We start from the raw sequence: 55737 nt of genomic DNA, 5'->3' as shown, positions 1-55737 counted from the left end.
TGGCCGGGCTCATATGAGGCCGGCCATGACGGCGGATGCAAATCGGGCGGTTCCAGTCAGCGTAGACACGGTCTAGCAGCCTGATCGCCTGAGGCTGACCAATCAAAAGACGTCGATCATGCCAGCCGACAGAAGAAGTGACTGCGGACCCCATCATCTCAGGTCAGATCGACATCCTCCAGCGTGTAGCCCGAGTAAAATGTCAGTTGTCCCGGCAAATTCCGGAAACCCTGGACGGCCTGGCGCATGGCGTAGGCCTGGGTGCGCAGCACCAGGAAACAGGCCGGTACCTGCTCAAGCGCCAGCTGCTGCACCTGGTCGTAGATCGCCTTGCGCTTGGCCTGATCAAACTCGGTACGGCCGGCGGTCAGCAACTTGGTCAGTTCCGGCGTCGGCAGCCGCGTGCTTCGCATGAAACCTGGCGGTTGAGACCCATCCAGCAGCGACGTCAGGCTGTCCGGATCATTGCTGTCGAGTGTCGTGCCGTTGATGGCGAACTCGTACTGGCCGCGATTGGCCAGGGTCAGGAAATTCGCCCAGTCCGGCAGCGCCAGTTGCACCTGGATGCCGATATCGGCAAGGTTCTGCTGCATCACCTCAGCCGTCGATTTGTGCATTCCGTTGGTGATGTTCGACAGCAACGTGCAGGAGAACCCGCCGCCGACGCCAGCTTCCGCCAGCAATTGCTTGGCGCGCGCCGGATCATAGGTCCAGACATGCGCCAGCTTCTCGTTGTAGTACGGGCTCGCGGCCGGGATCGGCATCCCGCCCAAGGTGGCTGCATGACCGTAGAAGGCGGCCTTCGCCACGTCCTCCCGCTTGATCCCGAGGGCCACCGCCTGGCGAACCCTGGCGTCCTGGAACGGTCCGCTCGCGCCATTGAACACCACGTACATGAACGGCCCATTAGTGCTGTCCATCTTCAGTTTCGGACTGGCGGCAATGGTGTCGATCGACTGCCACGGCACATATTCGATCATGTCGAGGTCGCCCGCCTGCAACGCCGAAACCCGAAGGTTCTCGTCCGCGTAGACGGTCATCCGGAGTTCCTTCAGCTTTGGCAGGCCGGCCCGGTAGAATTGCGGAAACGACGCGAGGCGGACCTCGATGCCACGCTCGTTGGATGTCATCACGAACGGTCCCGCGCCGATCGCGCCAACACCGGCATCGGGCGAGTCGCGTGAGATGATCGGCGCATGCGGCATGGCGAACCAGTACGGCAGCGACACGACCGGCTGGCGGGTGATCAGGCGAACGGTCATGTCGTCTGGCGTCTCGACCGAGACGATGTGCTGCATCGAGCCGCGCAGATAGGCGGTCGACTTCGGCGATGTCATCTGCTCGATGCTCCATTTCACGTCCGCGGCGGTCACCCGCTTGCCGTTGTGAAACGTGGCCTCCCGCAGATTGAAGCGCCAGCCTTGGCCATCCGCTTCCCAGTGTTCCGCCAGCTCGCCGCGCAGCGCGCCATCCTTCCCATAGGACAGCAGCCCGCGCCGCACGCAGACATTGACCGTGGCCGCGGAGGTGCCGCTCTGCTGCCACGGCAGGAAGCTGGGCGGATAGACCTGGAGTCCGTAGCGCAGGACAGACGGGTCGGCGCGGGCGGAACGGCCGGGCAGCATCGCCGCAAGCGGTGCCGCGGCCGCGCCTGTCATCAGCAGGCGACGGGTCAATGGCATGTCTGATCTCCTGGTGGTTTGTCGGGCCAGCCAAATCGGGCGGAAGCAATGTCATCGGCGGTCGCCGGCATCACGCGCCGCGGACCGGTTCGGGTGAAGTGTCGATCGCGTCCGGCAAGGGCAGCCTGACGCCGGCGCCGACCCGGATGCACGCAGCCTCATGGTGGGGCCCGACGCGGTTCGGCGGCGGCACCGCTTCGCCGCAGTCGGCGACCGCCCACGGGCAGCGGGTGCGGAACACGCAACCACTCGGCGGATCGGCCGGGCTGGGCGGATCGCCCGGCAGCAGGATGCGGCTGCGACGCCGCATCGGGTCGAGGCTGGGCGCCGCGGACAGCAGCGCACGCGTATAGGGATGCCGCGGGTTTTGCAGCACCTCGGCGGCCGGCCCTTGCTCCATGATCCGCCCGAGATACAGCACCACGACGCGGTCGCAGAGCGAGCGCACCACGTGCAGATCGTGGCTGATGAACAGCATCCCGAGTCCGAGGCGGCTGCGCAGATCGGCCAGCAGCGCCAGCACCTGCGCCTGAACCGAGACGTCGAGCGCCGAGACCGGTTCATCGGCGACCAGGAACGCCGGCCGCGTCGCCAAGGCGCGGGCGATGCCGACGCGCTGGCGCTGGCCGCCGCTGAATTCGTGCGGGAACCGGTCGGCGTCGGCGGCCGGCAAGCCGACCTGGAGCAGCAGCGCCTCGGTGCGCGACCGTCGCTCCGACCGCGGGCACAGCTTGTGGATGGCCAGGCCGTCGGCGATCTGCGCGCCGATGCGCCGCCGCGGGTCGAGGCTGGCGTAAGGGTCCTGGAACACCAACTGCATGCGCCGCCGCAGGCGCCGCAACGCCGGCCCGCGCGCGCGTCCCAGGTCGGCACCTTCGAGCATGACGCGACCCTCGGTCGGCGCCAGCAAACCCAGCAGCAGGCGGCCGATGGTGCTCTTGCCGGATCCGCTCTCGCCGACCAGCCCGACCGCCTCGCCCGGGTCGATGGCCAGCGATACATCGGTCACCGCCTGCACCGGCCTGCCGCGGCCGAACAGGCCGCTGCCGCCGAACCGCCGGCCGAGATGATCCGCGGCGATCAGCCCGGTCATGCCACCGCCTGCCGCGACGGCACGCTAACCAGTTCCGACCAGCGGATGCAGCGCGTGCGGTGACCGTCATGCGCCGCGACAAGCGGTGGCCGCGCCGCCTCGCAGGCAGGCGTGGCATGGCGGCAGCGCGGTGCGAACAGGCAGCCTGGCGGCAATGCGTGCGGCGGCGGCACGGTGCCGGGAATGCTGTCGGGCAGGCTGCCATCCTCGGCCGGCGCGCTGCGCAGCAATGCGGCGGTATACGGATGCAGCGGATGCGCCAGGACCTCGGCGGCATTGCCCTGCTCGACGATCTCGCCGGCATACATGACCGCGACCTGATCGGCGATTTCCGCCACCACCGGCAGGCTGTGGGTGATCAGCACCATGCCCATGCCGAACTCATGCTTCAGCCGGGAGAGCAGATCGAGCACCTGCGCCTGGATTGTCACGTCCAGGGCCGTGGTGGGCTCATCGGCGATCAGCAGCCTGGGGTCATTGGCGATGCCGATGGCGATCATGGCGCGCTGGCGCATCCCGCCGGACAGTTCATGTGGGAACGCGCGGCAGCGGCGTGCCGGATCGGGAATGCCGACGCGTTGCAACAGCGCCACCACGCGCTGCCGCGTGGCGCGGTCCGCCAGCCGGCGATGCGCGTGGATGGCTTCGGCGATCTGATTGCCGATGTGGTGCACCGGATTAAGACTGCTGAGCGGATCCTGGAACACCATCGCCATGCGGCTGCCGCGCAGCCGGCGCAGTCCGGCCTCGTCCAGCCGCGTCACGTCCCGCGCCTCCACCCAGATGGCGCCGTCGACGATGCGCGCGACCGGCGGCAGCAATCCCATCACCGCCAGGCCGGTCAGCGATTTGCCCGATCCGCTTTCCCCCACCACGGCCAGCGTCTCACTCGGCCCAAGGGTCAGCGAGACATCCCGCACCGGCTGGATCGGGCCAGTGGGAGTGTCGATCTCGATCGTGAGGTTCCGTATCGCCAGCAGCGTTCCGTGCTGCTCCGGCAGCAGGCCGGGCGCCAGCCGGTTCAGCAGGCGGTGCGGGCGGCGGTCGGGTGCGCGGTGCGGATCGACGGCGTCGCGCAGCGCATCGCACAGCGCGTTCATCGCCAGGATGGTCAGCGACAGCGCCAGGCACGGCCACAGCAGCAGCAACGGTGCCTGCGCCATGGTCGAGCGCGCTGCCCCGATCATCAGTCCCCATGACGGCGCCGGCGGCAGCACGCCAAGGCCGAGGAAGGACAGCCCGCTCTCCAGCACCACGGCTGCCGCGGCGGCAAGGCTGAGCTGCACCAGGATGGGGCCGGCGATATTCGGCAGGATGGTGCGCAGCATGATGCGCAGCCGGCCGGCGCCGAGCACCCGCATGGCGTCGACGTAGTCGTGCGCGCGGACCGACAGCACGCCGGCGTAGGCCACGCGCACGAAGCCGGGCAGGAAGACCAGCGTCAGGACCGGGATCAGTGTTGCCGTGCCTGGTCCGAGCAGCGTCACCACCAGCAGCGCCAGCAGCAATGGCGGGAAGCACAGCACCACGTCCATGCCGCGCAGCGCGAGCAACTCCATGACCCGGCCGAGAAAGCCGCCGGCCAGTCCCAGGGCCGTGCCCAGAAGGCAGGCGGCCGAGGCGGATGCGGCGGCGACCGAAAGCGACGCCCGCGCGCCCCAGAACAGGCGCGAAAGAACATCACGCCCATATTCGTCCTGCCCTAGCCAGTGCGCCGCCGATGGCGGGGCCATGCGATGCGCGATGCTCATCGCCGTCGGGTTCGCCAGTCCAAGGAACGGCGCGGCCAGGGCGAGACCAGCGACAACCGCGACCGCCGCCACTGGGGTCAACCGGGGCCGCGTCATGCCCGAGCCCTTGTCATGCCCGAACTCTCATCATGCCCGAACCCTCGTCATGCGCGGCGAACCCGTGGATCGAGGACGCCGTACAGCAGGTCCACCAGCAGGTTGAGCGTGACGAACAGGATCGAGATCACCAGCACGATCCCCTGCACCTCTGGATAGTCGCGCGCGTTGACCGCATCGACCAGCATTCCGGACAGCCCAGGATAGTTGAACACGTACTCGACCAGCACCGTGCCGCCGAGCAAGGTGCCGAGTTGCAGCGCCAGGACGGTAACGACGGGGATCAGCGCGTTGCGCAGGACGTGACGGGTCACGATGCGCGGGCGTCGCACCCCCTTGGCGCGGGCGGTGCGGATGTAGTCGCGCATCGAAATGTCGAGTACCGCCGCGCGTGTCATGCGGAACACCGTGGCGAACAGGCCGAGCGCGATGGTCACGGCCGGCATGGCCAGCAGCGCCAGATGGCGTCCCGGCGCCTGGGCCAGTGGCACGTAGCCGCCGGCCGACACCCAGCGCAGTCCTTGCGCGAAGACCAGGACCATGATGGTGCCCACCACGAACACCGGCACCGCCAACCCAGCCGCGGCGAACCAGGAAGCGCCTCGGTCGAACACGCCGCCGCGGCGCAGTGCCGCCAGAAGGCCCGCCGGCAGGCCGGTTGCCAGCGCGATCAGCGTCGCGGCGGCGATCAGTTCCAGCGTCCGCGGCAGGCGCTGCCAGATCTCGGTGGCCACCGGGCTGTCGTCCTGCAGGCTGTTGCCCAGATCGCCGCGCAGCAGATGGCGGAAGGCATCCACGTACTGCGTGGCGAGCGGTTGATCGAGACCGAGTTGCTCATGCAGTTGGGCCACCGCGGCAGGGTCGGGGGCGGCGCCACCTTGCGACAGCAGCAGCTCCGCCGGATCGCCGGGGACGCAGCGGATCGCCAGGAAGACGATGCTGGCCACCACCCAGATCAGCACCAGTGAGACGCCTACGCGCCTGAATGCCCACCCCATGCGGGTTCCCTCCGGTGATCGTGGTCCTCCGGCTGCGTCGTCACCGGGCGTGCTCCGCTGGTCCGGGATCCACGCTCCGAGGCGTCCCAGCCCGGGCGGCCGGCGCAGCACCAGCGATGATCCCGGAGGCAGGTTTCACGTCCGGCGCCGCGGCCCGCTGCTCCGCCACGTCGCGCGACGTGGCTTGCGGGTCGCGCCGCACGGGGTCGCCATAGCCGCCACCGCCGGCGGTCACCAGCTCGATCACCTGCCCGGCTCGCAGCGTGACCGCCCCCAGGCTGGGCGTGGAGCCGCCGAAGTCGAACGCTGCCTTAGCCCCCGGCTGTCCGCCGGCCAGTCCCCAGGGGGCCGAACGCAAGCGGGAGCCGTCCACCCGCAGCCGGCATTCGGCATCGGCGCGATAGACCCGGCGAAGGCCCATGCCGCCGCGGAACTGACCGGCGCCACCCGAGCCGTCGACCAGTTCGTAGCGCAGCAAGGTTAACGGATACTCCGTCTCCAGCGCCTCGACCGGCAGGTTGGAGGTGTTGGTCATGTGCACCTGCACGCCGTCCAGCCCATCCTTGGCGGCGCGCGCGCCGGAGCCGCCGCCGACGGTTTCAAGGTAGATCCAGGGGCTGCCGTCGGCGTTCCTGCCGTCGAACAGCGCGGCGGTGTTGGCGCCGTTGGTGGCGGCGATCACGCGGTCCGGCAACGCCGGCGCCAGCGCGCCGAAGATCAGGTCGACGACGCGCTGGCAGGTGCTGCAGCGGCCGTTGACCGCGGCCGGCAGGGCGCAGTTCACCACCGTGCCGAGGGGCGCCGTGACCGTCAGCGAGCGCGACAGGCCGGCGTTGGGCAGGATGGTTGGATCGACCAGCGCCTTCACCGCGTAGTACACCGTCGCCAGCAACGCCGTGTAGGTCATGTTGAGCCCGGCACGGACCTGCGGCGGGGCCTCGAAATGCAGTCGCATCACGTCGCTGGCCACGCTGATCTCGCAGGACATCGGCAGGTCCTGCGGGATCTCCAGGTTCTCGTAGACATCGGCGAACCGGTAGGTGCCGTCCGGGATCGCGGCGATGCCGGCGCGCATCTTGCGTTCGGCGTAATCCAGCAGGGCCTCGCCGGCCGCCAGCACCACATCGCGGCCGTAGCGGACGCAGAGCGAGACCATCCGCTCCACGCCCAGCCGGTTCGCCGCCATCTGCGCCCGCAGGTCGGACAGACGCTCACGCGGGACCTGGCAGTTCAGCAGGATCAGGTCTTGAATGTCCGTCTGCAGCACGCCGGCGCGATACAGCCGGATCGGCGGAATGCGCAGTCCTTCCTGGAAGATGTGGGCATGCCCGCGATCGGCGAAGTCGGCGTGGTGCGCGGTGTTCACCGCCCAGGCGACGATCTCGCCCGCGAAGAAGATCGGTTCGGCCAGCACGATGTCGGGCAGATGGGTGCCGCCGCCTTCGTAGGCATCGTTGCCACAGAACACGTCGCCCGGCCGGATGTCGGCCACCGGATGGCGCTTGAGGATGTGCGGCAGCATGCCGATGAACGAGCCCAGATGCATTGGGATGTGTTCGGCCTGGCACAGCGTGTCGCCCGCCGTGTTGAACAGCGCGGTGGAGCAGTCACGCCGCTCCTTGATGTTGGTGGAATAGCTGGCCCGCACCAGCGCCTCGCCCATTTCCTCGGTGATCGAGGAGAGCGCGCTGCCGATGACCTCGACGGTGATCGGGTCGAGCGGGACCACAGGCGCGATGGCGACAGCCTGACTCATGTGGCCTCCAGGATCAGGTTCAGATAGGGTTCGACACGGGCCGTCATGCCGGGCGGGACGACGGTGGTGGCATCCATCTGCTCGATGATGGCCGGGCCGGCGATGCGGTTGCCGGCATCGAGCTTCTCGCGGTCGTAGACCGGGCAGGGGACGAAGCCGCCCGCGTCCGGCAGCCAGACGTCACGCCGCCCGATGATCGCGCTGGAGGCATCGGCGGCACGCGGCGGATGCGGCTGGAAGGCGGCCTTGCGCACCAGTCCGGTCGCCTCGACGCGGAAGGTGACAAGCTGCACCGGCTCGCCCTCGGCGACGAAGCCGTACATCCGCCGGTGCGCTTCGGCGAAACCGTCCGCCAGCCGGTCGAGCGTCGCGGCGGTGATCGTGCCGTCCGGCACCGGCACCGACAATTCGTAGTTCTGCCCGGCGTAGCGCATGTCCACGGTGCGGGCGATCTGGCGCGAGCCGGGGGCAATTCCTTCACCTGCGAACCAGGCTTCGGCCTGCCCGCGCAGGTTGGTGAACGCCTGTTCCACGCCGGGGCGTTCAGCGACGGTCAGGGTCCGCAGGCGCGTGGTGGCGAAGTCGGCGCGCAGATCGGTCAGCAGCAGGCCCATGGCGCACAGGATGCCGGGGCTGCGCGGTACCAGGATGCGGCCGATTTCCAGCTCCTTCGCCAGTTGCGCCGCGTGCAGCGGGCCGGCGCCGCCGAACGCCGCCAGCGTGTAGTCGCGCGGATCGTGGCCGCGCTGCACGCTGATCACCCGGATGGCCCGCGCCATGTTGGCGATTACCACGGACAGGATGCCCTGCGCGGTCGTCATCACGTCCAGGCCCAGGTGCGCCGCGAGCCGGCCGATCGCCACCTGCGCCAGCGCCTGGTCCACCTGCATGCGGCCGCCCAGCAGATGCGTCGGATTGAGCGTCCGCAGCACCACATTGGCATCCGTCACCGTCGGCTCCTGGTTGCCCTGGCCGTAGCAGACCGGTCCGGGGAAGGCGCCAGCGGAGCGAGGACCGACCTTCAGCAGCCCGCCGCTGTCGACATAGGCGATCGACCCGCCGCCGGCGCCGACCGTGTGGATGTCGAGCATCGGCGCCTTGATCGGATAGCCGTGCACCTCGGCCTCGGTGGCCAGCCGGCACACGCCGCCCTGCAGCAGCGCGACATCGGTGCTGGTGCCGCCCATGTCGAAGGTGATCAGGTTCTCGAACCCGGCCATCCGGCCGACCGCCTGCGCCGCCACCACGCCAGTCGAGGGACCCGACAGCACGGTGCGCACCGGCAGGCGCGCCGCCTGATCGAAGCCGATGACGCCGCCGTTCGACTGCGTCAGGTGCGGCGAGACCGGCAGGCCCAGGCCGGTCAGGCGGTCCGCCAGGCGGCTGATGTAGCCTTGCATCACCGGCCCCAGATAGGCGTTAACCACCGTCGTGCTCATGCGCTCGAATTCGCGGAACTCCGGCGCCACTTCGTGGCTGACGCAGGCGAAGGCGGCGGGAAATTCCTCCGTGATGATGCGCCGCGCGACGGCCTCGTGCTCGGCGCGCACGAAGCCGTACAGGAAGCAGACCGCGACGGCCTCGACGCCGGCATCACGAAGCACCCGCACCGCCTGGCGCAGCGCATCCTGGTCGAGCGCGGTTTCAACCGTGCCGTCGTGACGCACACGCTCGGGCACTTCGAGGCGCAGGTTCCGCGCCACCAGCACCGGTGGCTTGTCGGCTTGCAGGTCGTACAGGTCGGGCCGCTTCTGCCGGCCGATCTCGAGCAGGTCGCGGAAGCCCTCGGTGGTGATCAGGCCGGTCTTTACGCCACGATGCTGGATCAGCGCGTTGGTGGCGACGGTGGTGCCGTGGCCAAAGTAGCCGACATCGGCGGGAGAACGGTCGATCCGCCGCAAGCCTTCTTCGAAGCCCTGGGCAATGCCGCGCGACGGGTCGTCCGGCGTGGAGGCGACTTTCCAGACCTCGATCCGGCCGCTGTCATCCTCGAACAGACAGACGTCGGTGAAAGTGCCGCCTGAATCGACCCCGATGCGCCATGTCATGCCGCTTTGTTCTCCGACCGATCGCACCAGCGGGGCACGCTTTCACGAACGCCGCTGCGGTGCAACACGTGGTTCAGTCCGTAAGGCTTTCGCAACATGAACCGACCGCCCGGGGAAGCGCTGATGGATCGGCCAGCACGAAAATCTACTTCAACACCATCGCGCTTGCCCCGCTGAGGTCACCTAGCTTGGCGCCCTCGGCGACGCGCCGCTGGGTTTCCAGTCCGCTGGCCTGCTTGCCGATCGCCTGGCGCGCCTCGGCCTCGGCCTCCCGCGGCGACAGCACCAGCACGCCGCTGTCGTCGCACAGCACCGCGTCACCGGGCATCACCACGGCTCCGCCGACGGACACCGGGCGGTTCAGGCGGCCGCCCAGGTCGTACAGCCGTGTGGTAATCGGCGCGAAGCCGCGGCTCCACATCGGAAACGCCGAGGCTTCGATCTCCTCAAGGTCGGTGCAGGGTCCGTCGACCACGCCGGCCTTGGCGCCGGCGCTTTTGGCGGCGACCGTCACACCGCCGCCCCAGCAGGCGAACCGGTCGTCGCCGAGACGGTCCACCAGCAGGATGTCGCCGGGACGGAGCAGGCCGAGGGCAAGGTGCAGCAGGGTGGAGTCAGGGCCCGGAATGGCCACGGTGACAGCGGTTCCGGCGACGCGGCGGCCACGCAACGCCGGCTGGATGCGCCGGTCGCAGAAGCCCCAGTGCCGCCAGTGGCCAATGGTGGCGGTTTCCGCCTGCTCCAGCAATGCCACGACCTCTGTGCTGATCTGGGGCGGCATGTCACCGATGTCGTATGTCGGCATCATCGTCTCCTGTTTGATGGGTCAGGTCGGCGGATTGGCTGGGGTCAGGCCGGCGAGCGCCGCCACCGGCCGTTCCGGGTGCACGAACAGCCACAGCACCGCGCCGGCCACGCCGGACAGCGCGATGCCCAATAGCGCGCCGGCCCAGCTTCCGGTCCACTGCACCAGGTATGCGGTCAGCACCGGCCCGACCACGCCGGCCGCGTTGCCCCAGAAATTGGTCCAGCCCGACACCACGCCGGTGGAGGACCGGCCGAGATCCTGCGTCGCCGACCAGATCGACACCTGGGTCAGCCCGATGGCGCCCAGCGAGACGCACAGCAGCGTCATCATCAGCCAGACCTGCGGCGTGCGGGACGCCGCGATCAACGCCAGCGCGCTGACGATGAATCCCGCGATCGCCACCGGCACGCGCGCCGCCCATACCGAGCCCGTGCGCCGCAGGATGCGGTCCGACAAGGCGCCGGTGACGAACACCATCACGAACAGCGCCACCCACGGCAGCGACGCGTAGACCCCCATGGACGCCAGCGAGAATTTTCGGTCATGCACCAGATAGGTTGGCAGCCAGGTGCTGTAGAAGCTCTGGATCATCACCAGGAAGAAATATTGCAGCCCCACCGCCCAGAACTGCACCGAGCCCAGACCGGCGAGGAACGCGCCTCGGGCTGGACGGGACGGCTCCTCCGCCTGGCCAGCGGCGATGAAGCGGGCTTCTGGCGTCCCCATAATTGGATGCCGTGCCGGATCGTCGCGGAAGCCAAACCACCAGGCGAAGCCGATCAGCAGGCCGAGCGCGCCGAAGCCGTAGAAGGCGGAGCGCCAGCCGAAATGCAGGATGACCAAGGTGGTGATCGGCGCCGCCGCGATCGGGCCCAGATACAGGCCGCCCAGCAGGATGCTGTTCGCCTTGGCGCGTTCGGCGCGCGGGAACCAGCGTTTCAACGCCAGCACCGAGCTTGGCCAGTCAGCCGACTGGCCGGCGCCCAGCAGGCCGCGGATCACCACGAACGATGCGAAGCCCGATCCGGCCGGCGTCAAGGCGGTCAGCAGCGACCACAGCAGGTTCGCCCAATAAAGCATCCTTCGTGGGCCGAACCTTTCGGCGAGCCAGCCGGACGGGACCTGCAGCAGCGCATAGGTCCAGGAGAAGCTGGTCAGCAGGTACGACATCTGCACCAGGCTGAAGTGATACTCGCCCTGGATCGTCGGCGCGGCGATGACGATCGCGGTTCGATCCAGCGACATGACAAAGGTGATCGGCCCCAGCAGCAGCCCGGCCATCCACCAGCGCACCATGCCCGGCGCCGCCGTCGAAAGCGTCCCTGTCGTGGCCGCCGTCGCTTCCCCTGCCGTGTCTGGCGCCGCCCTATCTGGTCCTGCCCTATCCGCCATGGCCATGTCAGATGACCCGATCCGTCTCCGGCAGCGCCTCGCCGCGCGCGACGCGGACGATATTGGCCAGCCAGTGCCGCACGCCGACGGCCGAATTCTCGAACGCGGTGGAGGCGCAGTGCGGCGTGACGATGACGTTGTCCATGTGCAGCAGCGGGTTCGCCGGGTCGGGTGGCTCCGGCTCGAACACGTCGATCGCGGCGCCGGCGAGCGGACCGTCGCGCAGGGCGACGATCAGGTCAGCCTCCGGCACGATGCCGCCGCGCGCGACGTTCACCAGGATGGAACCCGGCTTCATCATGGCGAGTTGCGGCGCGGCGATCATGCCGCGCGTTTGCGGCGTCAGCGGGCAGCACAGGCAGATGAAATCTGATTGCACCAGCAGGTCTTCCAGGCCGCGGTGGGAGACGCCGCGGGCGGCTTCCTCGGCATCGGACAGCCTGGTGCGGGTGTGGTAGAGCACGGTGCAGCCAAACCCCTGCACGCGCCGCGCGACTTCCTTGCCGATGGCGCCCAGGCCGACAATGCCGACGGTCTTGCCGGACAGCATGATGCTGCGCCGCCAGATCTCGTTCTTTGCCCAGTTTCCCGCGATCATGCTGTTGTGCGCCGTGACGATACGCCGGCCGATGGCGATCATCAGGCCGACGGCGAACTCGGCCACCGGCACCGCGTTGCTGCCCGGCGTGCGGGCGACCTGGATGGACCGGGCGCGCGCCGCGTCCAGGTCGATGTTCTCCACGCCGACGCCCCATTTGTGCGCGAGCTTCAGGCGGCGGCCTGCATGCAGCAGTTCGGCGGGCAGCCCGATGTCCCAGAATACCACGTGATCCGCGTCCGCGAGCTTTTCCTTCAAATGGGCGGGGTCGGTGGTCTCGGTAAAGCTGGCGACGAAACCCGGCGGCAGTTCGGTCAGGATGATGTCGCGCAGTTCGGCCGCGATGGGCTGCAGGATCAGGATGGTTTCGGTCATGCCGGCGGCTGCTCCGCTGATTTGCCCGTTGGCGCGATGCCCGTTGCCGCGATGCCCGTTGGCGCGAGGCTCGACGCGCTCATCGGAACGGCCATCCAGGCGATCGTCACGCGGGTAACGTGCGTGCCGGCGCGACAGTGCCGGTTCATCGAGCGGTCCTCATCAGGCGTCCCAGCCGGCGACACGGGTGGCGAGGCGGGCGCCGATGGCCGCCAGCCGATCCACCAGAGCCGCCCCGGTTTCCGGCGAGCACAAGCGTGGATCGCCCTGCCAGACGCCGTTGGGCGCGATCTGTGCCACCTCCAGCGGCACCGCCACCTCCACCCCTTCAAAGTCCACCGTCCCGAAGCCGGACACCGGCATGCCGCGAAAGTCCGGCGGCGGGGCGGCGGCGGGGATCAGGTCGCGCCGTATCAGATCGGGAAACAAGTGCATCGCCACGCTGGTCAGCGGGTCAGCGCCGTGGCCGCTGGCGCGTCGTGCCACATCCGCGCCCAGGATCGCTGGCAGCATTCCGTAGGCGACGCGCCACAAATAGAGGCTCGGGATCACGCAGCCACGCTGCAGCCAGACTTTCTGGGTGGCATCGTGGATGGCCTGCACGTTGCCGGCGTGGCCATTGATGACGACGATGCGGGTCAGGTCATGACGCAGCAGGCACGCCAGCACGTCATCCAGCACGGCGCGCAGCGTGGACTGCGACAGCGCGATGCCGCCGGGCATGCTGGCGAAGTAATCCGCGCCGCCGAACGGCAGGGTTGGAGCGACGAGTGTTTCAGTGCCGGCATCGGTGGCGGTGGCGGCGATACGAAGCGCGACGCCCTCGGCCGACAGGTAGTCACCCATCGGCGCGTGCGGTCCCTGGTCCTCATGGCTGCCGAGGGGCAGCAGGATCACCGGCCGGCGCGCGGCGGCCTGGCGCATCTCGCCGCCGGTCAGTTCCGCCAGGCGCTGTTTCACGAACGGCGTGTTTGGCTGGTCCATGGGAACCTCTCCTCGACCTCACGCGGGTTCATGTATACATGGTGCATCCAAATGGTCAACCAGCGTGGCGCCGCTGGACGCACCGGCGGGAGGCATGGATGGACAACGTGACGCGCGGGCCAGCGGCGAAGCGAGGCGCGAAGCAGGAGCCAGCCTGGCAGCGCGTCTACACCCATGTCCGCGCCCGCATCATCGGCGGCGAGATCGCGCCCGGCAGCTTCCTGGAAGAGGCGACGGTCAGCACCGAGGTCGGTGTCTCTCGCACCCCGGTGCGCGAGGCGTTCCAGCGGCTGCACGCGGAGCAGTTCATCGACCGGCTGCCGCGCCGCGGTGCGATGGTGCGGGCGGCGACCGCGGAAGAGCTGGTGCAGCTATACGAAACCCGCCGGGTGATCGAGAGCTTCGTCGTCCGCCGCATCGCCGACGAGGGCATTGCGGTGCCGGTTGCGCTCGATACCTTGCTGGTTCGGCTATCTGCTCCGCGCAAGGCGACCGATCTTGCGTTTCAGGCGGAAGGGGACTTCAGCTTTCATCGCACCTTGGTGGACTTGATCGGCAATGCGGTGATGCTGGGTGTGTTCGACGGGCTGCAACTGCGCCAGCTTCGCGTGGCGACGCGCGCGGTGGCGCTTCACCCCGAACGGCTGGTGCTGATCCACGCCCAGCACGCAGCCCTTCTGGCGGCACTTCGCCGGCGCGACGGGGCCGCCGCGGTGGTGATCCTGGACGAACACCTGCAGCCCGCGCCGGAGGTGCTGTCGCGGATGCAAAGCTGACGCCGCGCTGTCGGCGCCGTCAGGGCGGTGACCGGCCGGGACGGTTGAGCGGACGTCATCAATGCCGGCACGCCTGGCATGGGGATTGCTGGGCTTTCCGCCTTACCGTAAGGCTGACCCGATGTCTCGTCGACGCATGCGCCTGGTTGCCTTTCTGCTCTCCGGTCCGACCGCGCACCACCACGGCATGTGGCGTCATCCGGAGACCGACAATGCGTTCCTGACGCCGGAGTATTACGAGCACATCGCGCGCGTGCTGGAAGGCGGGTTCTTCGATGCGCTGTTCTTCGCCGACATCCTGGCGCTGATGGATTTCTACAAAGGCAGTTACGAGACCGTGCTGTCGCGCGGCGGCCAGATGGGCCTGCTCGATCCCCTGCCGATGCTGGCGCAGATGGCGCGGGTGACCAAGCATATCGGGCTGGGCGGTTCGGTCTCCTCCAGCTTCGTGCACGCGTTTCAGACCGCGCGCACATTCGCCACCATGGACCATCTGAGCGGCGGCCGCATGGCGTGGAACATCATCACCACCTCCAGCACGCCGCAATGGGCGAATTTCGGCCTGCCGCCGATGCCGCGCGACGAACGGTATGATGTCGCGGACGAGGTGGTGGAGGCCTGCACCCGGCTGTGGGACAGTTGGGAAGCGGACGCACTGATCGTCGACAAGGCATCCGGCCGCTTCGCCGACGCAACCAAGGTGCATCGCGTCGATTACGCGGGCCGCTATGTCAGGACCCGCGGTCCGCTGACGGTGCCGCGCAGCCCGCAGGGCTGGCCGGTGCTGATGCAGGCCGGCAGCTCCCCGCGCGGACGGGCCTTCGCGGCACGCTGGGCCGAGATCATCTTCACGCTGCAGCACGCGACCGCGGACATGCAGGCGTTCCGGACAGACATTCACGCCCGGATGGAACAGCGTGGACGGCGTCCGGAGGAGTGCCAGATCCTGGTCTCGGTCGATCCGATCGTGGGCGAGACCCGCGCCATTGCCGAGGAGAAGGCAGCTTACCTGAATGAGCTTGTCGACGCTGAACTCGGGTTGGCGCTGATCTCGGCCCATATCGGCACCGACCTCTCGCATTATCCGCTGCACCAGCCGCTGGGGGATGTGGAGACCAGCGAAGGCTCACGCGGATCATTCGACGTCATCTTGCAGGGCACGCGTAGCGGCGGCCTGACCCTGGGCGATGCGGCCAAGCGCTTCGCCGTCAGCGAGCTATGTCCACAGGTGGTTGGGACGCCTGCCGACATCGCGGACCAGTTGCAGGCGATGTTCGACAGCGGTGGCTGTGATGGTTTCGTGCTGACGCCCACCACCTTTCCTGGCTGCTACGAGCAATTCAGCCGTGGCGTGGTGCCGGAGCTGCAGCGGCGAGGATTGGTGCGGACGCGATATGAAGGCCGGACGCTGCGAGAGAACCTGCGAGCGTGAGGCAGGTTAGACCAACCGTCGGAAGAGTTGAGTGATCGGCACTGTCTTATCATCGTCATGGTGGGCACCCTATGACAGGTCGGCCCTGAGCGATCGCTCTCTAGCGGCTGGCTAATTCACCGTCGACGCAGAATACTTCAGCGATCAGCAGGGAGGCGGCCTTGGAACCGTCATGGAACAGCACGAAGGGGCGGTTGCGCAGCCATATCTTCAGGGCATGGACCGCCTGCGTCGTTCTGGGAGGATACGTCTATGCCTGGGTCTATGTCCCGGAGGTGCTCACGTGGTGGAAGCGGACGACTACGAAAGCAATCGAAGCCGGCTGTGACATGCTACCCTACCCATGGGGAGACCGCATCGAAGCCACGCTCGGCAACTTCGGCCTGTGGGTCCAGATCACGCTAGCCATCATCGGATTCCGGTTCCTGATGTGGTTGGTGATCGTGGCACTGCGGCGCATCTGGACCGCCCACAACCATCGACCCAGCGGTTCGTTGCGATTACCACAGGAAGATGGGCGATAAGTTGCCTTGTTGGCGTCAAACCAACATCCGTTGCTATGAAGGCAAGGCCTGAACGCTGACTAGCCGCCTGCGACTCTCGATTGAGAATGTGGATTACGCGTGGTGAACCTTGCCCGGCAGGTTGAAGGGCTGGTCGCGGTCGCCCGAGAGAAGCGCTTGGCAGTACTGGGTAAAATGCCAAGCCTTGCCCGTTCCATTGCGCCGAAGGGACCAGATCACGTCGTAACAGTCGGCCGGCCAGCTCCAGTCCGGCAAGAGTTCCGACAGGCACTGCGGGGCAACAATAGCCCGCGCCAGTGCCGCCAGGCCTTGGTGCTGCCAACATACAAGGGCGGTCCCGCTGCTGGCGGCCAGCGCCACGCCAAACGCCTCTTCCTGATGCAGCGCCCAGGTCAGGTCGACGGGGCAATTCAGCTTCCGTGCCAGAGGCTCGACGGTCTGCTCCGGCCGTTGGCTATGACCGCCTCCCTCCCGCCAGGCCGAGGCGTAGATCCGGTTCGGGGTGGGCAGGCGTGACTCTAGTAGCAGGTTCGGCGCGAACAGCGCGGCGAGCGCGCCCGCGCGCTGCCAACCGCGAACAGTCAGGGATTTGGCGTCTTCTTGTCCCTGCGTGGTCAATCCGGGGCCGCTGGCGGGATGGTCTGGCTTTTCCGCGTGGCGGAGTAGCAGGATCTCGATGGCTGCCAGCTTCACTTGCCGTTGCACCGATCACACCTCACCGACCGCATTTCGACGCGGCATCGAACCAGATACACGGGCTAGGCCAAGATGGTCACGCAGGGTCCTTCCCTGGTAGTCGCGCCGGAAAAGTCCGCGGCGTTGCAGTTCCGGCACCACAAGGTCAACGAAATCGACAAAGGCGCCCGGAAAGTATGGTGGGAGAATGTTGAACCCATCCGCCGCCATCCCGGTGAACCATTCCTCGAGCGTGTCAGCGATGCCTTGAGGCGTCCCACAGACCACCCAATGGCCGCGTGCCGCCGCGGTAAGGTTGTAGAGGTCGCGCAAGGTCATGCCCTCCCGCCGCGCGGTTTCATACAGCACATGCGCGAAGGTCCGGCTTTCGCGCAATGGAGGCGGTGGCGGCACCGGCCCATCCAGGGGAAAACCGGCGACGTCATAACCGATCCGGCTGGCAACCAAGGTCGCCGCATTGGTCGGGGTCAGCCAGGCTTGCAGCTTTGCCAGTTGCTCGCGGGCTTCGGCATCGCTGGCGCCGATGATCGGCATGATCCCCGGCAACACGGCGAGTTCGTTCGGCGACCGCCCGTATTTGCTCATGCGTCCTTTCAGGTCGGCATAGGCGATCTTGGCGGCTTGCAGATCCTGCACCACGGAGAAGACGACATCGGCCGAACGCGCCGCCAATTCCAGCCCCGACGGCGAGCCGCCCGCCTGGATGATGACCGGATGCCCTTGCGGGCAACGAGCGATGTTGACCGGCCCCTTGACCTGGAAAAACCGCCCCTTGTGGTCAAGCGTGCGGACCTTGTCTGCATCAATGAACCGACCCGTCGTCTTGTCGGCAACGATCGCGCCATCATCCCAGCAATCCCACAGCCCCCTGACCACATCGACAAATTCGTTGGCGCGCTGATACCGCAGCTCGTGCTCCAGGTGCTCGTCGCGGTTGAAGTTCAGCGCCGCCTTCGGGTTGGAGCTGGTCACCACGTTCCACGCCGCCCGGCCGCCGCTGATATGGTCGATCGAGGCAAAGATGCGAGCAACGTTGAAGGGCTCGGAAAAGCTGCTCGAAACCGTCGCGCCAAGGCCGATATGGGTGGTCGAGGCGCTGAGCACCGAAATGAGGGTCGTCGGCTCCAGCCGGCACATGAACGACGGATGATCGCTCGGGTCCATCACCATCGAGTCGGAAATGAACAGGACGTCGAACTTGCCGCGTTCGGCGGTATGGGCGATCTGCTGGATGACGGGAAGCTGCATGTGACTGGTCGCGGCGCCCTCGTAACGCCAGCCGGCGGTGTGGTTTCCCGTGCCCAGCACGAAAACGCCCATGTGCATTTGCCGGCGGGTGGTGCTCATGCGCTTCGAAATCCCTCAGCCCGCCGATGAAGGCTAACGTACATCAGCCGGATCTGCCCATAAGCGGGACGGCCAAATGCATCGCTCGCCTCCGTCGTCAATGATGTCATCGTAACGGTCTAGTTCTGCCGCCCAATCAGGCCGCGTGCGATTACCTGGGCCTGAATCTCCGCCGCGCCTTCAAAGATCGACAGGATGCGGGCATCGCATAGCACGCGGCTGATCGGATATTCCATTGCGTAGCCGTTGCCGCCATGAACCTGCAACGCGCTGTCGGCGTTGGCGAAGGCGACACGGGCGGCCAGCAGCTTTGCCATGCCGGCTTCGATGTCGCAGCGTTGGCCGCTGTCCTTCTGGCGTGCCGCGAAATAGGTGAGCTGGCGCGCCATCATCGTTTCGGTCGCCATCCATGCGATCTTGCCGCTGACACGCGGAAACGCGATGATCGCCTGGCCGAACTGGTTGCGTTCGGTGGCATAGCCGATGCCCAGTTCCAGGGCGTTCTGGGCCACGCCCAAAGCGCGAGCGCCGGTCTGGATGCGGGCACTCTCGAACGTTTCCATCAACTGCTTGAAGCCCTGGCCTTCGACGCCCCCGAGCAGACCGGAAACCGGTACACGGAAATCATCGAAGCCGATCTCGTACTCCTTCATGCCGCGATAGCCCAGGACAGGAATTTCCGTGCCTGTCATGCCGGGCGCGGGGAACGGGTCGGCGTCAGTGCCGCGCGGTTTGGGGGCCAGCAGCATCGACAGTCCCCGGTAGCCGGCCGCGTCCGGATCGGTGCGCACAAGTAATGTCATCAGGTCGGACCGGGCGCCATGGGTGATCCAGGTCTTGGCGCCGGTGACGCGATAGACGTCGCCGTCGCGCACCGCGCGGGTGCGCAGGCTGCCGAGGTCGGAGCCTGTATTCGGTTCGGTGAACACCGCGGTCGGCAGCACGGCGCCCGACGCGATGCCAGGCAGCCACTGGGCTTTTTGCGCGTCGGTTCCAGCCAGCCCCACCAGTTCCGCGGCAATTTCCGACCGCGTGCCGAGCGAACCGACACCGATGTAGCCGCCGCTTAAAGCTTCGGACACGACGCACATGGCGATCTTGCCGAGGCCAGAGCCGCCATGGTCCTCGCTGACGGTCAGGCCGAAGACGCCCATATCGGCCAACTGCCGCACGACAGGGATCGGGATCAACTCGTCGCGCTGGTGCCAGCCTTGCGCGTGGGGTGCGATCTCGGCCTCCGCATAGCGCAGGAACTGGTCGCGGATGGCCGCGATCGTCTCGTCGGCGATGCCGACATTGCCGAAGTTTTTCAGCGCCGCCGCCGCGACGATGTGCTGGCGCGCTGCGGCCAATGCAGCGGGATCGCTCAACTCGGCGAGCACAGGATCATGCAGGAAATTCCACAGAGCGTTGGTGCTGATGCCCACGTCGCCGGGCCGGATCATCTCGGTCTGGCTGATGGGTATGCCGCCGCCGAGTTGCGCGAGATATTCGGCGAAGCCGAGCCGCAGCATCGCCGCCTCGACCGTCGTCATGACGTTCGCATCACGCAGTCCACGTGCCCAGATCAGCGTTTGACGCAGCGCCTCGACGTAGGTGGCTTGCCAGGCGAAGCCATGTGCGGCCAATTGGTGCGCGTCCAGCAGGGCGGGATCAATCCGGCCGTCTCGGAGCAGTAATGATGCCACGGCCTGACGCGCATGGGCGAGCAATTGTTCAGCGAGTGCCTGGCCTTTTTCGCACAGAGTGATCAGGGGGTCGATGTCCTGCATCAGGCGTCCTTTCGCGAGCGTTGTGGTCCGGCGACCACGCCCGCATCGTGCAACCGAGCATATTCCGTTGACGGCAGGCCGAGAATTTCGGTCAGCACCGCCTCGGTATGCTCGCCCAGCCGCGGTGCGCCGGCGGGCGGCAGGCGACCGGCCACGCCGAAATTCAATGGCTGCGTGTTGACCATCAGCTTGCCGACGCCGGCCTGCTCCACGTCGCCGAACATCGTGTTGGCTGCCGAACATTCAGGATCGTCCCGCACCAACTGGCGAAAATCCTGATAGGGGCCCCACAGGACGCCGCTGCCTTCAAACGCAACGCCGATCTCGGCCAGGGTGTGGCGGGCGAACCATGGCTCCAGCACGGCGGCGATTGCATGACGGGCCTGGAACCGGCCGCCTTCGGTGTTGAGGTCGACCTGCATCATCGGCCCGATCATGGCGATCCGTTCCGCCAGGCCGGTGGCCTTGCCGATGGCACGCCACTGGCGGTTCGAAATGGCGGCAAGCATGATGCGGCGGCCGTCGGCGGTGGCGAAATCACGCCCGAACGCGCCGTAGAGCGCGTTGCCGAGCGGCGGCCGGACGGCGTCGTTGACCTGGACGTCGGCAACGTAGCCCAGGTTGGAGACTGTCGCCAGCATCACGTCGGACAGGGCGAGCGTAACTTCCTGACCGTGGCCGGTTGCTCGGCGCGCGCGTTCGGCGGCGAGGAAGCCGGTCGAAAGATAGAGCGCGGCCGCTACGTCCCAGGCCGGCAGGACGTGGTTGACGGGATCATCCCCGGTGCCGGTCGTAAGCGGAAAACCGCTAGCGCAGTTCACGGTGTAGTCGATCGCGGCTCCGCCGGCCGGGGTGCCGGTCAGCCGCATCATGATCAGATCGGGGCGGTAGGCGGACAGTTTCTGGTAGCTCATCCACCCGGAGGCTGGCAGGTTGGTCAACAGGTTGCCGCCGCCGGCGCCTGGCGCACAGATCAGAGCGCGGGCGAGTTCCTGCCCTTGCGGCGTATTCAGCGCCAGCGCGACGGAGCGTTTGGCCTTGTTCAGACTGGCCCAGTAGAGGCTGGTGCCGTCGGGCGCAAGCGGCCAGCGGCCAATATCGATGTTGCCGCCGATCGGATCAATGCGAATGACATCGGCGCCGAGCTGCGCCAACGTCATGCCGCCAAGCGGTGCCGCGATGAAGGCGGAGACCTCGATGACGCGGATGTCGCCGAGCAGGTGTGCCACGAGGATTAGCGCTCCGGAATCGCCGCGCTTTTGACGGCGTCTGGATTGATGGTGGCATAGGCGTCGGTCGGCATGTTGTGCACTCCCGTCGGTAAGGCTCCAGCGTGGACCACTTGCCGGCACACAGGCAAGCAGGTGAACCGGTGCCTGGCGCGAGTCCGCGGCCCGCGCGGTGAAGGTGATCGGCACGGCGGCGGTGCGATCGGTCGCCAGACGACGATCAAACAGGTGGAACGGGTCGGCGATCCCTCATGGATTGACGACAGCGACAGCCTCGATCTCGATCATGAAATCGGGACCGGCCAGGCGGGTGACGCCGACAGTCGTGCTGGTTGGGGTCGCCACGCCGAGATAACGCATGCGCACATCGCCGCACTTCTGGAATTCATCGAAGTCGGTCACGAACGTGTTGGTCTTGACGACATCGGCCCATGTCGCGCCGGCGGCCCGGAGGCATCGGTCGAGGTTCTGGAATGTCTGTTCCATCTGGGCGCGCATATCGCCTTTGCCGACGCAATTGCCGTCGATGTCGCGGGCTAGTTGGCCGGCGGTATAGACGATCTTGCCGGTGCCGCTGATCGTCACGACGTGCGAATAGGACGGCTGCCCGTCGGACAGCCTGACATTCATTCCCTCCGGCTGAAACCGTTCAATTTCAAGAGTCATCCCCGCCTCCCGGTTGTGTTCATCTGCTGGCGCGGCGCCTGGCAGGACCGCGCGAGAGATGCAGGCAGGATGACAGGTTATGGTGCCGTTCGCCATCGGCGGCCAGCCTGCCGCGGCCCGAGACGCGCCATCAGTAGCTCGGCCTATTGGGAAATGGCGTGAGCTGAAGCTCGTGTGTCCAGCACGATCTGTCCTGGGTGTGCAGGTAGTAGAACGCCTCGGCGATCTTGACCGGATTGATCACGCTGTCGGGTTGCTGCCGAGCCTTCGGGAGTGTGCGGGTTCCGGGCGAGTCGATGGTGCCGTCGATCACCACGTTGGCGACGTGCACGCCGAACTCGGAGTACTCCTCGGTGAGCACCTGCGCCAGGGTGCGCATCATAACCCTGGGATAGTAGAGCGACTCTCCGGTCTTTCGCTTGGTCCCGCGCAGCGATTTTGAGTTGTTAGAAAAGAAGAACGAGCCGGCGCCTTTCTTCCGCATCGCCGGCAGCACTTCCTTGGCGACGAGGAAGGGTCCACGGCTGGCGATGTGCTGCGCGGTGTCGAACATCTCCACCGGGATGTGTTCGAGCAGTTCTTTCTCGGGCGGAAGATCACGGCCTTCCAGGTAACCGGCGTTGTAGACCAGAACGTCTGGATCGCCGGCTTCGCGACGGATGGTGGCGAACGCTGCCGCGATGGAGTCTTGTGAAACAAGATCCAGTTCCACGATCATGCAGTCTCCGCCTTGCGCCTGGATGGCATCCGCCAGCGCTGACGCATTGGCCTTGGTGCGGGTTGTCAGCGCGACGAAGAAACCCTGTTGCGCGAACTTCTGGGCGATGGCGCCGCCGACGCCCCAGCGCGCGCCGACCGGAATGTCGCTGTCGTCCAGGGTCCGGCCGTGCGCCAGCCTGGTGTTGCGGCCATCCGATTGCCATTTGGAGGTGGCGCCGACTATGACAGCGACTGGCTTGTGTTTGGGGTTGGAAGTGTGGGCCATGTGAAATCGTTTCCCTCTTCCTTGCAGCGTTTATGCGTATGTTTCGCATCGGGTGGGCGGTGAGGCAGGTCAGGCTGCTCGGTCCCAGCCCCACCAGGTGCAGAGCGCGTCGCCCATGATAAGGCTTCTGTCCTGCTCGCTGAGCCACGGCAATTCGTGCGTGAACATCGTTACGCATTGGCGCCAGGAGCAGGGCATCTTCGTGATATCGGTGCCCCAGAACATGCGGTGCGGACCGAACGCGTCGTAGATCTGTCGCAGGTAGGCGTGCATCGCTGGAAACGGATAGGCTTCGCTGGAATAGCCTGGTGCGCCGGTCGCCTTGACCGCCACATTGGGGAATTTCGCCAACGCCAGAAGCGCCGGCATGTGGGTCATGGCGGCGGCGTCCTTCAGCGTGGTCAGGCCGCCTCGGCCGCCCAGGTGATCGATCGTCAACCGAAGTCCAGGGTGGCGCTGCGCGATCCGGCCAAGATCCGTCAGCGAATCCGTCGCCAGCGCGGCGACGGGAACGTTGGCTTTTTCCGCTTCCGCCCAAAGCCAGTCGATGGTGCCGTCGTGCAGCCACTGGCGCGGTGGATCGTGCAGGAAGGTGTAGCGCAGGCCGAGCATGCCTGGTTGATCTCGCCAAGTCGCAATGCGCGCCTGGGAGTTTGGTTGATCGAGCGGCAGCGAACCCATGATCGCGAACCGGCCGGGGTAGGTGCGGACCGCCGCGAATGCCATGTCGGTCGAACCTGGGTCCCAGCCCGGCGGATGAATGACGGCGGCCTCGACGCCGGCTTCGTCCATCAGGGGGATGGCTTCCCGCGGGGTGAAGTGTGTCACCTGCCGGTGCGAGAGGTTGCTTGGCAAACCGGTTCCCCAGAGGTGGATCTGGGCGTCGATGATTTGCATCGCGTTCTCTCCCTTCGTTTGCGCATTGGGCGGATTACCCAGAACGCTTCGGGCGGGATGGTAGCGACAATATTTTTGGGTGTCAGCTACCACCGCTGCTGAGGGGTGCCGCCGCGCGATCAATAACCGATACCGCCCAAAATCGTGCGCCAGGACCTTGAGGTTCACGCGAATCAATGAATTTACTGCATCACCCTGTGCGGCTTTGCAGGCATTATACAGGGCGCTTGGCTGCCCACTTCGTCAGCACAGAACACGAAAGTTAGTGTCATATCCTCGGCATGAAGGTGGAGGACGTGTTCAAGCAGAACCATCGATTATGGGTGCGGCTGCGCGAGAAGGGCGGCAAGGCGCACGCCATGCCGTGCCACCATAACCTTGAAACCTATCTCAGCGCCAATATAGACGCTGCTAGCCTCAGTGAAGTCCATTATTGTGTTCTATGAGCGACTAGAGGTTGAGAGCCCAGTCATGGTCTTCATGCCACAATTTGATGGATTACATCCCTTGCCGATATCGTAAGCATAATTTTTCAGGTGTCAGCACGACGGGGTTTCGCTAAAACATCCTGCATCCGGCATTCGGAAATTCCGTGACGCAATGTGGCCGGTGTCGGCAATATGCTTCGCCACGAGTATGAGCGTACTGCGCCAGACGTGCTTTGGAGCGTCGCACGCCAGGACTTGCCCACCCTGGAGAAGGTGTGCCGCGAGGAATTGGCCGCCGCCGATCCGCCCGAAGCGGAGAAGCCGTGATATGGAACTGACGCTACGACGTATCCTGGCAACCAAAACGGCGCCACCTCGTCATGCCAATGCAGGTCGCCCGCTACCGCAGCCGTGACCCCGGGTCCATCCCCAGCAATGCCCGGCCGCCGATCGGATACCACTCCGGTGCCACCGTCACCGTCTGCCCCACGACGTGCAGATCCCGCCAGCACTCCGCCAATCGGCTCTCGCGCTTGAACGATGTGCTGCCGCCGTGCCGATACACCAGGTCCATCGCCTCACGCGCGCAGTCGGCGGCATGGGTGGAGGCCAACCGGCAGCGCGCCCGCTGCTCAAGCGTGGTCTCCCCACCAGCCGCGATGGTGTTCCACAGCTCGGCGATCATCGCACCACGATAGACCCGCCCGGCGTTCAGGATCGCATCCGCCCGTCCGACGGCGTCCTGCACCTGCGGGCTCTCGCACAGCATTCCGGTCCGGCCACGCGGCGTCTTCTCGCAGGCGAGCGCGATCAGCGCATCGATCCCGGCACGCGCGATGCCGGTGATCACGGCGCTGTGGTGCGGCCCGACCCAGGCCTGGCTTGGCAAGGCGTAGGTGAGCCCCGGCCAGCGCGACCACTGGTTATCCAGCGGGACGCCAATGTGCGGCACGGTCCGCTGCTCCGGCAGGAAGACGTCCTGCACCGTCCAGTCGAAGCTGCCGGTACCGCGCAGCCCGGCCACGTCCCAGCTTCCCGGTATGACTTGCGCCTCCGCACGCGGAAAGACGCCTCGCCAGAACAGCGAGCCACCATCCGGGCGGCGACGCGGCTGGCCGTCGTCGAGGATCTGAAAACTCCCCAGCATCCAGGCGCTTTCCTGACATCCGCTGCCGAAGGTCCAGCGCCCGCTGACGCGGTAGCCGCCTTCAACCGGTACCGCTTGTCCGCCGCCCTGCACAGCGGTGCCGGCGATGACGGAAACCCCGTCCCCATGGATCTCGTGGACGCCCCCGTCCGGCAAGCCGAGCGTGACGAGTTGGGCAATGCCGTTGTTGGCGAGGTTCCAGCCGACCGAGCCAACGCCCTCGGCCAGCAGTTCCACGACGCGCAGGTAGGTCAGCGGGTCGGCCTGCAGGCCGCCCAGCGCACGCGGGATCACCATTCGATAGAAGCCGGCGGCGCGCAATTGCTCGACCAAGGCCGGCGGCAGGCGCTGCTCGCGCTCGATCTCGGCCTGATAGCGGCGGAGCACCGGCCGCAAGGCGGCGGCGGCCTGCACAACGGGTTGCGCGTCGATATCGGCGGGTAGGCGCGTCTCCTGGGTCATCGTGTCCATTGGTTCCTCCTGCTGCCGGTTTGGTCGCCGGGCCGGGCGGCCATTGCCGCCATGCGTCACGTTCCTCCCGCAAGGCTCGTACAGCAACATCCCAATCCGGTGTCCGTTAGCAAAATCTTAACCTAAGGCCGGCATACCGGCTTATTCCCCGTCGCCACCGGTGGCGGGTTGTTTGATTGCAGGAACGACCGGCCATGCGAACAGCCTTCCACAGCATCAACCGCCGCATTCTTCTGCTCCCCGTCATTTCCCTGATCGCGTTGGTCCTGGTCGGCGCCGTATCGGTCCATACCCTGAGCGATGTGACACTGAACGAGCACCAAGCCAGGGCGCGCGCCGTCACCGAGGCCGCGACGAAGATCGTCGACTCTTTCGAAGTCAGGGCCGCCAAGGGCGAAATGACCGAGGAAGCCGCCCAGACCGCCGCGCGGGCGGTGCTACGAGCCATCCGCTACGATGGCAACGAATATCTAAGCGTGCTTCGCACCGATGGCACGTTGTTGGTCAATGGATTGTTTCCCAACCGTGAGGGCGCCCAAAGCCTTGAAGATAAGGACGCCAATGGGACCTATTTTAGCCGGGAGAGGATCAATCAGGCGGCCGCGGGCGGCGGCTACGTCTATTATCTTTGGCCTCGGGCAAAGGGGACGCCGCCGGCACGCAAGGTCGCCTATGCCATGCAGTCCCAAGGCTGGAAGTGGGTCGTGTCGTCCGGCATTTATCTGGAAGAGGTCGACGCGACGGTTCGGAACAACATCCTCCACATCGGGGCTGTTGTCGCAGCGGTCGCTCTGCTGACCTTTGGCCTTGCTCTCTGGCTCGGCCGGCGCATCACCCGGCCGATCCTGACGCTGAAGGATGCCGTTCACCAGCTCGCCAGCGGCGACCTGTCTGTCACGGTGCCAGGGCAGGACCGGCGTGACGAGATCGGCACCATGGCGCAGGCCATTGCCGTGCTGCGGGAAAAATCGGCTGAAGCCGCGCACCTGGCGGTGGAGCAGGATCGCCTGAAAGCCGACGCGGCGCGGGAGCGGCAGACCGCGATGCGTAACATGGCGGATGGCTTCGAGGCCTCCGTCAAGAGCATGGTCGATGGCATGGCAACGGCGGCGGCTGGCATGGAGGCCTCGGCCGGGACCATGCATTCAGCCGCCGCGGCGGCTGACAGCGACACCATACAGGCCGCCACCGCGGCGGAGCAGACCAGCAGCAACGTCGCGACCGCCGCGGCCGCCACCGAGGAACTGTCCGCCTCCATTCATGAGATCTCCCGGCAGATCACTCAGTCCGCACAGGTCGCCTCCAGCGCCGTGGCCGAGGCCGGCAGGGCCAATGCGGCGATGACGGAACTGGCGGGCGCGGCGAGACGGGTCGGTGATATCGTTGGTCTGATCAGCGGCATTGCCGGGCAAACCAACCTGCTGGCGCTGAATGCCACGATCGAGGCGGCGCGTGCCGGGGAGGCCGGCAAGGGCTTCGCCGTGGTGGCGTCGGAGGTGAAGTCGCTCGCCACGCAGACCGCTCGCGCCACCGACGAGATCAACAGCACGGTCGGCAACATCCAGTCGATGACCGGGACGGCGCTGACCGCGATCCAGGCCATCAGTGACACCGTGACTCGCATGAGCGAGATCACCGCCACGGTCGCCGCGGCGGTCGAGGAGCAAGGTGCTGCGACGCAGGAGATTGCCCGCGGCGTGCAGCAGGCCGCCGACGGGACGCGCCAGGTATCGGGCAGTGTCGCCACGGCGCATCAGGCGGTGGCGGAAACCGGCACGGTCGCCGCCACGGTGCTGGCCGCGGCGGGTATGCTGACCGGCGAAGCGGCGCGGCTGAAGACCGAAGTGGGCGGCTTTCTGGCCGGGGTCCGGGCGGCTTGAAAGCGACACCGGCCAAAAGGTTGCTTTCCGACGATCCAGCAGGCTCGAAAGGCTCTTCCAGCCGCCGGCCAAGGTGCTAAACACGCGGTATGAGCTTGCCCGGACCGGGGACTGCCGCCGCCATGTATTCGAACAACCTGCCGCTGCGGGCCGGCACGCGCGGCTCGCCTTTGGCGCTGGTGCAGACGCGCGGATTCATCAGCCTTCTGTCCGACGCCTGCCAGGATCTGCGTGGCGCCGACCGGCTGGTGGAGCATGTCATCAACACCACCGGTGACGCGGTGCAGGACCGCCCGCTGGCGGATATCGGCGGCAAGGGATTGTTCGCCAAGGAAATCCATGAAGCCCTGCTGGACCGTCGCATCGACTTTGCGGTCCACAGCCTGAAGGATCTGGAAACCGAGTTGCCCCGCGGCATCGTCCTGGGCTGCGTGCTGCGGCGGGAGGATCCGCGTGATGTGCTGATCCTGGGGGAAGGGCTGGATGTTACCGACGATGCCGATCCGCTGTCGGGGTTGCCAGCGGGTGCGCTGGTGGGAACCGCCTCTGTCCGGCGTCAGGCGCAGTTGCTGCACGCCCGCCCCGACCTGCGCATGACGATCATCCGTGGCAACGTGCAGACCCGCCTGCGCAAGCTGCGGGACGGCGAATGCCAGGCCAGCCTGCTCGCCTTGGCCGGCCTGAACCGGCTGGAGATGCGGGTTTCCGGCGCCATCGCCCTGGACCCCGCCGTCATGCTTCCCGCCGCCGCGCAGGGGGTGGTGGGAATCACCCTGCGAGAGGAGGACACCGGCCTGCGCGATCTGTTGGCTATCATCGATGATCTCGAGTCGCGTGTTGCCGCCACCGCCGAACGGGCGATGCTGGCCGCGCTGGATGGCTCCTGCCGGACGCCGATCGGCGGCCATGCGACGCTGTTGCCGGACGGGCGTCTGATCTTGGCCGGACTGGTGGCGCGAGCTGACGGCGGTTTCCTGCTGAAACGCAGCCTTGGCGGCAGTCAATCGGATGCTGCCCGGATCGGCCACGAACTTGGCAAGAGCCTACGAGCCGATTCGCCCATGGATCTGTTTGGCTGACGCGCCGCCTGATGCAACCTGGTGCCGCCCTGACACGTTTTACCCACTCATGTTACAGGAACGTTCGGAATGAGAACACTGATCATCGCCTCGGTCACCGCCATAGCCCTGGCGGCAAGCGCGCCGGCGCCGGCCCACGCCGCGGGCTGCCTCAAGGGCGCCGTTGTTGGCGGGGTTGCCGGGCATCTGGCGCACCATGGCGTGCTGGGCGCGGTGGGCGGTTGTGCGGTCGGGCATCACATGGCCTCGAAGAAGCAGGCGGCGCAGCAGGCACAGTATCAGAATTCGAATCGGTAAATCTGCAACCGAAATGATATCTGGCTGCCGGCCGAGCTATTCGTGGACCAGGACCCAGTCGTTGATGAAGCTGGCTAGGCCGTTTGCATGAAAATCCCGCCTTAGCGCGGCCTCGTCGTAGTCCTGCCGGACCCAGTCCAGGAACGGCTTGCGGCCTTCCGCTTCGCGTTGGTACAGCAGGAAGAACGCGTCCAGGATGCCGGTTCTGGCCTGGCGGATATGGCCGAAGCGCAGGGATAGCTGACGCAGTGCGTCCACCGTGGTGCCGCCTTCGAACAGGATCATCAGGCCGGCCGCCAGCCCGGCGCGGTCGGCACCCGACTTGCAGTGGATGATCGCCGGAACCTGCATTGACCGGTAGAGGTCGTGCAGCCGCAGGATTCGTTCCCGCTGCGGCGCGCCGCGGCTTTCAAGCGCCATGTCGTGGAACGACAGCCCCAGCGTCCTGGCCATCTCCCGCGACAGCGCATCCGAGCCGCTTTGGGTCTTGCCGCGCAGGTTGATCAGCGTCCTGATGCCCAGGCGCCGGACCATCCGTCTCAGGCGGAGCGGGGTCGGGTGATTGCAGCGCCAGACGCGGTTGGGGACGACGGGCGCGAGATTGCTCCAGATCAGGCGAAACACTGCATGGTCGATGAAGAGGGAGTCGATCCAGGCCACTGTTCGGCCGCGGGCGGTGCTGAGGTCGCCCTTGAAGATGGAGTTCATGCGGGCGAGGCGGATTCTTTCATGGTGCACGCATATGGTCATGGGTTCCTGGCTGGTGCAACTGGACTTAGCCGGCGGCGCGATCGTCCTTTTCCGGCCGTAATCAATGCTGCCGGCTTCGCTCTAGCTAACGCCTAATCGCCTATGGATCGGCGGAAGGTCACCGTCGATGTGCGTCAGCCGGACACAGCCTTGATGCCTGCAACGTTCCGTCTGACGCTGCGTTGCCGGACCGGCCGGCGCCGCGTTTGAACGCCTTGTATTCGGTATGCCATTTTACGCTCGCTGGCGCACACGCTACCGACGGCAGGCAATCGTCCCTTGGCGCATCCGCTGGTACAATCGTTCCGTTTGTAACATCAGCGGCTGACTGTGGATGAACCGGTGTCAGCACCAGACGTTTGTGTCGGAGCGCGAATTCTCAACGCTTGCTTCGACTGACGCGGCTCTGGCGTGACAGGCGTCGTGGGCCCGCCGAGAATTGGTTCCACGGCGCCTGATGCTATCGCCAGGTTCGGCGCTTCGGCGGCAATCGCCGTTGGCGCGCATGATCCAGGACCGGATCATAATTCACCGAGGCGACAGGATCGCCCGTTGACGCCGACGCTTTCAACAGGCCGTGCGGACAGGGCGCACGCACGGCCACGGGTCCAAGCGGAACCAGCAGGCCGAACGGAAATCCGTTGCCAGTTGTCAGCATCAGGTTGATGGCGCCGAGCAGAATGAATGGCCAGAGGATGAACCGAAAACGGTAATCCGGCATCTGAGCGACTTCACAGGATCATGCGCTCGTCGCCAGCCGTCGCTTGGTCCTCGTTGTGTCGCTCCTGCCCTCGTTGTTCCTAATCCAGGCCGGTTTGCCACGGCTGGATCGATAACATGCGGGACTTCGGCACGCCTCGCCGGCTTTACACCCGACCCGAAATCAGTTGCTTACAGGTACGAAATTCGCGTTCGCCGGCAGTTACCTCTCAGCGAGCCCGCCACGCCCACCAGGGAGTCTCGGGCGGGCGCTCCGTACCATTCATCGTATGCGTGTCCTGCGGTTTTTCCGGGGTCTCCGGCGCCATCAAGGCCAGCGGCTCGTTCGGGCCTTGATTGCCGTGCACGGCGGCGACGACTTTCTTCAATGCGTCGCTTTGACCCAGATCATAAGCGCGGCGGATCATCGACTGCAGCGAAGCCTCGATTTCCGCGAGTTGGGGACTGGACAAATCAGATTTCCTTCTCTCAAAGCCTAGATAAACCGCGAGAGCGAACAACCAGTTTAGCCGCCTTTTCCCGTTCTGCAAGCGCGGCGTCACGCGTGCCGTGCGAACCGACAAAAAGCGATTCCACCGTGGGATCCGCGGTGCCGCGGAATCGTCATGCACCTTTGCCTGGCGCCCCACCACCCCAAAACCACATCGATCGCGATCACAGAAAACTTGAAGCCAAGGATGGTTGTTCGGCCAGCGCATGCGCCATGAACTCCAGCGCGCCGCGTACCCGCACGCGGTCGGCCGGTCCGCCGAGACACACGCGCACCGCTTCCGGCGGCGTATCGCCGGTGGTGAACGCGTCGCTGGCGACGATGCCGATCCCGGTCGCCCGCATGTGGCCGACGAACGCCGACCGGGTCCACGGCGCCGGCAGCGACAGCCACAGGTGAAACCCCGCAGGATCGGTGCGAAACGACGCGTTGGACAGGATCGAGGCAGCCAGCGCCTGGCGCTCCGCCGACTCGCGCCGCACCGCCGCCAGCAGCGCATCGCCGGTGCCGTCGGTGATCCATCTTGTGGCCAGCGCCACGGTCACCGGCGACGCCATCACCGTCGCCGCGCGAAGCGACGCGGCGAAGCTCCAGCCCGAGCGGTTGTCCGGGACGACCACGTAGGCGACACGCAAGCCGGCGCCGAGACATTTCGCCAGGCCGGCGATATGCCAGGTCAGTTCGGGCGCCAGCGCGGCGAACGCCGGCGGCCCATCAACCGGCAGCAAGCCGTAGGGATCGTCCTCAATGATCGGCACGCCGTACCGCCTGGCGACATCGGTCAATGCCAGCCGCCGCGGCGCGGTGATCGTGTGCGTCGTCGGGTTCAGCAGCGTCGGGTTCAGGTACAGCGCCTTCGGCGCCAGCCGCTGGCAGGCCGCGGCGAAGGCGTCCGCGTCGACGCCTTCCGCGTCCATCGGCAGCCCGACCAGAGACAACCCAAGCTGTCCGGCGATGGAGCGCGTGCCGGGGTAGGTGATCGCTTCGGACAGGATGACGTCCCCAGGACGCGCCAGCAGGCCCATGATGCCGAGCAGGGCGGGATGCGCGCCGGGAACGATGAAGACGCGGTCCTGCCGCGGCACCAGTCCGCGTCGGCTGAGCCAAGCCGAGGCGGCCTGCTTGTCGGCCGGCACGCCGCCGAAACCCTGGTAGCGCATCAGCAGCACCAGGTCCGAACTGATGGCTTCCAGCCCGTCTTGCATGCGGTCGAGCAGGTCGGGATCATCCGGCTCCGGCGGCAGGTTCATCGACAGGTCGACGATTTCCGGATGGCGCACCATCGGCTGGCGGCGGCGGGCAGCGGCTCTGACGAAGGTGCCTTGGCCGACGCGGGAGTCGATCAGGCCGCGCCGTTTGGCTTCGACATAGCCGCGGGCGACGGTGGTGAAGTCAATGCCCAGGACGCTCGCCAGTGCGCGTTGTGGCGGCAGCCGATCGGTCGGCGCCAGGCGCCCGCTGTCGATGTCGTTGGCGATGGCATCGGCGATCGCCAGATAACGCGGCGTGCCACGGCGGGACAGGTCGGGTATCCAGTCGGTCATGGTCTCGAAAACCTTTCGCGGTTCGGCATGGCCGCTCGATTGACTGTATATTGTTGCATGACGGTTTTCCAGCCGGTTTTTGACGGTGGCGCCATCCGAGGCGCCTCCGCCGCAATTCAGGGCATGAATTGGCTGACGAAGCGGCGCGGGTCTTATGGAACCGAGAAAATCACTCGTTCGCGAGCACGATCTGAGCGTCTGGACCAGCGTTTGCGTATGATTTACGCTTCTGCCTATAGGCACAGGCTAAAACTTCATCAAACTTCCGATCAATTGACCGCATATTGACTGTCCACCTGACGGTATTTCTGACGATCCGTTTCCCGTCAATTTGGCACGCGGGTTGCTAGTTCTCCCCCGCCACCCAATCACAGGAAGTCAGCCATGCCAGCCGTCAACGCCCCCGCTCACAAAAAAGGCGACAGTTTCGTCGACTACGAGGAGAAAGTCTTCGAGGACGTCAAGGCCGATCCTGGCGAGAAAGCCCTGGTCACCTTCCACACCGTCGCCTTCGAAGGTTCCATTGGACTGGTGAACCTGCTCCAGGCGGTGCGCCTGCAGCGCAAGGGCTACGAGACATCCATCCTGCTGTATGGCCCCGGCGTCACCCTGGGCGTGCAGCGCGGCTTTCCCAAGATTGGCGACGAGGCCTTCCCCGGCGCGCAGAACTTCAACAACCAGATCAAGCGCTTCATGGACGAGGGCGGCAAGGTCTACTGCTGCCGCTTCTCGCTGCAGGCGCTGTATGGCCATGGCGAACCATCGCTGATCGAGGGTATCCGCCCGATCAATCCGCTCGACGTGCTGGATCTCACGCTGATCCACAAGAAGGCCAACGCCGTGATCCTCGATACCTGGACGGTCTAACCCCTGGGTTGATCGCATGGTTCGCGCGCTCGGAACGGTCCGCTCAACGTGATCACGCTCTGGTCTTTGATCGCGTGATTAACCCGCTTTGAACGGCCCGCTCAGCGCGATCACACGCTAAAGCCCAACCACCGCGCGGAGGCATTTCAACATGGGCAAGACCATCAGGGCCGCCGCCGCGCAGCTCTCGCCCGACCTGATCAACGCCGGTGGCACACTGACGAAGGTACTGAATGCCATCGCGGAGGCGGCCGCGAAGGGTGTCCAACTGATCGTCTTCCCGGAGACCTTTGTCCCCTGGTATCCGTATTTCTCATTCGTCCATCCGCCGGTCTCCACCGGCAAGGAGCACCTCAGGCTGTATGAACATGCCGTCGTCGTGCCAGGCCCGGTCACCGAGGCGGTCGGCGCCGCGGCCCGCCGTCACGGCATGGTCGTGGTGCTGGGTGTCAATGAACGCGACCACGGCACGCTGTACAATGCCCAGCTTGTGTTCGACGCCGACGGCACGCTGAAGCTGGTTCGCCGCAAGATCACGCCGACCTTCCACGAGCGGATGATCTGGGGCCAGGGCGACGGCAGCGGCCTGAAGGTGGTGGACACCGCCGCCGGCCGTGTCGGCGCGCTGGCCTGCTGGGAGCACTACAACCCGCTCGCCCGCTACGCCCTGATGGCGCAGCATGAGGAGATCCACGCGGCGCAGTTCCCCGGATCATTGGTCGGGCCGATCTTCGCCGACCAGATGGAGGTCACCATCCGCCACCACGCGCTGGAAAGCGGCTGCTTCGTGGTCAACGCCACCGGCTGGCTGAGCGACGACCAGAAGACCGCCATCGCGCCGGATGCGAAGCTGCACAAGGCGCTGTCCGGCGGCTGCTTCACCGCGATCATCTCGCCCGAAGGCAGCCATCTCGCCCCGCCTTTGACCGAAGGCGAGGGGCTGCTGATCGCCGATCTGGACATCGGCCTGATCACCAAGCGCAAGCGGATGATGGACAGCGTCGGCCACTACGCCCGTTCCGAACTGCTGCGCCTGTGGCTTGATGACCGCCCCGCTCCGGCGATGCTGACCCCGACGATGCAGACGTCTTCGTTTCCCGCCGACCCGCTTCCAGCCAGCGCTTTTCCCCCTGGCCCTTTTCCCCCTGGCCCTTTTCCCATTGGGAGTAGCCATGATGACCCCGCTGATCTCGACGGAACGCCTGATCAACGCGCTGCAGACCCACGGCGTGCGGCTGGCTGATCCGAAAGCCGGGCTGGCCAGCCGCCGCGGCGGTGCCGGCCCATCCGACCACAAGGCCATCACCCTCGACGGCATGACCGTGATGGTGCCGGTGCACACCGCGCCCGCGTTCGAAAGCCCCTATGTAGCCGAGGCCCCCGACGACGCCGGCAACAGCCGCATCCTGCGCGACAACGTCGCTGTCGGTGCGATCAGCTTCCCGAAGCGGCCGCGATTCTACGACCTGAGCACGGCGGACGGCATCCCATACCCGAAGATCGCCGTGCTGCACGGCCGCGATGTGCTGGCGACCACCGTCCTGCAGACCTGCGTCCGCTACCAGAGCCGGACCAAGACCTGCCAGTTCTGCGCCATCGGCCAGTCCCTCGCCGGCGGCCGGACCATCGAGCGCAAGACGCCGGCGCAGCTCGCCGAGGTCGCCCGCGCGGCGGTGGAGCTGGACAGCGTCAGGCACATGGTCCTGACCACCGGCACGCCGCCTGGCCGCGACCGCGGCGCCGCCATCCTGACCGAGAGCGCCACCGCCATCAAGGCCGCCGTCGACCTGCCCATCCAGGCGCAGTGCGAGCCGCCGGACGAGGATGCCTGGTTCACCCGCATGCACGACGCCGGCATCGACACGCTGGGCCTGCACCTGGAGGCAGTGACCCCTTCGGTGCGCGCCCGGATCATGCCCGGCAAGGCGCAGGTGCCGCTGAGCCGTTATTTCGACGCGTTCGCCGCCGCAATTGCCATCTTCGGCCGCGGTCAGGTGTCCACCTACATCCTTGCCGGTCTGGGCGACACGCCGGATGCCATCCTGACCATGAGTGAAAGACTGATCGGCCTGGGCGTCTATCCTTTCGTCGTGCCGTTCGTGCCGATCTCCGGCACGCCGCTGGAAAGCCATCCGGCGCCGACGCCGGCCTTCATGGACGAAATCTTGCGCCCGCTGTCGGCCATGCTGCGCGAGGCTAACCTGCTCGCCGCCGACATCAAGGCCGGCTGCGGCAAATGCGGCGCCTGCTCCGCCTTGTCGACGTATGAACGCAGGCCGGCAGCATGATGGTCTTCGAAACCATCCCGCCTTTCCTGGCCTGCGAATTCCGCGTCAAGTTTGCCACCGCCGCCTGGGAACGCCGACGGGCGGCCGCTCTGCGCCGGCAGGTATTCTGCCAGGAGCAGGGGATTTTTCCGGACGACGACCGCGACGCGATCGACGATGCCGCCATTCCGCTGGTCGCGCTGTCTTCCCTCGGCATCATGCACGAGGACGTCGTCGGCACCGTGCGGATCCACGAAGCTGAACCAACCGTGTGGTGGGGATCGCGGCTAGCGGTTTCACGGCCGTATCGAAAGACCGGCGCCATCGGCACGTCGCTGATCCGCCTCGCGGTCGGCGCCGCCCACGCGCGCGGCTGCCAGCGGTTCCTGGCGCATGTGCAAAGCCAGAACGCGCCGCTGTTCCACGTCTTGCATTGGGCAACGCTGGACGAAACCACTGTCCACGGGCATCCGCATCATTTCATGCAGGCCGACCTCGGCTGGTATCCGCCATTGGCGACCCCCGAAATTGGCTTCCTGTCGCATCTGAAGCAGGCCGCCTGATGCCGAGCCTGGCGCCGATTGCGGACAGCTTGCGCGCCAGCCGGGGCATCGCCGCCAAAGCCGATATCGCCAGCGTGGCGCGACGCCTCGGCCTGACCGGCGGCGGCCCATCCGGTCGCGACGCGATCATGGTCGGCGACGATTGCGCCGCGATTGCCGACGGCGACGGCTACCTGCTGCTCGCCATCGAGGGTTTCATCAACCGGTTCGTCGCCGCCGACCCCTGGTTCGCCGGCTGGTGCGGCGTCATGGTCAACGTGTCCGACGTCGCCGCCATGGGCGGCCGGCCAATCGCCGTGGTCGACGCCATCTGGTCCGCCGGGGAGGCCGAAGCCGACCCGATCCTGGCCGGCCTGCGCGCCGCCGCCAGCAGCTTCGGCGTGCCCCTGGTGGGCGGCCACACCAACCAGCGCAGCAACCGCCCGCAGTTGTCGGTCGCCATCCTGGGGCGGGCGAAGCGGCTGCTGACGTCTTTCGATGCGAAGCCGGGCCAGCGCCTGCTGGCCGCCATCGACCTGCGCGGACGCTATCGCGAACCATTCCCGAACTGGGAAGCCGCCACCGATGCGCCAGCCCAGCGGCTGCGCGAAGACATCGAGATCCTTCCGGCGATCGCCGAGGCCGGCCTGTCGCCCGCCGCCAAGGATATCAGCCAGGGCGGGATCATCGGCACCGCCATGATGCTGGCGGAATGTTCGTTCGTCGGGATGGCCATCGACCTTGCGGCGATTCCCCGCCCGGACGGCGTGCCGCTCGAGCGCTGGTTGCAGACCTTCCCCAGCTTCGGTTTCTTGCTGGCGGTCGCACCTGGCAATGTGGCCGCCGTGCTGGCTCGGTTCACCGCGCGCGGCATCGCCGCCGCCGACATCGGCGGCGTGACCGGCGACCACGCCGTGCGGGTTGGCCTTGGCGCCGAGACTGAAACTATCTGGGATTTTTCGAAATCACCGCTGATCGGCTGCGGCCATGCCTGAACTTCGCTTCACCCTGCGTTGGCCCGATGGCACGCGAGAAACCTGCTATTCGCCATCCACCATCATCTGCGACCATCTTGCGCCCGGCACCGCATACAGGCTGGCCGACTTCGTCGCGGTCAGCCGCACCGCGCTGACCGCCGCCAGTGAGCGGGTCCGCGCCCGCTACGGCAGTCCCTGCGGCCTCGCGCTCGGCCAGCTTGCCCGTATCGAGGCCACCGCCGCCCGCTTCGCCGGACAGCCCGATGCCCATGTCCTGTTCGAATCGTTTACGGAGTGACGGCATGACCGAACACCGCCACGTCAGCGTCGCCGTCATCGGCGGCAGCCAGGCCGGCCTGTCCATCAGCCACTACCTGTCGAAACATGACATCGATCACGTCGTGCTGGAGAAGCACCGCGTCGGACATGCCTGGCGCACCCAGCGCTGGGACAGCTTCTGCCTGGTGACCCCAAACTGGCAATGCAAGCTGCCGGGCTACGACTATCCCGGCAACGAACCCGACGGCTTCATGCCGCGCGACGACATCGTTGCCTATGTGGAAGACTACGCCCGCCGCATCGATGCCCCTGTCCGCGAAGGCGTCGGCGTCACCCGCCTAACACAAGGTGACAAGGGGTTCCGCCTGGAAACCGCCGATGACACCTACGCCGCCGACGCCGTCGTGCTGGCCGTCGGCGGCTACCACCAGCCGAACATCCCACGCCTGGCGGAGCGGCTGCCCGCCACGATCACCCAGCTTCACTCCTCCACCTACCGCAACAGCCGCCAGCTTCCCCCCGGCGAGGTGCTGGTCGTCGGCAGTGGCCAGTCCGGCTGCCAGATCGCCGAGGACCTGCACCTGGATGGCCGCAAGGTCCACCTCGTGGTCGGCGGCGCACCGCGTTGCCCCCGCGGCTACCGCGGCCGCGATGCGGTGGACTGGCTGGCCGACCTCGGCCAGTACGACCTGCCGGTGGACCAGCACCCGCTGCGAGAGAAGGTGCGCAGGAAGGCCAACCACTACCTGACCGGCCGCGACGGCGGGCACGACATCGATCTGCGCAAGTTCGCCCTGGACGGCATGCGGCTGTACGGCCGCCTGACGGATGTCGCAGACGGCCGCCTGCGGTTCGCCAACGATCTGGAAAAGAACCTCGACGCCGCCGACAACAGCTACAACAACATTTGCGCGACGATCGACAAATACATTGATCGTGAGAACATCAGCGCACTGCCGGGCCACCGCTATACAGCGGCCTGGTATCCTGAATGGCCCGTCACCGAACTCGACCCGCTCGCCCAGGGCATCACCGCGATCATCTGGTGCACCGGGTTCCGCGGCGACTGGTCCTGGATTGACTTGCCGATCTTCGACGGTTCCGGCTATCCCACCCATACCCGCGGCGTCACCGCCATTCCCGGTGTCTACGTGCTGGGGCTGCCCTGGCTCTACACCTGGGGCTCTGGCCGCTTCGGCGGCGTCGGTCGTGACGCGGCATTCCTCGCGGAGCGGATCGTCGATTGGCTCGCCCCGGCGCGGGAGCTTGTCGCCACCGAAAGTTGACTCGCCGCCAGAAGCTGAACTGGCTGCTGTTGCAACCCTGTCACCGGTGTCGCGCTGTTTCGAGGCATTGATGAGGAACAGACGGAATGCGCGGCGCCGAACCGGTCAACAACGAATTCGAGGTTGGCTTCAACCAGACCTTTGAAGTGGGCTGGTATCGCGTCGAACTTGCCGGCCGCGTGATCATGATTATTTTCGTTACCTGCGCGCTGCTTGGCCTGCTCGGCCGCGGACCATACAGTCATGCTTCCAAGTCGTCTCCATCCCGCGAGATCAGCGTCGATTACGAACCGATCGCGCGCCACGGCACCTCCACCATGGTCACGGTGCATTTGAAAACGCCGAGCGACGCGGCGCATCCGGTTCGGCTGCTGGTGGACCAGCATATGATCGAGCCGATGGGGTATCAGCATGCGACGCCGTTGCCCGAGCATGCCAGCATCGGCGACGCGGGCGTCTGGCTCACGTTCAACGAGCGCGCTGATCAGCACGACGCGCTGGTGCGCTTTGATCTGTCGCCCACGGCTCTCGGTTTCATCCCGATGCAGGTTTCCGACGGCAGCAACACCGTAAAATGGACCATGTTGGTGGTGCCATAGCATGCAACTTGTTCTGCGCGCCGCCATTGCCTACTGGCTTCTGCTGTTCTCCGTCCGCCTGATCGGCCGGCGTAGCGCCAGCCAGATGGCGCCGTTCGATCTTGTCATCCTGTTCATGACCGCAGGCATCAGCATCGCCCCGGTGCTGGGGGACGACCACAGCATGGTCGGCGCCTTCAGCGCCCTGTGCACGATCGGGCTGATGCATATCCTGGCTTCCTGGCTGAAGATGCATTTCGACTGGTTCGGCCGCATCGTCGACGGCACCCCGGTCGTGGTGTTCGAGAACGGGCAATTCAACAGCCGCCGCATGACCGTCCTGCGCCTGACCCAACAGGACATAATGACGGCCGCCCGTCAGCGCGGGTTGATGCGCCTGGATCAGGTGCGCTATGCGGTAGCCGAACGTGACGGGAAGATCTCGATCGTGGAGGAACACAAGGCGTGAGCATGCCGGAAATCACCACCGATATTCCGGCTCGTCTGGACCGCCTGCCCTGGAGCCAGTTCCACCTGCTGGTTGTCGTCGCCCTAGGCGTCACCTGGATCCTGGACGGGCTGGAGGTGACGATTGTCGGTTCCATCGGCCCAATTCTAAAGGACCGGCAGACCCTTGGCCTGACGGATCAGGACATCGGCAGCATCGCCGCCTGTTACGTCGCCGGCGCGGTTGCCGGCGCGTTGCTGTTCGGCTGGCTGACGGATCGGTTTGGCCGGCGGCTGATCTTTAATCTGACGCTTGGCATCTATATCCTGGGCGTGCTGTGCAGCGCCTTCGCCTGGAACTTCTGGTCGTTCGCCGCCTTCAACTGCCTGACCGGCCTGGGCATTGGCGGTGAATACGCGGCGATCAATTCCGCCATTGACGAGTTGATCCCGGCCCGGCTGCGCGGGCGGATCGACCTGATCGTGAACGGCAGCTACTGGGCCGGGGCTGCGTTCGGCGCGGCTGGCTCACTGCTGCTGCTGTCGGGCAAGATCGTCGGCATCGACCTGGGCTGGCGGCTGGCCTTCGGCATCGGCGCCGTGCTGGGCGGCGTCATCCTGTACCTGCGGCGCTTCGTGCCAGAGAGCCCGCGCTGGCAGATCACGCACGGGCGGGAGCAGGAGGCGAAGCAGACCACCGCCGAGATCGAGCGGCGGGTTGCAAAGCCGCTGCCGCCGGCGAAAGGCACGCTGAAGGTACATCCGCGCAAGGTATTCGGCTTCGGCCTGATCCTGGGCGCGATGCTGGGCAAGAACCGCGGCCGCAGTTTCCTGGCATTAAGCCTGATGGTGGCGCAGGCCTTCCTGTTCAATGCGGTGTTCTTCACCTATGGACTGGTGCTGACAACGTTCTATCACATTCAGGGCGCTCAGGTCGGCCTCTATATCCTTCCGCTCGCGGTCGGAAACTTTCTTGGTCCTCTGCTGCTCGGCCATCTGTTTGATACGGTCGGGCGCAAGACGATGATCGCCGGCACCTACGGCCTGGCCGGCGTGCTGCTGATTGGCGTGGCGGTGCTGTTCGGCCTGGACGAACTGACCGCCTGGACGCAGACAGCCTGCTGGATGGTGGTGTTCTTTATCGCCTCCGCCGCCGCCAGCTCGGCCTACCTGACGGCGAGCGAGATATTCCCGCTGGAGACGCGGGCAATGGCGATCGCGCTGTTCTACGCCTTGGGCACGCTGATCGGCGGGGTCAGCGCGCCGTTCCTGTTCGGCTACCTGATCGGCTCGGGCAGCCAGTTGGCGGTGGCCGGCGGCTACGCCGGCGCGGCGGTGCTGATGATCGGGGCGGCGGTGTGCGAAGTGGTGCTTGGCGTGGAAGCGGCGGGCAAGTCGCTGGAGGACGTGGCGCAGCCGTTGTCGAGCAGTGGGTGAAACATCAACCTGTCGACGGCGCTGATTAAGAGATTAGAGCATGATCGTTTTAGGTTGACCCGTAGCCGGAGTTGACGAGGTAATTGGCGCATTCTTCGACGGTATACTCGTCGAGGAGCTTGGCGATCGCTTCGATCACTGCGTCGATGGTGCGGGCGTTGGCCTTGCGCAGCAGGGTTTTGAGTTTGGCGAACACCTGCTCGATCGGGTTGAGGTCGGGACTATAGGGTGGCAGGAAAATCAGCTTTGCACCCGCTGTCCGGATTGCCTTGCGGATGACAGGGCCCTTGTGACTGCTCAGATTATCCATGATCACAACGTCGCCCGGTCGTAACGTCGGCACCAGGAACTGCTCGACATAGGCGCGAAAACTGATCGCGTTCATCGGCTGATCGAGCAGGCATGGCGCATGAATGCCGTCGCATCGCAGGGCGGCAACGAAGGTTTGCGTCTGGCGATGACCATGCGGCACCTTGGCGAGCAGACGCTGGCCGACCGGGCACCGCCCCCGGATCGGGGTCATGTTCGTCTTCGTCCAGGTTTCGTCTACAAAAACAAGCCGTCTGGGATCAACTTTATCCTGCCGCTTTTGCCATTGCAGGCGCCGACGGGCAACATTGGGACGATCCTGCTCGCTGGCGTGCAGGCTTTTTTTTAAAGCTGAGACCAGCGCGGTCAACGATGTTCCAGACAGCAAAATAGCTCACCGTGATGCCACGGTCTTGCAACTCAGCGAGCAGTGCGCGCAACGGCAGATCCGGCTGTTGCGCAATCCGTTCGATAATCCTGTCGCGTTCGTTGGCCAGTGCGAAGGGCCGATGACCACCCAGCCCCTGCGCCGCCACGCTGCCCTTCTGTCGATCCAGCCGCGACCACCGCTGCACAGACGACTGACTGACCTGGAAGAGGGTCGCCGTCTCAAGCCGGCTCCTGCCTGAGCGGAATGCCGCGACAGCGCGTTCTCGCAAATCCAACGTGTAAGGAGCACCCATCCATGCTGGCCTCCGACCCAGCCCACAGCTTGGATCAGATTTTAGGCCGCGCCGGAACCCCTACTCACGCAGGAGTCAACTTAAAACGATCATGCTCTAGGCTGACGCTGCCTGACGATTTGCTGAGATGGGGGCGGCAGGTGGCAGGCGGCACGGCCGATGCCGTAGCGGCCGATTTCGCTTTGCCCGACGACCCTGCCAGGCGCGCCAACACAGTAAAGGCGATCGTCGGAGACAGGCTCGACATCCTGGTCGCCAGTGCCGGCACCACGCCTACCGCCTTGATTGGGGCGCGGATGATCAAGCGCTTCGACGCGTTCTTCATGGTCAACATTCGCGCGCCATTCTTCCTGGTCCAAAAAAGCTGTTGATATGAATCCTACCAGGGTCATGCCTCGAACAATGATTGGGAAATCTTTCTTGATTTCCTCTACAACCTGAGGTAGAAGCAGCCGATCAATTTCCCAGCAGGCGACCATGAACACGACCACCCAGACCACGCCAGCGACCGACGACAGGCCGTTCAGCCCGGCCGACATGCTGATGGCGCTGCTCATCAACCTGCTTGCGCCGATGTTCCTCACGGATGGCACAAGCGACCTCCGCTTGGCCCGCATGGCGGCGATGGAGACGGTGAACGGCTATCGCGCCCGCAGCGGGGCAGACCTGCTCATGATCGTGCAGATCGTCGCCTTCGGCCTCGCGGCGCTCGGCTCGCTCAGCCTGTCGATGGCCGATGACCTCCCGCTGTTGCTGATCCTGCGGCTGCGCGGCAATGCCGCCGCGCTCAACCGTGCCGCCGAACAGAACCGCCGTGCGCTAGAGAAAAGCCTGCACGCGGAGACGCCGTCGGCGCCTGACCCGGCTGAGTTCGACGACGTCGACGACGCCATGGTGGCGGACGTCGTGCGCCAGGCGCAGACGCGCGTGGCGGACGCACAGGCTCGGCTGGCGGAACAGGCCGCCGCACCCGTGACGGCCAATCCGGTCTCCATCGATCCGGTTGCCGTGGCCGCCGCGGCGGCAGCTTCTTCCGCGATGGCCGCTAGCTCGGCGGTCGTCGCCGAACCCGCCGGTCCGGTTCCCTCGGCGGTCCCGGTTCCGCCGGCTGGCGTCGCCGGGCCCGCCCATCCCGCCGCACCGGCCGCCGCCACCCAGCCGCGTCCGACGGCCGAGCAGCAGCACCGGGCGGTATGGGCGGCGGCGATGAGCCAGGTGGCGGGGGAATGCACAGCCAGCCTCGCCAGTCTTTCGCCGGCGCAGCGACGGGACGCCTCGATCTGGGCCACCGCGCTCAGCGCCAGCGCCACCGATCTGCTGGCCGGCGCGGCGATGCCGCCGGCCACGACGCCGCTTCCAAATGCCGGCAAGACGCCGGACGCGGTATAATACCAATGCCCATAAGTCTTGACCTCTATCTGGGTCTGCGTAGCGACCAAGGCGAGGTTTCAGGCTCCAATTTTGGAATCTACCAGGAGTCAGCATTTCTGCGCGTTGGTATAAGATCAACGGTATCGCCTGTTAATTGGTCGGCGAGACGGCCTCAGCCGTCATGGCGGGATGCGGCAATTGTGCCCGACTCGCGGGCACTTGTTCATCCGTGAACCTTTAATGCCAATGGCCTTGGATGTTGACCGGTCGGCGTGACGGCCTCAATCGTCACGGTGGGCAAAGGGCCACCGTCCATACTTTTGTCTATCAACAGAACAGGCATGGATGGGGGTCCGGTAGCAGCGGAACCGAAAATACATTTCAGCTCTCGTCGTCCGAGATTGCGGGGTCGCGGAGCGGTCGAAGCTCTGGACTCTGGAACGCTACCGTTCCAGAATGCCAGAAGCAACCCTAATGGCACGGAGAAAGTGTTCCATGCAGCCGTGCCCCAAGGGTGTACCCCAATGGGGCTATGACCGTTTTTGGCTGAAAGCGAACGTGAGCAATTAGCACTAAGCAGAGGCTTTGGAAGTCACGCCTTGGCTAAAATCCTTCGTTGGCGGCGCACTCACAGAGGTCGTACGACGCCTCGTCACAACGGGAGTATTGATTTGGACTGGGGTCGTAGCACTGCGCCGATAGCACGACGGCGCTTCTCGAACATGCTGTTGAGCATCCTGGTCACCGCCGCCTCGCCGGCGGTCGCGCAGGTCCCCGACAGGACTGCTGTCGATGCGGCCGTCCGAAGTTTCATGAAGATCACCGGCGCGCCCGGAGCGGCCGTCGGCATCGTGACCTCGTCCGGGACCTATGTTTTCACCTACGGCGTCGCCTCGAAGGAAACTGGCATACCGGTCGATGGGCACACGCTTTTCGAGATCGGCTCTGTCAGCAAAACCTTCACCGTGACCTTGGCCGCTTACGCGGCCGAGACCGGTGCGCTCAAATGGGATGATCCCGTCAGCCGGCACTTGCCCTACCTCAAAGGCACTCACCTCGACCAAGTCTCGCTGCTAAACCTCGCGACGCACACGACCGGAGGCATGCCGCTCCAACTTCCTGACACGGTGAAGACGAGCGCGGACTTGACGGCCTACTACCAGGGCTGGGTGCCGCCGTCGCCGCCGGGCACCGTGCGAACCTACGCCAATCCGAGCATCGGCCTGCTGGGCGTCGCGACGGCGAGCGCGATGAAGGGCGGTTTCGCTGCCCTGGCCCGAGACAAGGTCATCGCGCCACTCGGTCTCGCTCACACCTACTACGCTGTGCCGAAGGCCGAGGAACGGCATTACGCCCAAGGCTACACCCGTGATGGCCGGCCGGTCCGCTTGTCGCCGGCTCCCCTCGCTACGGAAGCGTATGGCGTCCGTACGACGGCAGGGGACCTGTTGCGGTTCGTAGGGGCACAACTCGGACTGATCGAAGCGGACCCGCAGCTGCGCCGGGCCCTGGCCGCTACCCACGTCGGCTATTTTCGCGCGGGGCCAATGACCCAAGCCCCAATTTGGGAATGGTATCCGCTACCCGTCTCCTCGGCCGATTTCTCAGCCGGGAACAGCGACGACATGGTGCTGAAGCCCAATCCGGTGACACGGATCGACCCACCATTGACTCCACCGGCAGCTGCCCTCGTCAATAAGACCGGGGCAACGAATGGCTTCGGCACATACATAGCCTTCATCCCGGGCCGGAGGGTCGGCCTTGTAGTTCTGGCCAACCGAAACCACCCGACCACGGTGCGGCTGGCACTCGCACGGCAGATCTTCGTAGCGCTCGGCGTACGGGACATTGCAGTCGATCCTTAGGCAAAACCTTCAATGGCATACCTGGAGGCTGCCTTCGGATGTCGCTGGCCTCCTCTATCGGTCAGGAGCAGCGGCCGTGCTTCGCCAGCTAGCTAACTGAGCTTCACTGTGGTCGGCTGAACTGCATTTTTGGTTCCGCTGCTACCGGACCCCCTGGATGCCGACCTGCGTCGGCAGAAGGCGTGAATCACGGAAGAGCTGGCCATATAACTGTAGCTTGAGCCAATCTATCCATCCAATGTGAACCCCTCATAGTTCCTGGCTGCAACTTCAACGCAGATTTCCCGGTAGTGCGCCATGCCCCCCGCATACGGCATGAACACGCGCGGCTTGCCCGGCACGTTGGCGCCGAGGTACCAGGAGTGTGTCGCCTGCGGCAGCAGCGTGGCGTTGGCGGCGGCGTTGACCTGTTCGATCCAGTTGTCCACCGCCTGCGCCTTCGCCTCGATCCGTTGCAGACCGTGCGCGCGCATATGGGCGATGCAGTCGGTGATCCACTCGACATGCTGCTCGATCGCCACCGGCATGTTGCAGAGCACGGACGGGCTGCCGGGGCCGGTGATGGTGAACAGGTTGGGAAAGCCGGCGACCTGCAGGCCGAGATAGTTGCGGGGGCCGGCTTCCCATTCCTCCGCCAGGGATTTTCCGCCGCGCCCGCGGATATCCATCCGCAGCATCGGGCCGGTCATCGCATCAAAGCCGGTCGCGAAGACGATGACGTCCAGCGGATAGTCGCCTTCCCCGGTGCGAATGCCGAGCGGCGTGATCCGCTCGATGGGTGCCGCCCGTACATCGACCAGGGACACGTTGTCGCGGTTGAAGGTCTCGAAATAGTTGGTGTCGATCGGTGGGCGCTTGGCCGCATAGGGATGGTCGATGTCGGACAGCGTCGCGGCGGTGACAGGATCCTTGACGATCTGCCGGATCTTGCCGCGGATGAAATCGGCCGCCGTGTCGTTGGCCGCCTTGTCCACCATCAGATCCTGGAACACCGCACGAAATTGCAGGCCGCCGGTGTTCCAGGCGGCTTCATACAGTGCCTGGCGTTCCTCGGGTGAGGCTTCATGTGCCAGGCGTTCCGAGATGGTAAAGGGGTGACCGTTGGTGGTGCCGTGCATCACCTGCCGGATCTGGGTGGCATTCTCCTTGACGTAACGCTTGAACTCCGGCGTCAGCGGGGCATTGCGGGCCGGCACGCTGTAATTGGCGGTGCGCTGGAACACCGTCAGGTGCGCGGCCGTCTCGGCGATGACCGGGGTCGCCTGGATGCCGGTGGAACCGGTGCCGACCAGCCCGACCCGCTTGCCGGTGAAATCGACGCCGTCATGCGGCCATTGGCCGGTGTGGTACCAGTCGCCGGCGAAATCCTCCAGGCCCGGAATGTTCGGGACGTTCGCCGTGGACAAGCAGCCGACGGCGGTGATCAGGAATTTCGTGATGAACTGCTCGCCCCTTTCGGTGCGCACGGTCCAGCGGTTCGAGGCCGCGTCGTAGTGCGCGGCGGTTACCCGGGTGCTGAACCGAATGCTGCGCTTCAGGTCGAACCGATCGGCGACATGGTTCATGTAGCGCATGATCTCCGGCTGACCGGGATAGCGTTCCGACCAGTCCCATTCCTGCGTCAGTTCCTTGGAAAAGGCATAGCAGTAGGAATGGCTTTCGGAATCGCATCGCGCGCCGGGATAGCGGTTCCAATACCAGGTGCCGCCGACGCCGTCGCCGGCTTCCAGCAGGCGCACCGAAAGACCCAGCCGGTCGCGCAGGCACAGCAATTGGTAAAGGCCGGCAAATCCGGCGCCGATCACCAGCGCGTCAAGTTCGCCGGCCTGACCGTCCGAGGGTGCCGTCATTGTACGTGCCATCGCTATCCCAATCTCCTGTCGATCATTCCTGCCGCTACCCAAGGCCAGGGAGCCAGCGGTGTCCTATCATGCAATGCCGTCGCCAGTAGCCGAACCCGCCGCTGTCCAGGTTCGGCGACAGCGCGTCGTAGTGCGGTGCTGGGCGGTGCGGCGCAGATATGGTAAGCGATGATCTGAGACGCCGTGGTTGCGCCGTCAACCCGCTGGAGACACCGCATGGATGCGCCGGATATCAAAACCATGGTCCGCGAACGCTATGGCAGCATCGCGCAAGCTGATCCGGCGGACTGCCGCGCGCCGGCCGCATCCTGCTGCGGCGCTGCCACGCCATCCGACGCACGCGACAAGAGCCGCCGGATGGGCTACTCGGATGTCGATCTGGCGGCGGTCCCCGACGGTGCCAATCTCGGCCTGGGCTGCGGCAATCCGCAGGCGATCGCGGCGCTGCGTCCGGGCGAGACGGTGATCGACCTGGGCAGCGGGGCGGGGTTCGACTGCTTCCTCGCGGCGGCCCAGGTAGGCGCCATGGGGCGCGTGATCGGCGTCGACATGACGCATGAAATGCTGGCGAAGGCGCGCGACAATGCCGTGCGCATCGGCGCGGTGAACGTGCAATTCCGCCTGGGCGAACTGGAGCATCTGCCGGTCGCCGACAATACCGCCGACGTCATCCTGTCGAACTGCGTCATCAATTTGGTGCCGGACAAGGCGCAGGTGTTCCGAGAGACGTTTCGCACGTTGAAACCGGGCGGACGACTGGCGATCTCCGACGTGGTAAACGTCGCACCGCTGTCCGCCGACCTTCAGGGCGATACCGAGCTGATCTGCGGCTGTGTTTCCGGCGCGGCGCCGGCGGACCGGATCGAGGCCTGGCTGGTCGAGGCCGGTTTCGAGCAGGTGCGGGTCACGGTCAAGCCGGAAAGCCGAGCTTTCATAGCTTCGTGGGCGCCGGGGAGAGGGATCGAGGATTGCGTGGTATCCGCTACGATCGAAGCGCGGAAACCCTGAACAGCCAACCCTCGCACGATGCCCATGACCATGCTCGAACGCACAGTATGCTGAGTTGCGGACCGGTTGATGAATACGATCTGACGTGAGGATGAAAAGCCTTTTCGCTACCCTGCTCGTTGTCCTGGCGTTACCGCCTGTCGCCCGTGCCGCGGATCAATGGTCGCATGCCAAGATCATGACCGTGGTCATGATCGACGATCAGTTCCAGCCGGACCACGTCACCTTTCAGCAAGGCAAAGCCTACGAACTTCGTCTGGAGAACCGTGGCAAGGAAATGCACGAATTTACCGCGCCCGACTTCTTCCGCTCCGCCACCGTGCGCGACAGGCGCCTGCTGGCCAATGGCGGAATCGAGGTCGTCGTGCAGCCAGGCCATTCGGCCCGCGGATTGCTGATCCCGCGCGTCAAGGGGGACTACGGGCTGACTTGCGCCGACCATGACTGGAACGGAATGGTCGGCGGCATCAAGGTGGACTGAAAGACGGTTGCTGGACCGCTTCGGCTACTCGGCCGCGCGCTGAGGTTTGGCGTCGGCCTTTGGATCAATACCTGTGCGCGTTGGTATTATCTGTGCCGCAGTGTAACTTTGGAACGCTTCCGGCGGACTATGTGGGAAGAGTCCGCGCGGCACCGCATTCCCGAGGTTGCCGCAGGCACCAGGCAACCGTCCGATGCCCGGTCTCTCCGCAGGAGGTACACATGCGCGTTCAGTGGCTTGCACTTGGGATCGGATGCCTGATGCCCGTCTTCGCGTGGGCGCAGGACGGCAAGCGCCCGCTGGTCGTGGAGCTGTTCACGTCTCAAGGTTGTTCGTCATGCCCGCCTGCGGATGCGGTCGTCGCCGATCTTGCGCGTACCCGGCCGGACCTTCTGCCGCTGACGTTCCATGTCACCTATTGGAACAATCTTGGTTGGCAGGACCCGTTCTCGTTCGCCAGCGCGACCGAGCGGCAGCGTCATTACGTCGCCCTTTCCGTCAGCCCGGACGTATATACCCCCGCCATGGTGGTGGACGGCCAGCACGACGTGATCGGCTCCGACCGCCCCGCCGTCGAGGCAACCCTGGCGCGTGCGGAGAGCGAAGCAAGAACGGCTGCCTCGGTCGGCATCGCGCGTGCGGGAGACGCACTGACGATCACGGTCGGCGCGGGAACAGGACGCGGCACGGTGTTGCTGTTCGGCTACGACCGCCAGCATCAGACCCATGTCGGGCGTGGGGAAAATGGTGGACGCACGCTGCTCGAAGCCAACATCGTCCGCTCCATGACCGTCGCCGGTAGCTGGACGGGCCAGGTGCTGCACTTGAAGGCCGCGGTGCCGATCGGGGAAGCTGTCGCGGTCATCGTGCAGGCGGACAACGGCCGATTGCTCGGCGCGGGCCGGCTTGCCGGCACCGCGTCGTAGGGCATGCCGATGCTGGTCCGGGCCGCATCCGCCTTGCGTTAGGCGGCGATCACCGATACAGCGCCCCAATGATCTACTTTGCTGCTGCGTGCCGGGTGGTCCGGGGCCGGCTGATAAGCCGAGTCGGAAGCGAGATCGTCAGCAATTCGCTTCGTGTCGCGTCCATCCCGGCGGCTTGCCGATGAGCGAAACCTTTCATATCGGGGCCTTTCTAGCGCGTTGGCACGACGCCGCACGGCACGATCTGAGCGCCTCGCACTCGGAAACGTTGTCGCTCTCCGCCCTTCTGGCACTGGCCACACCGCAAGAGCGGGCGAACTGGGAGCAACTTCCGCTCGGTTATGCCTCACCCCATGGGGGCCTCGCTCTGCGCGCGCTGATCGCCGCGCGGCATGACGGACTGCAGGCGGACGATGTCATCTGCTGTGCCGGCGCGCAGGAAGCCATGGCCTGCGTGGCCCGTGCGCTGCTGGCACCCGGTGACCACGCCGTGGTGGTGCTGCCGATCTATCAGCCGCTGGAATGGGCGGTGACCGACCGGGTGGGCGCCACCGGCGTGCGCCTCGAACCCGAAAGCTTCAGGCTCGACGTGGCGCGGGTTGCCGCGGCGATGAAACCTGAAACCCGGCTGGTCCTGACGAACTTCCCCAACAGCCCGACCGGCGCGGTGCTGGACCCGGCGACACAGGCCGCGCTGGTCGCGCTCTGCCGCGCCCGCGGCGTATGGCTGGTCAACGACGAGGTGTATCGCCAGACCGTCAGCGAGCCGGCACGGCAGTCGCCGCCCGTGGCGGATGTGTATGAGCGTGGCGTGTCGATCAATGCCCTGTCGAAAGGCTTTGGCTTGCCCGGGCTGCGCGTCGGCTGGGCGGCCTGCCACGACCGGGCACTGTTGGCCCGTATCGCCACCGCGAAGGCGGCGCTTTCGAGCTGCCTGGCGGCGCCGACCGAGTTGTTGGCGCAGATCGCGCTGCGCGAGGAGGCGCTTCTGACCGGGCGCACGCGAGCGCTGGGGACGGCCAACCGCCAGCATCTGGACCGGCTGCTGTGCCGCCACGCCGCGCTGTTCGAGGCCGACCCGCCCCGCAACCTGGCGTTCGCCTTTCCGCGCTATCGCGGCGCCGAGGGCGCTGAAGCCTTCGCGGCCCGCCTTATAGCGGAAGCGGGAACCCTGCTGCTCCCCGCCAGCCTTTGGCGTTCTCCGCTGGCCGCGATCGCCGACGACAGGCTCCGCATCAGCCTGGGCCAACCTGGCGTGCGGGCAGGGCTGAAGGCGATTGACGTCTATCTGAATGTCCTGGAAGCGGTCTGATGATGCAGGCCAACAGGTCCATACGCGCTAGGAAAGGCCAGAGTTCAAGGACCTGCAGTTCTTCACGGTCGGTTCGGTACGGACCTTGGGGTGGAGTCCGCGCTGGTCAATGCCTCACCGGATTGGCTGACGGATTTGCCGAGGCACTTTTGCGGTGTTGGTCAAGCTGTATACAGGCGCCTGGGTGTATGAACAGACTGCCGGTGGCGACATCCTGTTGGGGGTAAGATGACCCACGAAGTCCTGGGACTGCCCGCGGCCGCGCGCGACCAATGGCCATTCGCGCCGAAATTCGCGCGCGTCAACGGTTGGCGGATGCACTACGTCGACGAAGGCGAGGGTGATCCGGTCATCCTGCTGCACGGCAATCCGACCTGGGGGTTCCTCTATCGTGATGTGATCGGCCCGCTGGTGCGGTCGGGGCGACGGGTTGTCGTGCCGGACATGATCGGTTTCGGCCTCTCCGAGAAACCGACACGCGAATCCGCGCACACGCTGGACGGACATATTGCCGATCTGAGCGGCCTGGTCCGTCAGCTCCAGCTTACGCGGGTGACGGTGGTCTGCCACGACTGGGGCGGACCGACCGGCCTGTCCTTCGCCATGAGCCAGCCGGAACGGGTGCGCGCCCTTGTCGTCATGAGCACGTGGGCCTGGCCGGACCCGCCCGGCGCGTTCCACAGCCGCATCTTTCCATGGCGTACGATGCATGCGCCGCTGGTTGGGCCGTATCTGCTTGGCCGCCACAACGTCCTGGCGAGCCGCGGTGTCTATCTGTCGGTCGTCAACCGGGAAAAGTTTCGCCGTGTCGCGCAACCGGCCTATGAGGCGGTGCTGCCGGATGCGGAGACACGTCTGCTGACCTGGGTGTGGCCGCGCTGGATCCCGCTCGATGAAAGCGCTCGCGCGCGGGAGCGGTTCGCCTGGCTTGAGCGCGAACTCGCCGCCACGAAGCTGCCCGCGATGATCATTTGGGGGCGCGAGGACGATGTCTTCGACGCCGCGACCTTCGCCAACAGGTTCAAGACGTTGCTGCCGCACGCGGAAGGACCCCATCTGGTCACCGGCCGCCACTTTCTCCAGGAGGATTCCGGCCCTGAGATCGCGGAGCTTGTCAGTGCATTTCTTGACCGCCTCGACGGGCAAAAGGAAACCGACCGATGACCGGCGTTGCCGTCGTCAAGAAGCCTAATCTTGCTGGCAAGCGACTTGCGTTCGCGCTCGCCGAGGATCGCATCGGCCATTACCCGGAGTTTCGCGATTATTTCAGGCGGACCTTCGATCTCGACCGTGTCGGTCTGGCGGAACCTGGGTTCGTCACGGCGCCATCGGGGTTGTGCTACGCCCTGGTCTTCATTGGCCGGAGCGGCGAGCCGTTTCCATCAGGCCTCGAACTATACGCTGTGGTGGATGCGCTTGAACCGATCGACGACGGCGTACTCGACACCGACCTGTGGGCCATTCTGGGCTGGATGATCGAAGGTGTCGGCGGTCCGTGGACACGACGCGATCTGGAAGCGACCGGGCGGCTGTATCGGATCCCGGCCGTCGCGGATGCACCCGAGAAGGTGGTTTGACCGGCGTGGTCAAGTGGCTGATGGCAAGTCGCGGGCCCAACCGCTCATTGGCGTCCTGTCGCGCGTAAATCCAGCATTGCTGGCCTGCCCGAGCGTGCCGACGCTTTTGCTAGAACCAGAAGTGGAGCAGCGTCGCGGCTACACAGCGGGGCACCAAGATCATTCTCGGCTAATCTGCACTTCTGGCGTATATGCGCGAAGCGATTGTCCCGCGACGATCCCTCCCAGGCAGCTCTCATGGTAGCCCCCTTGGGCAGCCCCTTGGCGGCCTGGCTAGACCGCCTCTTGCTTTTCGGTCTCCACAACCCGAGGATCGGTTCTCTCACACCTTCTGGCAGCCGCCTTCTGGCAGCCATCGAAAGGAAGCGCGCGACGCATGGCAACGGTCTTCATTGATGGCGAGTCCGGCACCACCGGCCTGGGCATTCGCGAACGTCTGGCAGCGATGCCCGACATCGAAGTCAGAAGCCTGTCCGCCGACCGGCGCCGTGATCCTTCGGCTCGCCGTGACCTCATGGCCGAGGTCGATCTTGTCGTCCTGTGCCTGCCCGACGCCGCCGCGCGCGAGTCGGCTGGTCTGGCCGCCGCTTTGGGCAGCGCCGTGCCGAAGCTGCTGGACGCCAGCACGGCGCACCGCGTCGACCCCCACTGGATCTACGGCTTCGCGGAACTGGCGCCGAACCAGGCCGATCGCATCGCCGCGGCCCAGAATGTCGCCAACCCCGGCTGCTATCCTACCGGCGCGATCAGCCTGATCCGCCCACTTGTCGATGCTGGCCTGCTGCCGCCGGATTATCCGGTCACCATCAACGCCGTCTCCGGCTACTCCGGCGGCGGCAAGGCGATGATCCAGGCGCATGACGCCCGTCATGGTCCGGCGTTCGAACTCTATGCGCTCGATCTGGAGCACAAGCATGTGCCAGAGACCCAGCTTCACGGCGGCCTGAGCCGGCGACCGATCTTTGTCCCCTCGGTCGGGCATTACCGCCAGGGCATGCTCGTCTCGGTCCCGCTGCATCTGGACACGCTGCCCGGCAAGCCGTCCGGCGACGATCTGCGCGACGCGCTGCGGGCCCGCTACGCCGGCTGCGACCTGGTGCGCGTGCCGCGGTCCCCCGCCGATGGCAAGCTGGAACCCGAGGCACTGAATGACACCGACCGGCTGGAACTGTATGTCCACACCAACCAGGACTATCGCCACGCGCTGCTGTTGGCGCGCCTGGACAACCTCGGCAAAGGCGCCTCCGGCGCCGCCGTCCAGAACATCGCCCTGATGCTCGGCCTGCATACAGGGGTAGGTGCGCGGGAGATGGCGGATGCCTGAGAGCCCTTGGCCGGTCGGCACCGTCTTCTCGCTGGACGGCATCACGCCACGGATCGCGCCGGACGTGTTCATCGCTCCCACCGCCGCGGTAATCGGCGATGTGGTGATCGGCGCCGAGAGCGGCATCTGGTTCCATGCCCTGCTGCGCGGCGACATGAACAGCATCCGCATCGGGGAGCGCAGCAACATCCAGGACCATGTGGTGGTCCATGTTGACTCCGGTGGCTTCGCCACGGTGATCGGCGATGATGTCACCGTCGGGCACAGCGCGGTGATTCACGGCTGCATCCTGAAGAACCGCGCCTTTGTCGGCATCAGCGCCACCGTGCTGGACGGCGCGGTGATCGAGGAAGGCGGCATGCTCGCCGCCGGCGGATTGCTGACGCCGGGGAAGGTGATCGGCCCGAACGAGCTGTGGACCGGATCGCCCGCCAAGCTGCGGCGGGTGATGGATGCGGAGGAACGCGGCGGCTTCGACCGCAATGCGATTTCCTACCGGGCGCTGGCGAAGCGGTTCCGTGCCGGGTTGAAGGCGAGCGGGTAACACCAGCCGACGTCTTGAGGCTCGCCATGTCGGCCGGCACCGGCTAGACAGCGCGTCCATACACAGACGCACCGGACAGCACCTGTAAATGCTTCAAATCGATGACCTTGTTTTCAACGCCTGGGGACGGCGCTTCTTCGACCATGCCAGCGTCACCCTGCCGCTCAACGCCAAGGTGGGCCTGGTTGGGCGCAACGGCGTCGGCAAATCGACGCTGTTCAAGCTGATCCTGGGCGAGCTGTCACCGGATGGCGGCGACATCGGCCTGCCCCGCGCCGCCCGCGTGGCAACCGTGGCGCAGGAGCACCCGGCGACACCGGTCAGCCTGCTCGACACCATCCTGGCCGCCGACGAGCAGCGGGATGCGCTGCACGCCGAACTGGAAACCGCCGAACCGGAACGCATCGCCGACCTCTATGCCCGCCTGGCGGAGATCGACGCCGACCGCGCGCCGGCCCGTGCGTCCGAGATCCTCGCCGGGCTGGGGTTTTCCACCGCCGACCTGGGCCGCCCGATGGCCGAGTTCTCCGGTGGCTGGCGCATGCGCGTCGCTCTCGCCGCCGCGCTGTTCGCCGAACCCGACCTGCTGCTGCTGGACGAGCCCACCAACTACCTCGATCTGGAGGGCGCGTTGTGGCTGGAGGCGCGACTGCGGAAGTACCCCAATGCCGCGATCATCATCAGCCACGACCGCGAGCTGCTGAACAACTCCGTCGACAGCATCCTGCACCTGCAGGGCGGCAAGCTGGACCTGTACACCGGCGGCTACGACGACTTCGAGCGCCGGCGCGGCGAGAAGGTTCGGCTGCAATCGGCCTTCCGCGCCAAGCAGGAGGCGGAGCGGGCACACCTGCAAAGCTTCGTCGACCGGTTCCGCGCCAAGGCCAGCAAGGCCGCCCAGGCACAGTCGCGGATGAAGCGTCTGGCCAAGCTGGAGCCGATCGCCGCCACGATCGAGGAACGGGTCGCGCCGTTCACTCTACCGTCGCCGACGCGGCCTCTGGCGCCGCCATTGATGCGGCTGGAAGCGGCGGCGGTCGGCTATGGCGGCGAACCGGTGCTGCGCCGGCTGGACCTGCGGCTG

Annotated in this window: 53 protein-coding genes (1 of these 53 cut by a window edge); 29 read left to right on the top strand and 24 right to left on the bottom strand. The window is 66.0% G+C overall.

The features are described 5' to 3' along the window. Positions 1 to 158: 158 nt before the first annotated feature. The 10 genes from ACQY4S_RS16225 to ACQY4S_RS16180 all read right to left on the bottom strand — a co-directional run bounded on the left by ACQY4S_RS16225 (position 159) and on the right by ACQY4S_RS16180 (position 13581). Positions 159 to 1682 (bottom strand): ABC transporter substrate-binding protein, encoded by a 1524-nt coding sequence (locus ACQY4S_RS16225; protein ID WP_428486220.1) that lies wholly within the window; start codon positions 1680 to 1682, stop codon positions 159 to 161. A 70-nt stretch (positions 1683 to 1752) separates the two neighbouring features. Beyond that, a complete protein-coding gene (locus ACQY4S_RS16220) occupies positions 1753 to 2775 on the bottom strand; it encodes an ABC transporter ATP-binding protein (RefSeq protein WP_428486219.1) in 1023 nt (340 codons plus the stop codon). Continuing rightward, positions 2772 to 4622: a dipeptide/oligopeptide/nickel ABC transporter permease/ATP-binding protein gene (locus ACQY4S_RS16215; protein ID WP_428486218.1), complete on the bottom strand. Its 1851-nt coding sequence runs from the start codon at positions 4620 to 4622 to the stop codon at positions 2772 to 2774. The genes ACQY4S_RS16220 and ACQY4S_RS16215 overlap by 4 nt, the downstream gene beginning before the upstream one ends. A 47-nt stretch (positions 4623 to 4669) precedes the next feature. Then, positions 4670 to 5620, bottom strand: a complete 951-nt coding sequence (locus ACQY4S_RS16210) for an ABC transporter permease (RefSeq protein ID WP_428486217.1) — start codon at positions 5618 to 5620, stop codon at positions 4670 to 4672. 40 nt (positions 5621 to 5660) lie between these two features. After that, positions 5661 to 7376 (bottom strand): hydantoinase B/oxoprolinase family protein, encoded by a 1716-nt coding sequence (locus tag ACQY4S_RS16205; protein ID WP_428486216.1) that lies wholly within the window; start codon positions 7374 to 7376, stop codon positions 5661 to 5663. After that, entirely contained in the window at positions 7373 to 9424 is a 2052-nt protein-coding gene (locus ACQY4S_RS16200; RefSeq protein ID WP_428486215.1) for a hydantoinase/oxoprolinase family protein, read from the bottom strand. Before ACQY4S_RS16200 ends, ACQY4S_RS16205 begins: the two co-directional genes overlap by 4 nt. 145 nt (positions 9425 to 9569) lie before the next feature. After that, a complete protein-coding gene (locus ACQY4S_RS16195) occupies positions 9570 to 10232 on the bottom strand; it encodes an RraA family protein (protein ID WP_428486214.1) in 663 nt (220 codons plus the stop codon). Between the two features lie 18 nt (positions 10233 to 10250). Then, the gene (locus ACQY4S_RS16190; RefSeq protein ID WP_428486213.1) at positions 10251 to 11624 is read right to left on the bottom strand and encodes an MFS transporter; all 1374 of its coding nucleotides are present in this window, start codon (positions 11622 to 11624) and stop codon (positions 10251 to 10253) included. A gap of 7 nt (positions 11625 to 11631) precedes the next feature. Further along, positions 11632 to 12597 carry a 2-hydroxyacid dehydrogenase gene (locus tag ACQY4S_RS16185; protein WP_428486212.1) on the bottom strand — a complete coding sequence of 322 codons (966 nt, stop codon included), beginning with the start codon at positions 12595 to 12597 and terminating at the stop codon, positions 11632 to 11634. A 162-nt stretch (positions 12598 to 12759) separates the two neighbouring features. Next, complete coding sequence (locus ACQY4S_RS16180; RefSeq protein ID WP_428486211.1) at positions 12760 to 13581, bottom strand: creatininase family protein; 822 nt, start codon at positions 13579 to 13581, stop codon at positions 12760 to 12762. A 98-nt stretch (positions 13582 to 13679) separates the two neighbouring features. Between ACQY4S_RS16180 and ACQY4S_RS16175 the strand changes: the two genes are divergently transcribed. The 3 genes from ACQY4S_RS16175 (at position 13680) to ACQY4S_RS16165 (ending at position 16313) form a co-directional block, all read left to right on the top strand. Beyond that, positions 13680 to 14357 (top strand): GntR family transcriptional regulator, encoded by a 678-nt coding sequence (locus ACQY4S_RS16175; RefSeq protein ID WP_428486210.1) that lies wholly within the window; start codon positions 13680 to 13682, stop codon positions 14355 to 14357. Positions 14358 to 14478: 121 nt separating this feature from the next. Next, entirely contained in the window at positions 14479 to 15789 is a 1311-nt protein-coding gene (locus tag ACQY4S_RS16170) for an LLM class flavin-dependent oxidoreductase (protein ID WP_428486209.1), read from the top strand. Between the two features lie 161 nt (positions 15790 to 15950). Then, positions 15951 to 16313, top strand: a complete 363-nt coding sequence (locus ACQY4S_RS16165; protein ID WP_428486208.1) for a hypothetical protein — start codon at positions 15951 to 15953, stop codon at positions 16311 to 16313. A gap of 93 nt (positions 16314 to 16406) precedes the next feature. On the opposite strand, the gene ACQY4S_RS16160 is transcribed toward ACQY4S_RS16165, so the two are convergent. From ACQY4S_RS16160 to ACQY4S_RS16130, 7 genes are all read right to left on the bottom strand, one after another. Further along, a complete protein-coding gene (locus ACQY4S_RS16160) occupies positions 16407 to 17018 on the bottom strand; it encodes a phosphoglycerate mutase family protein (RefSeq protein ID WP_428486207.1) in 612 nt (203 codons plus the stop codon). Between the two features lie 3 nt (positions 17019 to 17021). After that, positions 17022 to 18356: an LLM class flavin-dependent oxidoreductase gene (locus ACQY4S_RS16155; protein WP_428486206.1), complete on the bottom strand. Its 1335-nt coding sequence runs from the start codon at positions 18354 to 18356 to the stop codon at positions 17022 to 17024. A gap of 119 nt (positions 18357 to 18475) precedes the next feature. Beyond that, positions 18476 to 20128, bottom strand: a complete 1653-nt coding sequence (locus ACQY4S_RS16150; protein ID WP_428486205.1) for an acyl-CoA dehydrogenase family protein — start codon at positions 20126 to 20128, stop codon at positions 18476 to 18478. Beyond that, entirely contained in the window at positions 20128 to 21357 is a 1230-nt protein-coding gene (locus ACQY4S_RS16145; protein WP_428486204.1) for a CoA transferase, read from the bottom strand. Before ACQY4S_RS16145 ends, ACQY4S_RS16150 begins: the two co-directional genes overlap by 1 nt. Positions 21358 to 21606: 249 nt before the next feature. Next, complete coding sequence (locus ACQY4S_RS16140) at positions 21607 to 22023, bottom strand: RidA family protein (RefSeq protein ID WP_428486203.1); 417 nt, start codon at positions 22021 to 22023, stop codon at positions 21607 to 21609. Between the two features lie 130 nt (positions 22024 to 22153). Then, positions 22154 to 23008 (bottom strand): SDR family oxidoreductase, encoded by an 855-nt coding sequence (locus ACQY4S_RS16135; RefSeq protein ID WP_428486202.1) that lies wholly within the window; start codon positions 23006 to 23008, stop codon positions 22154 to 22156. A gap of 69 nt (positions 23009 to 23077) precedes the next feature. Then, positions 23078 to 23905, bottom strand: a complete 828-nt coding sequence (locus ACQY4S_RS16130; RefSeq protein WP_428486201.1) for an amidohydrolase family protein — start codon at positions 23903 to 23905, stop codon at positions 23078 to 23080. Between the two features lie 602 nt (positions 23906 to 24507). Between ACQY4S_RS16130 and ACQY4S_RS16125 the strand changes: the two genes are divergently transcribed. Beyond that, positions 24508 to 24660, top strand: a complete 153-nt coding sequence (locus tag ACQY4S_RS16125) for a HepT-like ribonuclease domain-containing protein (protein ID WP_428486200.1) — start codon at positions 24508 to 24510, stop codon at positions 24658 to 24660. A gap of 73 nt (positions 24661 to 24733) precedes the next feature. Here the strand turns inward: ACQY4S_RS16125 and ACQY4S_RS16120 are convergent, their stop codons facing one another. After that, a complete protein-coding gene (locus tag ACQY4S_RS16120) occupies positions 24734 to 25951 on the bottom strand; it encodes an acyl-CoA dehydrogenase family protein (protein WP_428486199.1) in 1218 nt (405 codons plus the stop codon). A 194-nt stretch (positions 25952 to 26145) separates the two neighbouring features. On the opposite strand from ACQY4S_RS16120, the gene ACQY4S_RS16115 reads away from it, so the two are divergent. The 3 genes from ACQY4S_RS16115 (at position 26146) to ACQY4S_RS16105 (ending at position 29207) form a co-directional block, all read left to right on the top strand. Then, positions 26146 to 27831, top strand: a complete 1686-nt coding sequence (locus ACQY4S_RS16115; RefSeq protein WP_428486198.1) for a methyl-accepting chemotaxis protein — start codon at positions 26146 to 26148, stop codon at positions 27829 to 27831. 89 nt (positions 27832 to 27920) lie between these two features. Continuing rightward, positions 27921 to 28910 carry a hydroxymethylbilane synthase gene (gene hemC / locus ACQY4S_RS16110; RefSeq protein ID WP_428486197.1) on the top strand — a complete coding sequence of 330 codons (990 nt, stop codon included), beginning with the start codon at positions 27921 to 27923 and terminating at the stop codon, positions 28908 to 28910. Between the two features lie 69 nt (positions 28911 to 28979). Beyond that, positions 28980 to 29207: a hypothetical protein gene (locus tag ACQY4S_RS16105; protein WP_428486196.1), complete on the top strand. Its 228-nt coding sequence runs from the start codon at positions 28980 to 28982 to the stop codon at positions 29205 to 29207. 36 nt (positions 29208 to 29243) lie between these two features. Here the strand turns inward: ACQY4S_RS16105 and ACQY4S_RS16100 are convergent, their stop codons facing one another. The 4 genes from ACQY4S_RS16100 to ACQY4S_RS16085 form a co-directional block, all read right to left on the bottom strand. Then, entirely contained in the window at positions 29244 to 29906 is a 663-nt protein-coding gene (locus ACQY4S_RS16100; protein WP_428486293.1) for a protein tyrosine phosphatase, read from the bottom strand. 511 nt (positions 29907 to 30417) lie between these two features. Then, positions 30418 to 30678, bottom strand: a complete 261-nt coding sequence (locus tag ACQY4S_RS16095; protein ID WP_428486195.1) for a hypothetical protein — start codon at positions 30676 to 30678, stop codon at positions 30418 to 30420. 208 nt (positions 30679 to 30886) lie between these two features. Next, the gene (locus ACQY4S_RS16090) at positions 30887 to 31129 is read right to left on the bottom strand and encodes a hypothetical protein (protein WP_428486194.1); all 243 of its coding nucleotides are present in this window, start codon (positions 31127 to 31129) and stop codon (positions 30887 to 30889) included. Between the two features lie 202 nt (positions 31130 to 31331). Then, positions 31332 to 32711 (bottom strand): PLP-dependent aminotransferase family protein, encoded by a 1380-nt coding sequence (locus ACQY4S_RS16085; RefSeq protein WP_428486193.1) that lies wholly within the window; start codon positions 32709 to 32711, stop codon positions 31332 to 31334. Positions 32712 to 33095: 384 nt separating this feature from the next. On the opposite strand from ACQY4S_RS16085, the gene ACQY4S_RS16080 reads away from it, so the two are divergent. The 10 genes from ACQY4S_RS16080 to ACQY4S_RS16035 all read left to right on the top strand — a co-directional run bounded on the left by ACQY4S_RS16080 (position 33096) and on the right by ACQY4S_RS16035 (position 41391). Continuing rightward, positions 33096 to 33578, top strand: coding sequence for an MSMEG_0572/Sll0783 family nitrogen starvation response protein (locus ACQY4S_RS16080; RefSeq protein ID WP_428486192.1), 483 nt, complete (start codon positions 33096 to 33098; stop codon positions 33576 to 33578). Between the two features lie 151 nt (positions 33579 to 33729). Further along, complete coding sequence (locus ACQY4S_RS16075) at positions 33730 to 34821, top strand: Nit6803 family nitrilase (RefSeq protein ID WP_428486191.1); 1092 nt, start codon at positions 33730 to 33732, stop codon at positions 34819 to 34821. Continuing rightward, a complete protein-coding gene (locus ACQY4S_RS16070) occupies positions 34754 to 35866 on the top strand; it encodes an MSMEG_0568 family radical SAM protein (protein WP_428486292.1) in 1113 nt (370 codons plus the stop codon). The genes ACQY4S_RS16075 and ACQY4S_RS16070 overlap by 68 nt, the downstream gene beginning before the upstream one ends. Continuing rightward, positions 35863 to 36408, top strand: a complete 546-nt coding sequence (locus tag ACQY4S_RS16065) for an MSMEG_0567/Sll0786 family nitrogen starvation N-acetyltransferase (RefSeq protein ID WP_428486190.1) — start codon at positions 35863 to 35865, stop codon at positions 36406 to 36408. The genes ACQY4S_RS16070 and ACQY4S_RS16065 overlap by 4 nt, the downstream gene beginning before the upstream one ends. Further along, positions 36408 to 37382 (top strand): sll0787 family AIR synthase-like protein, encoded by a 975-nt coding sequence (locus tag ACQY4S_RS16060; RefSeq protein WP_428486189.1) that lies wholly within the window; start codon positions 36408 to 36410, stop codon positions 37380 to 37382. The genes ACQY4S_RS16065 and ACQY4S_RS16060 overlap by 1 nt, the downstream gene beginning before the upstream one ends. Continuing rightward, entirely contained in the window at positions 37375 to 37662 is a 288-nt protein-coding gene (locus ACQY4S_RS16055; RefSeq protein ID WP_428486188.1) for an MSMEG_0570 family nitrogen starvation response protein, read from the top strand. The genes ACQY4S_RS16060 and ACQY4S_RS16055 overlap by 8 nt, the downstream gene beginning before the upstream one ends. 4 nt (positions 37663 to 37666) lie before the next feature. After that, complete coding sequence (locus ACQY4S_RS16050; protein WP_428486187.1) at positions 37667 to 38929, top strand: MSMEG_0569 family flavin-dependent oxidoreductase; 1263 nt, start codon at positions 37667 to 37669, stop codon at positions 38927 to 38929. An 86-nt stretch (positions 38930 to 39015) separates the two neighbouring features. Next, complete coding sequence (locus tag ACQY4S_RS16045; protein WP_428486186.1) at positions 39016 to 39528, top strand: hypothetical protein; 513 nt, start codon at positions 39016 to 39018, stop codon at positions 39526 to 39528. 1 nt (position 39529) lies between these two features. Continuing rightward, complete coding sequence (locus ACQY4S_RS16040) at positions 39530 to 39976, top strand: DUF421 domain-containing protein (RefSeq protein WP_428486185.1); 447 nt, start codon at positions 39530 to 39532, stop codon at positions 39974 to 39976. Positions 39977 to 39978: 2 nt separating this feature from the next. Further along, complete coding sequence (locus ACQY4S_RS16035) at positions 39979 to 41391, top strand: MFS transporter (RefSeq protein WP_428486291.1); 1413 nt, start codon at positions 39979 to 39981, stop codon at positions 41389 to 41391. A gap of 49 nt (positions 41392 to 41440) precedes the next feature. On the opposite strand, the gene ACQY4S_RS16030 is transcribed toward ACQY4S_RS16035, so the two are convergent. Then, positions 41441 to 42383 (bottom strand): IS630 family transposase gene (locus ACQY4S_RS16030; RefSeq protein ID WP_428486184.1). Its coding sequence is split into 2 segments (ribosomal slippage): positions 41441 to 42046 and positions 42048 to 42383, totalling 942 coding nucleotides; the frame shifts between segments, so codons are not numbered across the junction. Positions 42384 to 42385: 2 nt separating this feature from the next. Between ACQY4S_RS16030 and ACQY4S_RS16025 the strand changes: the two genes are divergently transcribed. The 3 genes from ACQY4S_RS16025 to ampC all read left to right on the top strand — a co-directional run bounded on the left by ACQY4S_RS16025 (position 42386) and on the right by ampC (position 45619). Further along, the gene (locus tag ACQY4S_RS16025; RefSeq protein WP_428486183.1) at positions 42386 to 42754 is read left to right on the top strand and encodes a hypothetical protein; all 369 of its coding nucleotides are present in this window, start codon (positions 42386 to 42388) and stop codon (positions 42752 to 42754) included. Positions 42755 to 42860: 106 nt separating this feature from the next. Then, complete coding sequence (locus ACQY4S_RS16020; RefSeq protein ID WP_428486182.1) at positions 42861 to 43772, top strand: hypothetical protein; 912 nt, start codon at positions 42861 to 42863, stop codon at positions 43770 to 43772. Between the two features lie 704 nt (positions 43773 to 44476). Next, entirely contained in the window at positions 44477 to 45619 is a 1143-nt protein-coding gene (gene ampC, locus ACQY4S_RS16015) for a class C beta-lactamase (RefSeq protein WP_428486181.1), read from the top strand. A gap of 227 nt (positions 45620 to 45846) precedes the next feature. Here the strand turns inward: ampC and ACQY4S_RS16010 are convergent, their stop codons facing one another. Then, complete coding sequence (locus ACQY4S_RS16010; RefSeq protein WP_428486180.1) at positions 45847 to 47481, bottom strand: flavin-containing monooxygenase; 1635 nt, start codon at positions 47479 to 47481, stop codon at positions 45847 to 45849. A gap of 216 nt (positions 47482 to 47697) precedes the next feature. Between ACQY4S_RS16010 and ACQY4S_RS16005 the strand changes: the two genes are divergently transcribed. The 9 genes from ACQY4S_RS16005 to ACQY4S_RS15965 all read left to right on the top strand — a co-directional run. Continuing rightward, positions 47698 to 48489, top strand: coding sequence for an arsenite methyltransferase (locus ACQY4S_RS16005; RefSeq protein WP_428486179.1), 792 nt, complete (start codon positions 47698 to 47700; stop codon positions 48487 to 48489). 91 nt (positions 48490 to 48580) lie between these two features. Next, positions 48581 to 48970, top strand: coding sequence for a cupredoxin domain-containing protein (locus ACQY4S_RS16000; RefSeq protein ID WP_428486178.1), 390 nt, complete (start codon positions 48581 to 48583; stop codon positions 48968 to 48970). A 260-nt stretch (positions 48971 to 49230) separates the two neighbouring features. Continuing rightward, complete coding sequence (locus ACQY4S_RS15995; protein ID WP_428486177.1) at positions 49231 to 49896, top strand: DUF1223 domain-containing protein; 666 nt, start codon at positions 49231 to 49233, stop codon at positions 49894 to 49896. A 181-nt stretch (positions 49897 to 50077) separates the two neighbouring features. Next, complete coding sequence (locus ACQY4S_RS15990; RefSeq protein ID WP_428486176.1) at positions 50078 to 51208, top strand: pyridoxal phosphate-dependent aminotransferase; 1131 nt, start codon at positions 50078 to 50080, stop codon at positions 51206 to 51208. Between the two features lie 228 nt (positions 51209 to 51436). After that, positions 51437 to 52372, top strand: coding sequence for an alpha/beta fold hydrolase (locus ACQY4S_RS15985; RefSeq protein WP_428486175.1), 936 nt, complete (start codon positions 51437 to 51439; stop codon positions 52370 to 52372). Further along, positions 52369 to 52785 carry a hypothetical protein gene (locus tag ACQY4S_RS15980; protein ID WP_428486174.1) on the top strand — a complete coding sequence of 139 codons (417 nt, stop codon included), beginning with the start codon at positions 52369 to 52371 and terminating at the stop codon, positions 52783 to 52785. The genes ACQY4S_RS15985 and ACQY4S_RS15980 overlap by 4 nt, the downstream gene beginning before the upstream one ends. 376 nt (positions 52786 to 53161) lie before the next feature. Then, a complete protein-coding gene (gene argC, locus ACQY4S_RS15975; protein WP_428486173.1) occupies positions 53162 to 54109 on the top strand; it encodes an N-acetyl-gamma-glutamyl-phosphate reductase in 948 nt (315 codons plus the stop codon). Next, positions 54102 to 54653 (top strand): gamma carbonic anhydrase family protein, encoded by a 552-nt coding sequence (locus tag ACQY4S_RS15970; protein WP_428486172.1) that lies wholly within the window; start codon positions 54102 to 54104, stop codon positions 54651 to 54653. Before argC ends, ACQY4S_RS15970 begins: the two co-directional genes overlap by 8 nt. Positions 54654 to 54741: 88 nt before the next feature. Continuing rightward, positions 54742 to 55737 carry the 5' portion of an ABC-F family ATP-binding cassette domain-containing protein gene (locus tag ACQY4S_RS15965; protein ID WP_428486171.1) on the top strand. 630 nt of this gene lie beyond the right edge of the window, so only the first 996 of its 1626 coding nucleotides appear in the window; it begins with the start codon at positions 54742 to 54744; its stop codon lies off the right edge, out of view.

This window comes from Rhodopila sp. (genome assembly GCF_965276935.1).
Lineage (GTDB): Bacteria > Pseudomonadota > Alphaproteobacteria > Acetobacterales > Acetobacteraceae > Rhodopila.
This window is presented reverse-complemented; position numbering and strand designations above follow the sequence as displayed.

What these genes read in the sequence shown, in the direction of transcription:
- ACQY4S_RS16225 (WP_428486220.1), bottom strand. Translation starts at nt 1,682, where the DNA reads ATGCCATTGACCCGTCGCCTGCTGATGACAGGCGCGGCCGCGGCACCG.
- ACQY4S_RS16220 (WP_428486219.1), bottom strand. Translation starts at nt 2,775, where the DNA reads ATGACCGGGCTGATCGCCGCGGATCATCTCGGCCGGCGGTTCGGCGGC.
- ACQY4S_RS16215 (WP_428486218.1), bottom strand. Translation starts at nt 4,622, where the DNA reads ATGACGCGGCCCCGGTTGACCCCAGTGGCGGCGGTCGCGGTTGTCGCT.
- ACQY4S_RS16210 (WP_428486217.1), bottom strand. Translation starts at nt 5,620, where the DNA reads ATGGGGTGGGCATTCAGGCGCGTAGGCGTCTCACTGGTGCTGATCTGG.
- ACQY4S_RS16205 (WP_428486216.1), bottom strand. Translation starts at nt 7,376, where the DNA reads ATGAGTCAGGCTGTCGCCATCGCGCCTGTGGTCCCGCTCGACCCGATC.
- ACQY4S_RS16200 (WP_428486215.1), bottom strand. Translation starts at nt 9,424, where the DNA reads ATGACATGGCGCATCGGGGTCGATTCAGGCGGCACTTTCACCGACGTC.
- ACQY4S_RS16195 (WP_428486214.1), bottom strand. Translation starts at nt 10,232, where the DNA reads ATGATGCCGACATACGACATCGGTGACATGCCGCCCCAGATCAGCACA.
- ACQY4S_RS16190 (WP_428486213.1), bottom strand. Translation starts at nt 11,624, where the DNA reads ATGGCGGATAGGGCAGGACCAGATAGGGCGGCGCCAGACACGGCAGGG.
- ACQY4S_RS16185 (WP_428486212.1), bottom strand. Translation starts at nt 12,597, where the DNA reads ATGACCGAAACCATCCTGATCCTGCAGCCCATCGCGGCCGAACTGCGC.
- ACQY4S_RS16180 (WP_428486211.1), bottom strand. Translation starts at nt 13,581, where the DNA reads ATGGACCAGCCAAACACGCCGTTCGTGAAACAGCGCCTGGCGGAACTG.
- ACQY4S_RS16175 (WP_428486210.1), top strand. Translation starts at nt 13,680, where the DNA reads ATGGACAACGTGACGCGCGGGCCAGCGGCGAAGCGAGGCGCGAAGCAG.
- ACQY4S_RS16170 (WP_428486209.1), top strand. Translation starts at nt 14,479, where the DNA reads ATGTCTCGTCGACGCATGCGCCTGGTTGCCTTTCTGCTCTCCGGTCCG.
- ACQY4S_RS16155 (WP_428486206.1), bottom strand. Translation starts at nt 18,356, where the DNA reads ATGAGCACCACCCGCCGGCAAATGCACATGGGCGTTTTCGTGCTGGGC.
- ACQY4S_RS16150 (WP_428486205.1), bottom strand. Translation starts at nt 20,128, where the DNA reads ATGCAGGACATCGACCCCCTGATCACTCTGTGCGAAAAAGGCCAGGCA.
- ACQY4S_RS16140 (WP_428486203.1), bottom strand. Translation starts at nt 22,023, where the DNA reads ATGACTCTTGAAATTGAACGGTTTCAGCCGGAGGGAATGAATGTCAGG.
- ACQY4S_RS16135 (WP_428486202.1), bottom strand. Translation starts at nt 23,008, where the DNA reads ATGGCCCACACTTCCAACCCCAAACACAAGCCAGTCGCTGTCATAGTC.
- ACQY4S_RS16130 (WP_428486201.1), bottom strand. Translation starts at nt 23,905, where the DNA reads ATGCAAATCATCGACGCCCAGATCCACCTCTGGGGAACCGGTTTGCCA.
- ACQY4S_RS16120 (WP_428486199.1), bottom strand. Translation starts at nt 25,951, where the DNA reads ATGGACACGATGACCCAGGAGACGCGCCTACCCGCCGATATCGACGCG.
- ACQY4S_RS16115 (WP_428486198.1), top strand. Translation starts at nt 26,146, where the DNA reads ATGCGAACAGCCTTCCACAGCATCAACCGCCGCATTCTTCTGCTCCCC.
- hemC (WP_428486197.1), top strand. Translation starts at nt 27,921, where the DNA reads ATGAGCTTGCCCGGACCGGGGACTGCCGCCGCCATGTATTCGAACAAC.
- ACQY4S_RS16105 (WP_428486196.1), top strand. Translation starts at nt 28,980, where the DNA reads ATGAGAACACTGATCATCGCCTCGGTCACCGCCATAGCCCTGGCGGCA.
- ACQY4S_RS16095 (WP_428486195.1), bottom strand. Translation starts at nt 30,678, where the DNA reads ATGCCGGATTACCGTTTTCGGTTCATCCTCTGGCCATTCATTCTGCTC.
- ACQY4S_RS16085 (WP_428486193.1), bottom strand. Translation starts at nt 32,711, where the DNA reads ATGACCGACTGGATACCCGACCTGTCCCGCCGTGGCACGCCGCGTTAT.
- ACQY4S_RS16080 (WP_428486192.1), top strand. Translation starts at nt 33,096, where the DNA reads ATGCCAGCCGTCAACGCCCCCGCTCACAAAAAAGGCGACAGTTTCGTC.
- ACQY4S_RS16075 (WP_428486191.1), top strand. Translation starts at nt 33,730, where the DNA reads ATGGGCAAGACCATCAGGGCCGCCGCCGCGCAGCTCTCGCCCGACCTG.
- ACQY4S_RS16070 (WP_428486292.1), top strand. Translation starts at nt 34,754, where the DNA reads ATGACCCCGCTGATCTCGACGGAACGCCTGATCAACGCGCTGCAGACC.
- ACQY4S_RS16065 (WP_428486190.1), top strand. Translation starts at nt 35,863, where the DNA reads ATGATGGTCTTCGAAACCATCCCGCCTTTCCTGGCCTGCGAATTCCGC.
- ACQY4S_RS16060 (WP_428486189.1), top strand. Translation starts at nt 36,408, where the DNA reads ATGCCGAGCCTGGCGCCGATTGCGGACAGCTTGCGCGCCAGCCGGGGC.
- ACQY4S_RS16055 (WP_428486188.1), top strand. Translation starts at nt 37,375, where the DNA reads ATGCCTGAACTTCGCTTCACCCTGCGTTGGCCCGATGGCACGCGAGAA.
- ACQY4S_RS16050 (WP_428486187.1), top strand. Translation starts at nt 37,667, where the DNA reads ATGACCGAACACCGCCACGTCAGCGTCGCCGTCATCGGCGGCAGCCAG.
- ACQY4S_RS16045 (WP_428486186.1), top strand. Translation starts at nt 39,016, where the DNA reads ATGCGCGGCGCCGAACCGGTCAACAACGAATTCGAGGTTGGCTTCAAC.
- ACQY4S_RS16040 (WP_428486185.1), top strand. Translation starts at nt 39,530, where the DNA reads ATGCAACTTGTTCTGCGCGCCGCCATTGCCTACTGGCTTCTGCTGTTC.
- ACQY4S_RS16035 (WP_428486291.1), top strand. Translation starts at nt 39,979, where the DNA reads ATGCCGGAAATCACCACCGATATTCCGGCTCGTCTGGACCGCCTGCCC.
- ACQY4S_RS16025 (WP_428486183.1), top strand. Translation starts at nt 42,386, where the DNA reads ATGCTGGCCTCCGACCCAGCCCACAGCTTGGATCAGATTTTAGGCCGC.
- ACQY4S_RS16020 (WP_428486182.1), top strand. Translation starts at nt 42,861, where the DNA reads ATGAACACGACCACCCAGACCACGCCAGCGACCGACGACAGGCCGTTC.
- ampC (WP_428486181.1), top strand. Translation starts at nt 44,477, where the DNA reads ATGCTGTTGAGCATCCTGGTCACCGCCGCCTCGCCGGCGGTCGCGCAG.
- ACQY4S_RS16010 (WP_428486180.1), bottom strand. Translation starts at nt 47,481, where the DNA reads ATGGCACGTACAATGACGGCACCCTCGGACGGTCAGGCCGGCGAACTT.
- ACQY4S_RS16005 (WP_428486179.1), top strand. Translation starts at nt 47,698, where the DNA reads ATGGATGCGCCGGATATCAAAACCATGGTCCGCGAACGCTATGGCAGC.
- ACQY4S_RS16000 (WP_428486178.1), top strand. Translation starts at nt 48,581, where the DNA reads ATGAAAAGCCTTTTCGCTACCCTGCTCGTTGTCCTGGCGTTACCGCCT.
- ACQY4S_RS15995 (WP_428486177.1), top strand. Translation starts at nt 49,231, where the DNA reads ATGCCCGTCTTCGCGTGGGCGCAGGACGGCAAGCGCCCGCTGGTCGTG.
- ACQY4S_RS15990 (WP_428486176.1), top strand. Translation starts at nt 50,078, where the DNA reads ATGAGCGAAACCTTTCATATCGGGGCCTTTCTAGCGCGTTGGCACGAC.
- ACQY4S_RS15985 (WP_428486175.1), top strand. Translation starts at nt 51,437, where the DNA reads ATGACCCACGAAGTCCTGGGACTGCCCGCGGCCGCGCGCGACCAATGG.
- ACQY4S_RS15980 (WP_428486174.1), top strand. Translation starts at nt 52,369, where the DNA reads ATGACCGGCGTTGCCGTCGTCAAGAAGCCTAATCTTGCTGGCAAGCGA.
- argC (WP_428486173.1), top strand. Translation starts at nt 53,162, where the DNA reads ATGGCAACGGTCTTCATTGATGGCGAGTCCGGCACCACCGGCCTGGGC.
- ACQY4S_RS15970 (WP_428486172.1), top strand. Translation starts at nt 54,102, where the DNA reads ATGCCTGAGAGCCCTTGGCCGGTCGGCACCGTCTTCTCGCTGGACGGC.